General features: G+C 74.9%; 47 protein-coding genes (1 of these 47 only partly in view). 16 read left to right on the top strand and 31 right to left on the bottom strand.

Features of this window, described 5'->3' with window-relative positions; genetic code table 11:
- On the top strand, nt 1–216 hold the end of the coding sequence (locus tag AC07A6_RS21700; protein WP_478778166.1) for a hypothetical protein. Its footprint begins 396 nt before the window's first position; the window shows 216 of its 612 coding nt (coding positions 397–612); its start codon lies beyond the left edge, outside the window; the stop codon is at nt 214–216.
- A gap of 8 nt (nt 217–224) precedes the next feature.
- Here AC07A6_RS21700 and AC07A6_RS21695 read toward each other — a convergent pair whose 3' ends face one another.
- From AC07A6_RS21695 to AC07A6_RS21650, 10 genes are all read right to left on the bottom strand, one after another.
- On the bottom strand, nt 225–899 hold the full coding sequence (locus AC07A6_RS21695; protein WP_478778165.1) for a response regulator: 675 nt from the start codon (nt 897–899) through the stop codon (nt 225–227).
- Nucleotide 900: 1 nt separating this feature from the next.
- Nucleotides 901–2,082 (bottom strand): sensor histidine kinase, encoded by a 1,182-nt coding sequence (locus tag AC07A6_RS21690; RefSeq protein WP_478778164.1) that lies wholly within the window; start codon nt 2,080–2,082, stop codon nt 901–903.
- Nucleotides 2,083–2,092: 10 nt separating this feature from the next.
- A complete protein-coding gene (locus tag AC07A6_RS21685) occupies nt 2,093–4,252 on the bottom strand; it encodes an MMPL family transporter (RefSeq protein ID WP_478778163.1) in 2,160 nt (719 codons plus the stop codon).
- Nucleotides 4,253–4,429: 177 nt separating this feature from the next.
- Complete coding sequence (locus AC07A6_RS21680) at nt 4,430–4,723, bottom strand: putative quinol monooxygenase (protein WP_478778162.1); 294 nt, start codon at nt 4,721–4,723, stop codon at nt 4,430–4,432.
- A 190-nt stretch (nt 4,724–4,913) separates the two neighbouring features.
- Nucleotides 4,914–6,935, bottom strand: coding sequence for a hypothetical protein (locus tag AC07A6_RS21675; protein ID WP_478778161.1), 2,022 nt, complete (start codon nt 6,933–6,935; stop codon nt 4,914–4,916).
- A complete protein-coding gene (locus AC07A6_RS21670) occupies nt 6,932–10,558 on the bottom strand; it encodes a DUF5682 family protein (RefSeq protein WP_478778170.1) in 3,627 nt (1,208 codons plus the stop codon). The genes AC07A6_RS21675 and AC07A6_RS21670 overlap by 4 nt, the downstream gene beginning before the upstream one ends.
- Before the next feature lie 8 nt (nt 10,559–10,566).
- Nucleotides 10,567–11,721: an ATP-binding protein gene (locus AC07A6_RS21665; protein ID WP_478778160.1), complete on the bottom strand. Its 1,155-nt coding sequence runs from the start codon at nt 11,719–11,721 to the stop codon at nt 10,567–10,569.
- A gap of 121 nt (nt 11,722–11,842) precedes the next feature.
- Nucleotides 11,843–16,831, bottom strand: coding sequence for a DNA-binding protein (locus AC07A6_RS21660; protein ID WP_478778159.1), 4,989 nt, complete (start codon nt 16,829–16,831; stop codon nt 11,843–11,845).
- A complete protein-coding gene (locus AC07A6_RS21655; protein WP_386274902.1) occupies nt 16,828–17,688 on the bottom strand; it encodes a DUF4132 domain-containing protein in 861 nt (286 codons plus the stop codon). Before AC07A6_RS21655 ends, AC07A6_RS21660 begins: the two co-directional genes overlap by 4 nt.
- A 221-nt stretch (nt 17,689–17,909) precedes the next feature.
- Nucleotides 17,910–19,412, bottom strand: coding sequence for an MFS transporter (locus AC07A6_RS21650; RefSeq protein ID WP_362462174.1), 1,503 nt, complete (start codon nt 19,410–19,412; stop codon nt 17,910–17,912).
- Nucleotides 19,413–19,549: 137 nt separating this feature from the next.
- Here AC07A6_RS21650 and AC07A6_RS21645 point away from each other — a divergent pair, with 137 nt between their 5' ends.
- The gene (locus AC07A6_RS21645) at nt 19,550–19,996 is read left to right on the top strand and encodes a MarR family winged helix-turn-helix transcriptional regulator (protein WP_362462177.1); all 447 of its coding nucleotides are present in this window, start codon (nt 19,550–19,552) and stop codon (nt 19,994–19,996) included.
- 42 nt (nt 19,997–20,038) lie between these two features.
- Here the strand turns inward: AC07A6_RS21645 and AC07A6_RS21640 are convergent, their stop codons facing one another.
- On the bottom strand, nt 20,039–20,542 hold the full coding sequence (locus AC07A6_RS21640; RefSeq protein ID WP_362462180.1) for a MarR family winged helix-turn-helix transcriptional regulator: 504 nt from the start codon (nt 20,540–20,542) through the stop codon (nt 20,039–20,041).
- 119 nt (nt 20,543–20,661) lie between these two features.
- Here AC07A6_RS21640 and AC07A6_RS21635 point away from each other — a divergent pair, with 119 nt between their 5' ends.
- Nucleotides 20,662–21,072, top strand: a complete 411-nt coding sequence (locus tag AC07A6_RS21635; RefSeq protein ID WP_007262362.1) for an organic hydroperoxide resistance protein — start codon at nt 20,662–20,664, stop codon at nt 21,070–21,072.
- A gap of 50 nt (nt 21,073–21,122) precedes the next feature.
- Here the strand turns inward: AC07A6_RS21635 and AC07A6_RS21630 are convergent, their stop codons facing one another.
- Nucleotides 21,123–21,542 (bottom strand): LPXTG cell wall anchor domain-containing protein, encoded by a 420-nt coding sequence (locus tag AC07A6_RS21630; protein WP_362462184.1) that lies wholly within the window; start codon nt 21,540–21,542, stop codon nt 21,123–21,125.
- A gap of 177 nt (nt 21,543–21,719) precedes the next feature.
- On the opposite strand from AC07A6_RS21630, the gene AC07A6_RS21625 reads away from it, so the two are divergent.
- The 3 genes from AC07A6_RS21625 to AC07A6_RS21615 are packed head-to-tail and all read left to right on the top strand — an operon-like array spanning nt 21,720 to nt 24,441.
- Entirely contained in the window at nt 21,720–22,988 is a 1,269-nt protein-coding gene (locus AC07A6_RS21625; protein ID WP_478778158.1) for a sensor histidine kinase, read from the top strand.
- Nucleotides 22,976–23,629 (top strand): response regulator transcription factor, encoded by a 654-nt coding sequence (locus AC07A6_RS21620; RefSeq protein ID WP_362462187.1) that lies wholly within the window; start codon nt 22,976–22,978, stop codon nt 23,627–23,629. Before AC07A6_RS21625 ends, AC07A6_RS21620 begins: the two co-directional genes overlap by 13 nt.
- Complete coding sequence (locus AC07A6_RS21615) at nt 23,626–24,441, top strand: DUF4097 family beta strand repeat-containing protein (RefSeq protein ID WP_478778157.1); 816 nt, start codon at nt 23,626–23,628, stop codon at nt 24,439–24,441. The genes AC07A6_RS21620 and AC07A6_RS21615 overlap by 4 nt, the downstream gene beginning before the upstream one ends.
- A 1-nt stretch (nt 24,442) precedes the next feature.
- Here the strand turns inward: AC07A6_RS21615 and AC07A6_RS21610 are convergent, their stop codons facing one another.
- The 10 genes from AC07A6_RS21610 to AC07A6_RS21565 all read right to left on the bottom strand — a co-directional run bounded on the left by AC07A6_RS21610 (nt 24,443) and on the right by AC07A6_RS21565 (nt 33,605).
- Nucleotides 24,443–24,952 (bottom strand): mycothiol transferase, encoded by a 510-nt coding sequence (locus AC07A6_RS21610; RefSeq protein ID WP_362462193.1) that lies wholly within the window; start codon nt 24,950–24,952, stop codon nt 24,443–24,445.
- A 97-nt stretch (nt 24,953–25,049) separates the two neighbouring features.
- A complete protein-coding gene (locus AC07A6_RS21605) occupies nt 25,050–25,688 on the bottom strand; it encodes a hypothetical protein (RefSeq protein WP_478778156.1) in 639 nt (212 codons plus the stop codon).
- 98 nt (nt 25,689–25,786) lie between these two features.
- On the bottom strand, nt 25,787–27,865 hold the full coding sequence (locus AC07A6_RS21600) for an RICIN domain-containing protein (RefSeq protein WP_478778155.1): 2,079 nt from the start codon (nt 27,863–27,865) through the stop codon (nt 25,787–25,789).
- 382 nt (nt 27,866–28,247) lie between these two features.
- Complete coding sequence (locus AC07A6_RS21595; RefSeq protein WP_362462201.1) at nt 28,248–28,580, bottom strand: TcmI family type II polyketide cyclase; 333 nt, start codon at nt 28,578–28,580, stop codon at nt 28,248–28,250.
- A gap of 48 nt (nt 28,581–28,628) precedes the next feature.
- Nucleotides 28,629–29,102: an SRPBCC family protein gene (locus tag AC07A6_RS21590; protein WP_362462204.1), complete on the bottom strand. Its 474-nt coding sequence runs from the start codon at nt 29,100–29,102 to the stop codon at nt 28,629–28,631.
- Between the two features lies 1 nt (nt 29,103).
- Complete coding sequence (locus AC07A6_RS21585; protein WP_362462207.1) at nt 29,104–29,358, bottom strand: acyl carrier protein; 255 nt, start codon at nt 29,356–29,358, stop codon at nt 29,104–29,106.
- Between the two features lie 74 nt (nt 29,359–29,432).
- Nucleotides 29,433–30,689 (bottom strand): beta-ketoacyl synthase N-terminal-like domain-containing protein, encoded by a 1,257-nt coding sequence (locus AC07A6_RS21580; protein ID WP_362462210.1) that lies wholly within the window; start codon nt 30,687–30,689, stop codon nt 29,433–29,435.
- Entirely contained in the window at nt 30,686–31,957 is a 1,272-nt protein-coding gene (locus tag AC07A6_RS21575; protein ID WP_478778154.1) for a beta-ketoacyl-[acyl-carrier-protein] synthase family protein, read from the bottom strand. Before AC07A6_RS21575 ends, AC07A6_RS21580 begins: the two co-directional genes overlap by 4 nt.
- Complete coding sequence (locus AC07A6_RS21570) at nt 31,954–32,400, bottom strand: cupin domain-containing protein (protein WP_362462216.1); 447 nt, start codon at nt 32,398–32,400, stop codon at nt 31,954–31,956. Before AC07A6_RS21570 ends, AC07A6_RS21575 begins: the two co-directional genes overlap by 4 nt.
- Before the next feature lie 110 nt (nt 32,401–32,510).
- Nucleotides 32,511–33,605: a SchA/CurD-like domain-containing protein gene (locus tag AC07A6_RS21565; protein WP_478778153.1), complete on the bottom strand. Its 1,095-nt coding sequence runs from the start codon at nt 33,603–33,605 to the stop codon at nt 32,511–32,513.
- Between the two features lie 291 nt (nt 33,606–33,896).
- Here AC07A6_RS21565 and AC07A6_RS21560 point away from each other — a divergent pair, with 291 nt between their 5' ends.
- A complete protein-coding gene (locus tag AC07A6_RS21560) occupies nt 33,897–35,531 on the top strand; it encodes an FAD-dependent oxidoreductase (protein WP_362462223.1) in 1,635 nt (544 codons plus the stop codon).
- 28 nt (nt 35,532–35,559) lie between these two features.
- Here AC07A6_RS21560 and AC07A6_RS21555 read toward each other — a convergent pair whose 3' ends face one another.
- Entirely contained in the window at nt 35,560–35,769 is a 210-nt protein-coding gene (locus AC07A6_RS21555) for an acyl-CoA carboxylase subunit epsilon (RefSeq protein WP_478778152.1), read from the bottom strand.
- A gap of 168 nt (nt 35,770–35,937) precedes the next feature.
- Nucleotides 35,938–37,761, bottom strand: coding sequence for a galactose oxidase-like domain-containing protein (locus AC07A6_RS21550; RefSeq protein WP_478778151.1), 1,824 nt, complete (start codon nt 37,759–37,761; stop codon nt 35,938–35,940).
- 231 nt (nt 37,762–37,992) lie between these two features.
- Between AC07A6_RS21550 and AC07A6_RS21545 the strand changes: the two genes are divergently transcribed.
- The 6 genes from AC07A6_RS21545 to AC07A6_RS21520 all read left to right on the top strand — a co-directional run bounded on the left by AC07A6_RS21545 (nt 37,993) and on the right by AC07A6_RS21520 (nt 45,457).
- Nucleotides 37,993–40,254: a HelD family protein gene (locus tag AC07A6_RS21545; RefSeq protein WP_478778150.1), complete on the top strand. Its 2,262-nt coding sequence runs from the start codon at nt 37,993–37,995 to the stop codon at nt 40,252–40,254.
- 96 nt (nt 40,255–40,350) lie between these two features.
- Nucleotides 40,351–41,544, top strand: a complete 1,194-nt coding sequence (locus AC07A6_RS21540) for a cytochrome P450 family protein (RefSeq protein ID WP_478778149.1) — start codon at nt 40,351–40,353, stop codon at nt 41,542–41,544.
- Nucleotides 41,545–41,630: 86 nt separating this feature from the next.
- Complete coding sequence (locus AC07A6_RS21535) at nt 41,631–42,896, top strand: VWA domain-containing protein (RefSeq protein ID WP_362462238.1); 1,266 nt, start codon at nt 41,631–41,633, stop codon at nt 42,894–42,896.
- A complete protein-coding gene (locus AC07A6_RS21530) occupies nt 42,896–43,702 on the top strand; it encodes a hypothetical protein (protein ID WP_362462240.1) in 807 nt (268 codons plus the stop codon). The genes AC07A6_RS21535 and AC07A6_RS21530 overlap by 1 nt, the downstream gene beginning before the upstream one ends.
- A 111-nt stretch (nt 43,703–43,813) precedes the next feature.
- Nucleotides 43,814–44,731: a MurR/RpiR family transcriptional regulator gene (locus tag AC07A6_RS21525; RefSeq protein ID WP_362462243.1), complete on the top strand. Its 918-nt coding sequence runs from the start codon at nt 43,814–43,816 to the stop codon at nt 44,729–44,731.
- A 336-nt stretch (nt 44,732–45,067) separates the two neighbouring features.
- The gene (locus AC07A6_RS21520) at nt 45,068–45,457 is read left to right on the top strand and encodes a hypothetical protein (protein WP_362462246.1); all 390 of its coding nucleotides are present in this window, start codon (nt 45,068–45,070) and stop codon (nt 45,455–45,457) included.
- Nucleotides 45,458–45,491: 34 nt separating this feature from the next.
- Here the strand turns inward: AC07A6_RS21520 and AC07A6_RS21515 are convergent, their stop codons facing one another.
- A complete protein-coding gene (locus AC07A6_RS21515) occupies nt 45,492–47,081 on the bottom strand; it encodes a phospholipase D-like domain-containing protein (protein ID WP_478778148.1) in 1,590 nt (529 codons plus the stop codon).
- Between the two features lie 341 nt (nt 47,082–47,422).
- Here AC07A6_RS21515 and AC07A6_RS21510 point away from each other — a divergent pair, with 341 nt between their 5' ends.
- Nucleotides 47,423–48,148, top strand: coding sequence for a hypothetical protein (locus AC07A6_RS21510; protein WP_478778147.1), 726 nt, complete (start codon nt 47,423–47,425; stop codon nt 48,146–48,148).
- Nucleotides 48,149–48,173: 25 nt separating this feature from the next.
- Here AC07A6_RS21510 and AC07A6_RS21505 read toward each other — a convergent pair whose 3' ends face one another.
- From AC07A6_RS21505 to AC07A6_RS21490, 4 genes are all read right to left on the bottom strand, one after another.
- The gene (locus AC07A6_RS21505; protein ID WP_478778146.1) at nt 48,174–49,283 is read right to left on the bottom strand and encodes an aryl-sulfate sulfotransferase; all 1,110 of its coding nucleotides are present in this window, start codon (nt 49,281–49,283) and stop codon (nt 48,174–48,176) included.
- Between the two features lie 43 nt (nt 49,284–49,326).
- Complete coding sequence (locus AC07A6_RS21500; protein WP_478778145.1) at nt 49,327–50,334, bottom strand: ABC transporter substrate-binding protein; 1,008 nt, start codon at nt 50,332–50,334, stop codon at nt 49,327–49,329.
- Between the two features lie 273 nt (nt 50,335–50,607).
- Nucleotides 50,608–51,324, bottom strand: coding sequence for an ABC transporter ATP-binding protein (locus tag AC07A6_RS21495; protein ID WP_478778144.1), 717 nt, complete (start codon nt 51,322–51,324; stop codon nt 50,608–50,610).
- Nucleotides 51,321–52,100 carry an ABC transporter permease gene (locus AC07A6_RS21490; protein ID WP_478778143.1) on the bottom strand — a complete coding sequence of 260 codons (780 nt, stop codon included), beginning with the start codon at nt 52,098–52,100 and terminating at the stop codon, nt 51,321–51,323. The genes AC07A6_RS21495 and AC07A6_RS21490 overlap by 4 nt, the downstream gene beginning before the upstream one ends.
- A gap of 153 nt (nt 52,101–52,253) precedes the next feature.
- Between AC07A6_RS21490 and AC07A6_RS21485 the strand changes: the two genes are divergently transcribed.
- Complete coding sequence (locus AC07A6_RS21485) at nt 52,254–52,829, top strand: helix-turn-helix domain-containing protein (protein ID WP_362462267.1); 576 nt, start codon at nt 52,254–52,256, stop codon at nt 52,827–52,829.
- Nucleotides 52,830–52,915: 86 nt separating this feature from the next.
- A complete protein-coding gene (locus tag AC07A6_RS21480) occupies nt 52,916–53,392 on the top strand; it encodes a nitroreductase family deazaflavin-dependent oxidoreductase (protein ID WP_478778142.1) in 477 nt (158 codons plus the stop codon).
- A gap of 7 nt (nt 53,393–53,399) precedes the next feature.
- Here the strand turns inward: AC07A6_RS21480 and AC07A6_RS21475 are convergent, their stop codons facing one another.
- Entirely contained in the window at nt 53,400–53,924 is a 525-nt protein-coding gene (locus AC07A6_RS21475; protein ID WP_478778141.1) for an N-acetyltransferase family protein, read from the bottom strand.
- Between the two features lie 29 nt (nt 53,925–53,953).
- On the bottom strand, nt 53,954–56,477 hold a 2,524-nt coding region (locus AC07A6_RS21470), incomplete at its 5' end, for a serine hydrolase (protein WP_478778140.1).

Raw genomic sequence — 56,477 nt, 5'->3', positions numbered from 1 at the left:
GCGGCACGGTACACCGACGGCAACGTCCCGCGCGGAGTGGTGATCGAGCCGGCCGCCGGGGTGGTGTCCCCGGGCGGCACCAGGACCGTGCGGGTGCGGGGGACCTTCACGGGACGTCTCCAGCGCTTCTGGATCGTCGTGCAGTACCCGGACTTCCCGCAGCCGGGGAAGGGCGGCACCGTCCGAGTGACCCTCCCCGTCGAGTGCATCCGCTAGCCCGTGCTTCAGCCCGTACGGCCCGGGAGCAGTCCGCTGTCCATCGCCACGACAACGGCTCGCGTGCGGTCGCTGACGTCGAGCTTCGCGAATATCCGCAGGAGATGGGTCTTCACCGTGGCCTCTCCGATGAACAGGCGCCGGCCGATCTCCGCGTTCGACAGCCCGTCGGCGACCGCGCCCAGCACCTCGGTCTCGCGCGCCGTCAGCGCCACCGGGACCGGCCGGCGCATCCTGGCCACGAGTCGTTGCGCGACGCGCGGGGCGAGGACGGTCTCCCCCCGGGCGGCCGCGTGGATGGCCTCGACGAGTTGGTCGCGGGTGGCGTCCTTGAGGAGATAGCCGGTCGCCCCCGCCTCCACCGCGCGCTCGATGTCCGCGTCGGTGTCGTACGTCGTCAGGATCAGGACCCGGGTCCGCGCGCCGCCGCCGACGATCTCCGACGTCGCACCCACTCCGTCCAGCACCGGCATCCGCAGATCGAGGAGCGCCAGGTCCGGGTCGAGCCGTTCCACGAGGCCCACGGCCTCGCGGCCGTCCGCCGCCTCGCCGACGACGTCGACGGTGGGCTCGGAGGCCAGCAGCGCGACGAGTCCGGCGCGCATCACCGTATGGTCGTCGGCCAGGACGACGCGCAGCCGGCGGCCCTGCGGCGTGGTCTTCGTCGTGGGCACAGTCGTCATGTCACACCTGACCGTTCATGGGGATCACGGCGAGGACCCGGGTGCCGTCGCCGACCGAGCTGGTGACCGTGAGATCGCCGCCGAATTCGGCCAGGCGCCCCCGCATCCCGTCGAGACCGAAGCCGTGGGACTCCTCGACCACGAATCCGCGGCCGTCATCGGTGATCTCCAGTTCCACACCGTCCTGGTGGCGCGTCAGGACCACGCCCACCGTGGAGGCGCCCGCGTGCTTGCGGACGTTGGCCAGCGACTCCTGGGTGCACCGCAGCAGGGCGACCCGCGTCGGCTGGTCGCACGCGATGTCCGCCAGCTCCGCCGTGACGGTCAGCCCGGTGTCCTCGGCGAACCGGTCCAGCGTGCGGCGCAGCATCGTCGCGACCGATCCCGCGGCGACGCCGCTGCGGGGGGCCGCGCCGACGAGGACGCGGGCCTCGGCCAGGTTCTCCCGGGCGGTCTGCTCGATGGACCGGAGCTGCTGGGCACTTCTGGCGGGGTCCGCGGCGAGCGCGGACCGCGCCGCCTCGGCCAGCACGACGATGGAGGCGAAGCCCTGGGCCAGGGTGTCGTGGATCTCCCGGGCGAGGCGCTCGCGCTCCTCGGCGGCTCCCTGCCGCTGGTACGCCTCGACCAGCTCCTGCTGAGCCGTCTTCAAGTCCGCCCTCAGCCGGGCCCGTTCGTCGCGCAGCGCCAGGGCCCGCGGGGTCACCGCCGAGATCAGGACGCCCACCGCGAACACCGCCAGGGAGGAGATGGCGTTGGTGGTCAGGACCTCGGCGCTCCAGCCCTCCCGCAGGGTGCCGCCGACGGTGATCGCCACCGCGCCGAGGCCGGTGGAGAGGACCGCGGCCCCGAGGGTGTCCGCGAAGACGACGAACTGCGCGAGCGTCACGGTGTAGAAGACCCCCATGCCGTCGCCGACGTAGGAGAGGCCTCCGAGCACCGCCACCAGGAGCCACAGGTAGCCGTACGGGCGGAGCACGGGGTTGCCGGGCCGGAAGCGCACGAGCGCGTAACCGAGGGCGAGGACGCCCACCAGGGCCGGCATCCCGTAACTCGTCATCGGGGGAGCATCCCCCACCAGGGTGATCAGCGTGACCAGGGCGATGAGCGCCCAGGACAGCCCCTCCCACCCGTGGAGCGCCCAGATCCAGAACGGGTCACCGCGCCGAGGTCGTTGCAGCATGATCGTCAGACTACGCGCCACGCCGGGGCCACCAGGCCCGTTCGCCGAGGAGCAGCAGGGCCGAGGGCAGGATCATCATCCTGATGACCACGGCGTCCAGCAGGACCGCGACCGCCAGGCATAAGCCCATCTGCTTCATCTCGGTCAGGTGGAGGAAGACGAAGGCCGCGAACACCGTGACCATCACCGCGGCCGCGCTCGTCACCACCTTCGCCGACCGGCCGATGCCTTCCAGCACGGCGGCCCGGGCCGTCATCCCGCCGTCCACCGCCTCCTTGATCCGGCTGACGACGAACACCTGGTAGTCCATGGACAGTCCGAAGAGGATCACGAACAGGAAGAGCGGTACGCGCGACGCGATCGCGCCCAGGGAGTCGAAGTCCAGCAGGCCCTCCGCCCAGGTCCCCTGGAACACCAGGACCAGCGCGCCGAGCGCGGCGGCGGCGGACAGCAGGTTGAGGAGGACCCCGATCAGCGCGATCACCACGGAGCGGAAGGCCCACGCGCTCGTCACGAAGGTCAGCAGCAGGAGGAACCCGACGACCAGCGGCAGTTTGCCGCTCTCGTGCCGCACGTAGTCCTGGCCGCGGGCCACGTCACCGCTCACCGCGGCCTCCACACCGGGCAGCGCGCCGGCCGTGGCGGGCAGGTACACCGTGCGGAGACGGCCGAGCGACTCGACGGCCGCGGCGGAGGGCGCGGGGTGCGGGACCGCCAGTTCGAGCACGCTGATCCGGCCGTCGGCCGACGTGCGCACCGCAGGCCCGGGGCCGCGGTCGAAGAGCGGGTCCGCCTGGGCCCGCCGGGCCAGTTCCAGCAGCGCCTGCCGCACCTGCGGGGCCCGGTCGGGGGCGGAGCGGGTGACGACCTCGTGCCTGACCAGGAGTTCCGGGAACCGCTCGGTCAGCCGGTCGTAGACCTGCATGGCCGGGATGCCGCGGGAGAAGGTGTCCTTGCCCGGGTCGATGAGCTTCATCCCGAGCGCGGGCGCCGCCGCGGCGAGCATGAGCAGCACGGACACGCACAGGGTGGCCGCGGGACGCCTGCGCGCCGGGCGCAGCAGGGCGCTGAACACCCTGCCGTTCTCCGGCCGGGCCGGCTTCGTGCGGACCGGCTCGCCCCGGGCGGCCCGGCGGGCGGCGGCCCTGGCGGCACGCCGCTCGGTACGCCGGCCGATCGTCACCAGAAGCGCGGGGAGGGCGGTCAGCGAGCTGGCGACGGCGACCGCGACGACCAGGATGGTGCCCGTCGCCAGGGAGGAGAAGATGACGTCCGTGGCCAGGTAGAGCGTGGCGGTGGAGACGATCACCGCGAGACCGGAGACCACGATGGCCCGCCCGGCGGTGGCCCCCGCCAGGTCCACCAGCGCCTCGGGGCCGAGCCGGCCTTCGGCACGGGCCCGTTCCTCGCGTTCCCGTTTCAGGTAGAAGAGCGTGTAGTCGACGCCCACGGCCAGGCCGATGAGCACGATCATGTTCGTCCCGACCCCGGGGTCGGGCAGCAGGTGGGAGGCCACCATGGCCAGTCCCACGGCGGCGGCGATCGAGGAGAGCGCCAGCAGCAGCGGCACGCCGGCCATGACCACCGACCCGAAGACGAGCAGCAGGACGACGAGCGTGACGGGCAGGGTGATGCGTTCCGAGAGGGCGAGGTCCTCGCCGCGCTGGTCGTTGACGCCCTTGCTGATGGAGGGCGATCCGGTCTCCTCGACGACCAGGTCCGGGTGGCCCGCCGCGACCGCCGCGGTCTGCTCGAGGAGCGGGGGGACGTTCTTCCTGCCGTCCAGCTCGGCGCCCTTGAGGACCACGCTCACCCGCAGGGCGGTGCCGTCCCGCGAGCGGACCGGCGCCGCCACGGTGTCCACCCCGGGCAGCCCGGACAGCCGGTCGGTGAGCTCGCGCACCGCGGCACCGGCCGCCCCGGCGTCCAGCGGACCGGACTTCGCGCGGATCAGGACGTGCTCGGTGGGCCGGCGCTGGAGACCGCCTTCGGTCGCCATCGACTCGGCGTGCCCCGCCTCCCCGACCCGGAAGTCCTCGGTGGTGGCCGCGTTGCTTCCGGCGGCCATGCCGGCACCGAGGCACAGAACGACGAACAGGAACCACCCCGTGATCGCGCTCCACGGGTGCCGGGCGCTCCAACGGGCGATGCGTAGCGGGCGATTTCTCATGCCCCGATGCTCGTCGGCGGGGGTGCCGCCCCGGCAGCCCCGCCCGGTGGAACCCCGTGTCCACCGGTCGGTGGACACGGGGCGGGCCCGCACGATCCGGACCGCGTGGGGCGCGGGTGCGTACCCGGCCCCGGGCGGGCCCGTGCCCCTGCTCCAACAGGAGGGGCACGGTGCGGGTCACTCGCCGGCGGTGAACACGTGCTCGGCCGGAGGGCCCACCAGCAGTCCCGGACCCGCCGCGAGCGCCTCGGTCAGGTGCGGGCTCGACAGGTGTGCCTCGAACGCGGACTGGTCCTCCCACTCCTCGAACACCAGCCACGCACTCGGGTCCTCGGGGTGGACATACGCCTGGTAGCTGATGTTGCCCGGCTCGGCCCGCGACGGCGCGACCAGGGACAGCGCCTGCTCGCGAACCTTGTCCTCGGCACCAGGGGCCGCCTTGAGCAGGGCGATCGCGGTGACCTTGGGCATGGTGCGCTCCTTCTCGACATGTGCTTCCGGGATGCGCGAGTCTATGTTCGTACCCCGCACCCCGCAACGCGCCTCCCCCCGCGTCAACACCGCCGGTTCCGGGCGGCAGTTCATGACCATGGCGCCGGCGCACGGCACCTGGGGGCCCCTCCCAGCGGTAGCTGGGGGGAGCGGCTTTGCGGACACCCCCCTAGGCCCAGGAGGCGGCCACCAGTGAGCGGTGGGCTGCCTCCAGGTGGGCCGATGCCGCCAGCCAGGCCCAGGCGTAGCCCTCCGACGAGGCTTCGGTGAGCCGGCCGAAGGCGTCGCGGGGGCGGCGGCCGGCCTCCGCCACGAGCGCGCCGGCCAGGTCGGCCGCGGCCGCGAACCCGGCCCGGCGCAGCGGTCCGTACGCGGAGAGGGGCTCCGGACCCCGGCCGGTCTCCGCCACCGCCCGGCGGCCGCCCGCCACGCCCGTCTCCAGCAGCCGGCGCACCCGCCACAGCGGGGAGTCGGCCACCGCGTCCGGAACCGGCCCCCCGTCGGCCGCCAACCCGGAGGGGGAGCCGCCGTCCGGGAAGTGGCTGCCCTGGAGCCGGTCGTAGCCCAGGTCGGCCCGGTCGCGCCACTCCGGCGGCAGCCGCAGCGTGTACTCCGCCCCGGGCACCGGCCCCACCGCGAGCGGGCTCAGGGTGGCGGCCCGGTCCGGGTCGGGGCGGCCCAGCACGCGCACCGCCAGCCCCGGATGCCCGGCCAGGCGGCGCAGGTTGGCGGTGTGCGCCAGCTCCGGGTGCGGATGCGCCGGGCGCAGCCGCAGCAGCGGCGCGTCCGCGCGCGCCTCCCGCACCAGCAGGTGCTCCCCGGCCGCGCCGACCACCTGGACGTCGCAGCCCAGCAGGCCCGGTTCGGCGTCCCGCGCCAGCAGCTCCCGTACGGCCTCGGCCGCCGGCCGGGCGAACAGCGCGGCCAGCGGCTCCTCGTCCCAGGCCGCTCCCGGCGCCGGCACCGCCCGGACCCCGCGCCCGGCACCGAGCCGCCCGTCGGCGGAGACCGTCGCCCCGGTGATGCGCAGCCCCCCGCGCGCCAGCCCCGCATGGTCGAGGGCGGCTCCGCCCAGGGCCACGGACGCCGCCCCCGCGCCCCGGGCACGGGCGAGCCCGCCGGGCCGGACGTCCGACAGGGTGTAGCGGGCGCCGTCCGCACCGAGCAGGTGGGTGACCACGCCGCCGTAGCCGGTCGCGGTCAGCACGGGCTCCCGGCACAGGCCGTGGACGCGCAGGCCGCCCCCGGCCTCGTAGGCGCGCCGGCCCCCGCCGGTCAGCCCGGGACCGCCCGTCCCGGACGCCAGCAGCGCGGCGGTGCGCAGCAGTTCCGAGAAGGCGGCGGCCAGGTCGGCGAGCCGCTGGCCGGCCCGGCGCTCCCGCGCGGCCCGCAGACCCCGTACCACCCGCAGCGCGGCGGCCTCCGCGCGCGGCAGCCCGGCGAGCCGTGCGGTGTGCGCGGCGCGCAGCAGTTCGGCCTGCACCACCGCGCCCCCGGCGACGACCCCCGCGGCCAGGGCCTCGGCCGACACGGCCCACAGCGCGGCCCCGGCCCGCACCTGGGCCGGCGTCGGCGGGGCGGCGGCGTCCCGGCCCGCATCCCCGGCATGGCCGGCCCCGGCATTGGCTCCGGCACTGGTCCCGGCACCGGCACCGGCATTGGCTCCGGCCGCGATCCCGCTCCCGGTCCCGTCACTGGCTCCGTCTCCGACTCCGGTCCGGGCTCCGGCCCCGGCTCCGCCTCCGCCACCGGTCCCGGCCGTCGGGGCGGCGGCGTCCGGCGCGGAGCCCGGGGCCGTTGCCGGCCCCGTTGCCGGTGTGGGAGCGTCTGCTTCGGGCCGCGTGCCCGACTCCGGTCCGGCCCCGTCCCGTTCACCGGGTCCTTCCCCGGCCAGGGGCTCGGGCTCGGCCAGCGGCGCGGCCCCCAGGACCGCCGCCCGGTGCAGGCAGCGCGGCGCCAGCAGGCAACCGCAGACGGCCTGTCCGGCTTCCGTGACCGCCCCCGACGGCCCCGGCCGCAGGGTGACCACCGCGTCCTCGCCGAAGCGGAACACGACCGCCCCGTCCGCGCCGGCACCCTCCGGGCAGCCCGCGATCGCGGCGTCCAGCTTCTTGCGCAGCCGGGCGCTCAGGTTCTCCACCGCGTCCGCGACCACCTCGGCGGTGACGGGCGGCAACAGCGCACTGCTCATCGGGGCTCCCCACGGAGTCGGTCGCCCACCCAGCGGGCGAGGGCGAGAGGGCTGAGCGCCGCCACCGGCATTCCGGCGGCGACGAGTTGCCGCGCCACCGGCACCGAGTAGCGGGGCGTGCCCGAGTCGTCGAGCGCGGCGCAGCCCAGCAGATGGGCCCCGGACGCCGCCAGCGCCCGCACCTCGGCGAGCAGGCCCCCGAGGGGTGCGCCCTCCTCGAAGTCGCTGACAACGACGACCAGCGTGCGGCTCGGCACCGTGATCAGGCTCCGGGCGTGCGCCAGGCCCGCGGCGATGTGCGTACCGCCGCCGACCCGGACCTCCAGCAGCAGCGAGAGGGGGTCGTCGACACGGCCGCTGAGGTCCACGACCTGGGTGGAGAAGGCGAGGAAGTGCGTGGACAGGGTCGGTACCCCGCCCAGCACCGCCGCCGTCAGCGCCGACCAGACCACGGACGCCTCCATCGACCCGGAGACGTCCACCACCAGGATCAGCCGCCAGTCCGCCTCCTTCGACGTCCGCGTGCTGAACACCGGACGCTCCGGGACCACCACCACCCGGCCGTCGTCGAGGCGCCGCGTGTGCGCCAGGTTGGCCCGCAGGGTGCGCGCCAGGTCCAGCGGGCCGCCCGGCCGGCGGGTCGGGCGCGGGGTGGCCACGCCCGACAGGGCCGGGCGCAGCCGGGTGGCCAGCTCCCTGGCCAGCTCGTCCACGAGCCGCCGCACCAGCGGCCGCAGCCGGGCCAGATGGGCCTCGGACATGCCGCCGGCCAGCGAGAGCACCGAGGTCAGCAGCTCCACGGAGGGGCGTACCGCCGCCGGGTCGAGCTGGGCCAGCACATCGGTGCGGCCCGCCCCGGCCGCGTCGGCGAGCACCTCCTCGCGCACGTCGGCGCCGAACAGGGACTCCAGTTCCGCCGACCACTCCCGGGCCGTCGGGAAGGAGGCCTCGTCCCCGCCGCCGGAGCCGGGCCGGCCCACGTCCGCGGAGCCCTCCCCGCGCCCGGCGCCGTACAGCTCGTCCAGCGCGCGGGCGTAGGGCCGCGCGCCCGCCGGGAGCCGGTCGCGCTGGCGGCCCAGCAGCAGCCGCCACCGGTCGGCGGGCGCCAGCCGCCGGTCATCGACCGGCCGGGCGTCCGGCGCGGGCGCCGCCGCGCCGGCGGGCACCGGCACGCCGGCCGCGTCCGGCGGGCCACCGGGCAGCGGCAGTTCCTTCAGCGCGGCCAGCCCGGCCGCGTCGGCGGCGGCCCACAGGGCGAGCAGCGCGGGCGGCGCGTCCAGCGACAGGTCGACGCGGTCGCCGAGCCGCTCGGTGACGGTGTCGAGCAGCCGCTCCCGCGCGGCCGGCGTCAGCACGTCGAACCCGGCGCGCAGCGCGGGCAGCCGCTCCAGGAACGCCGCGTCGGCCAGCGAGTCCACCCGGTCCAGCAGTGGGGTGAGGGCGGCCGGGGAGGCGCCCAGCAGCGGCCCGGCGGCGGTGAGCAGGCCGGTGAGGCGGCGGGCCAGCGCGCGCCGCCCGTCGGGGGTGGCCGCCCCGTCCACCCAGGCGGCGGTGCGGGAGCCGAGCTCGTCCGCCGGGTCCAGGTCGAGCAGCACCCGTACGGCCAGGGCCGCCCCGCGCATCAAGGGGCCCGCGCCGGCCGCGAGTTCGGTGAGGGCGGCGTCCATGCGCAGCCTCAGCCGACGGGCGGCGGCCCGGTCGGCGAGGGCCACCAGGGCGCCCGCGTCGGCGGGGTCGTCGCTGCCGGCGAGCCCGGGCAGCGACCGCAGCGCCGCGTCGAGCAGCTCGCCGGCGAGCTCCCCGGCGGCGGCCCGCGCCGCGTCCCCGGCGCCGGGCAGGTGGCCGCGGCGCAGCCCCTCCAGCAGATCGGCGGCCTCCAGGAGTTCCGGCACGGTGGCGGTGTCCGGCAGTACGGCCGCCATCTCCTCCAGTCGTACGCCGACCAGTTCGGGCAGGTCGCAGCGCGCGGCCGCGTCGAGCCCGGCCAGCACCTGGGCCGCCGTCGGGCCGCCTTCGGCCGCCTGGCGGCGCGCGGTGTCGCGCAGCGTCCCGGCGGCCGCCTGGGCGGCGCTCACGCCGCGGACCCCCGCCAGGTCGAGGCGGGCCGGGACGGCCGGGGTCCAGGCCAGCCGCCACTTGCTCCCCAGGGCGCTGCCGTCACCGGTCGCGGCCGTGCCCAGGGGCTCCCCGTAGGAGGCCCCGCAGACCAGCAGCCGCCGCAGCAGCACCTCCCGGCGCCCGTCGAGCTCGGAGCGCAGCGGGTCCAGGCGGACCTCGCGCGGCTCCGGATCCCCGGGACAGGGCAGCCGCACCGCGGCCAGCTCCGCCTCCACGGAGGGGCCGAGCCCGGAGCGCGGGGCGTGCGGGGTGGTCCGGCCGCGGCCCGTGCCGACGAACACCGCCTCCAGGGCGCGGGCCAGCGCCCGCCCCCGGCCCAGGGGTTCGCCCTGCCCGAACACCGTGGTGACGGCCTCCAGCAGCTCGCCCCGGCCGGGTGCGGGAAGCCCCCGCAGCGCCGCCAGGTCGCAGGCCAGCCGCAGTGCCTCGGCCGCCTCCCCGGTGCCCGCCGTGTGCCCGGCGCGGCGCAGCTCCCGGCACAGCCGGGTGAGGGCGGCCGCGGCCGCCTCCCGCAGCCGGCCGGGATCCCCGCCGGCCTCGAGGACGGCCTGCTGCCACAGCGGGTCCCGGATTCCGGCGGGGTAGCCGGAGCGCGAGTCGAGCAGGTCGTACGAATACGCCACGAACGACGTGACGACGCCCCCGGAGTCGGCCCCGGCCTTGGCCTCGGCACTGGGAACGGCCTGGGTCTCGGGCTCAGCCCCGGCGCGGGACCCGGCCTGGGTCCCGGTGCCCTTCCCGGACCCGGCCCCAGTAAGGGCACCGGGAACGCCCCCGGCGTCGGCACCGGGCACGGAGGCCGCCGGAGCCCCACCGTCCGCGCCCGCCGCGCCCGCGGTGAGCGCCGGGGCGTGGAAGGCGCCGATCACGGCGGCGACCCGGCGGCCGGTGAACCGCGCGAGCACGCCCCGCATGTGGGCCTCCCGCGCCAGGTCCACCGCCGCCACCGCGCCCGCGTCGGCCCGCAGCGCCCAGCCGACGCCGAGCGCGGCGCGGCGTACGGCCTCGGGGGAGCAGCCGGGGGCCAGGACCTCGACGGCCCGGTCCCACAGGTCGTCGCCCTCGCGCCCGGTCCCCGACGCGGCGAGCGCGCCCGCGTAGGACCGGCCCCCCGGCGGGCCGGGGACGGCCGGCACGCCCTCCGGCGTCCAGCCCCGGTCGGACAGCGGCAGGTCGCAGCAGACGACCTCCACACCGCGCCCGTACGCCCAGCGGATCGCCGCCAGCTCGGGGGAGAAGTCCGCGAACGGGTAGAAGGCGAGGCGGCCTCCGTCCCCCAGGCCCGCCAGGGCCACCGGCGCCACGGTTTCCGGGTCGGCCAGGTGGGGCAGCCACGGCCGGAACTCGGCCGGCAGCTCCACGCAGACGACCTCCGGGTCCGCCGCGTCCAGCAGCGCGGGCACCACCGCGGCCAGCGCGGGACTGTGGTGGCGCACCCCCAGCAGGTACGGCTCGCGGCAGGCGGCCAGCTCCTCCACCGCCGCCCGCGGTTCGGCGGTGAGCATCAACTCCGTCAACGCAGGCTCCCGCGCAGGTCCCACAGCCGGCGCCAGGTCGCCGAGCCGTCCTCGGCGCGGCGGCGGACCGGGCCGTCCCAGTAGCCCAGCAGCCGCCCGTGGTCGGCGGGGTCGTCCTTGCGCACCACGCCCAGCAGGTGCCCCGGCAGCAGGTCCAGCACGTCACCGCCCGGCAGGTACGCGGCGGACACCCCCAGGGAGGCCGCCACCTGGACGGCCTCGGCGGTGGACATGACCGTGCCGGGCCGCTCCACGTCCCAGCCCTCGGCGCTGCGCCCCGAACGCAGGTCCCGGAAGACGGTGACGAGCGCGTCGAGGACGGAGTCGTCGACCCCGAAGGCGGCGCCGGCGCGCTCGACGGCGGCGACGGCCTGCCGCCGGATCAGCGAGGCCTCGGCGTCCGGGTCGGCGATCGGGCCGACGGTCTCGAAGTTGAAGCGCCGCTTGAGGGCTGCGGACATCTCCGAGACGCCCCGGTCACGCAGGTTGGCGGTGGCGATGACGGTGAAACCGGGGACGGCCGACACCACCGCGTCCTCGGTGGCGGTCAGTTCGGGCACGCTGACCCGCCGGTCGGACAGGATCGACACCAGCGCGTCCTGCACCTCCGGCAGGCAGCGGGTGATCTCCTCGACCCGCGCCACCCGGCCCGTCCGCATCGCGGAGAGCACGGGGGAGTCGACCAGGGCCTGCGGGGTGGGGCCCTGGGCGAGCAGCAGCGCGTAGTTCCAGCCGTAGCGGAAGGCGTCCTCGGTGGTGCCGGCGGTGCCCTGGACGGTGAGCTCGCTGGTGCCGCACACGGCGGCCGACAGCAGCTCGGACAGCATCGACTTGGCGGTGCCCGGCTCACCGGTGAGGAGCAGCCCGCGCTCCCCGGCCAGGGTGACCACGCAGCGTTCCACCAGGGCGCGTTCGCCGACGAACTTCGGGGCGATCACCAGCTTCGACGGGAGTCCGGCACGGCGCCGCGGCAGGGCCAGTTCCTCGCCCGCGCTGCCGCACACGAAGGTCACCACCGCGCGCGGTGTGAGCGCCCAGCCGGGCGGGCGGGGGCCGCTGTCCTGGGCGGCGAGGAAGGCGAGTTCGGCGGCGTACCGCTCCTCGGCGGGCATCGCCTGCCGGGCGGGGGCGGACTGTTCGGTGACGGTCATCAGTTCTCAGGTCCTCTGGCTTGTCAGAAGTACGGAAGAAGGAGCGGGCGGGGCCCGGTGGGGGCGCGGCGGCCGCTGCCGCGCCCCGCCACCGGTTCCGTCCGCCGGAGGCAGCCGCGGATCAGCGCCGGCGGGCGCCGGTCCGCTTCACCTTCAGCTCCTCGAAGCGCGGTACGTCGCCCTCGCGGACCCGCGCCCAGGCCCGGCGGTACAGCTCCGCGGCCGGCTCGGCGGGCACCAGCACGCCGAGCGCCGGACGGCCGCCCGCCGCCAGGGCGTACATCGGCAGCTTCCACGTCTCGACCGGCAGGACCGGCGCTCCGGGCTCGGACCAGCCGCCGGGCAGGAATAGGGAGCGCCCGGCCCGGGAGCGGGCGGCCGCCACCACCAGGTCGGTGGCGGCCAGTTCGGTGCGGGCCGCCTTCATCCGGGCCGGCTTCCAGCCCGTCCACCGCGCCGTGTTGCGGTCGGTGGGGTCGGGCATCGCCAGCAGCGCCAGGTACAGCGCGGCCGCGTCGGCGCCCAGCCCGTACGCCCCGGACACCTCCGCCACCAGCTCGGGCACGCTGCGCGACGGGTCCTGCGGCCACCAGGTGCCCTCCTTGCCGAGGCCGCCCGCGACGGGCGCCCCCGGGTCGGCGAGCAGTGCGGCGAACGCCGGGTCCTGGACCAGGCGCAGCGCCGTCTCGGCTCCCGAGGGCTGCTGTTCGGTGCCGCGCAGCAGCGGCAGGTACGGGTCGGAGCCGGTCGAGTCCAGCAGCGCGGGGCGCACCGCGGGCCGGGGCTGCGTGTCGTGCGTGGCCAGCACCACCGCGCCGTACCGCTCGTAGCCCTCGCCGGTCTCGGTGGGGGCGCCGGCCGCCTTGCGGAAGTCGGGCAGCCGGACGTAGTGCCCGACGGTCAGCAGCAGTCCGGGCGCGGCCAGGCGCTGGCGCAGCGCGGTGAGCGCGGGCGGCAGGCTCGCCCGTACCGGGTCTCCGGCGGGCAGCCGGTGCGCGAGCCAGGCCGTCAGGGCGGCGGCCCCGGTCAGCACTTCCGCGTCGAAGGGCCGGTCCACGGGGACGGCGGGCTCCACGTGGTCGCCCTTGACCGTCCACGCGACATCGGTGGTCAGCACCTCGGAGGACGCCGCGTCGAGCAGCGCGGGCAGTGCCCGGTGCGGGGCCCAGCCGCCGCGGACGTCCTTGACGGCCTCGGCGAGGAGCCACTCGGGCACGGGCGTACGACGGCCCACGCGCTCGTTCCACACCCGCGCGGCGGCGGCCGCGTCCGGGCCGTCGGTCCACAGCCGCGCCGGGTCGGCGGGCAGCAGCGCCGCCACCAGGGCGCGCCGGACCTCCACGCCGAGCTCCTTCAGGTCGTCGCGGGCGTTCACGGCGTCGCCGGCCTTCAGCCGGAGGGTGTCGCGCAGCCCGGCGGGAAGGAAGGAGCGCTCCCACGAGTCCAGGTACGGCAGGCCCGCGAGGACCATCCGGGCCACGGCGGAGGAGACCCCGGTGAGCTGCGCGAACTCCTCGGCGGCCGCCGGGAACCAGGGAGCCGGGCCGCGCTCGGCCGCCTCCTTCAGGAAGGCGGCGGCCCAGTCCGCGCCGCGCCCGGGGTCGCCGGCCGTTTCGGCCGTTCCGGACAGGGTGTAGGGGGCGGGCACGGCGAAGGCGCCCGCCGGGTCGTGCAGCAGCGCGTCGAACTCGCGGGTCTTCGGGAACTCCAGGGTCTGCTCGTTGAGGGCGAGCAGGGCGCCGCCGCCGAGCGGGAGCACGGCGCGGTGCCGGCCGCCCCGGCCGCGCTCACGGCCGTCGGCCCCCAGCAGGTGGGCGGTGTCGATCCGCACCCGGACGCGCCGCCACCGCTCGGCCGACGCCGCGGCCGATGCCAGGCCCAGGGCGTCCACCTCGGCGAGCAGCTTCAGCAGTGCCGCCCGCTCCTCCTCGGTGGTCTCCCCGGTGACGACCGCGCGGTAGGCGACCGCGGCGGGGGCGTCCAGGAACAGTCCGGCCCAGGGGAAGGAGGAATGGGCGATCTTCGGGGTGTCCACGTGCAGCAGGCCCGGCACCGCCTCGGCCGCGGTGAAGGAGACACCCGCCGCCAGGGAGCGCAGGAGGCGGTACGTCCCGTCGGCGTCCCCGCCGAAGTGGCGGTGGTACGGGGTGCCGGTCAGCCCGTGCAGCGCACGGTCGAGGAGCTGGTCGGCCGGGCCCTTCCGGACCGGGTCCTTCGGCCGCTCGGGGCCCGGCTTCAGCGCCTCCGCCACCTTCGCCAGGGCCTTGCGCTGGGTCAGCGCCGAGCGGAGGGTGTCGACCACGCCGCCGAGCAGCGCGGGCGCGGTGACGCCGGGCAGGGCCGCGGCGACGAGCGCCGGCAGGTCCGTGCGCTTCTCGGCCTGCGCGCCTGCCGCCAGCAGGGCCCCGGCGGCGCGCCCGTCCATGGCGCGCAGCACCGCCGAGCCCTCGGGGTCGCGGGGCCGCAGGCAGTACCAGTAGGCGAGCTTCGGGAGTTCGGTGTGGCCGGTCCAGTAGAGGCCGCCGTTGTGGTCGGAGGTGACCCGGCAGGTGACGGCGCCCTCGGGGTCGGTCAGGGCCAGGGTCCGCCAGTCCTGGGAGACGGCGCGCGGCCGGTCGTCGCCGGGGAAGGCGACCGCGGCGCGCGGCAGGGGGCCGCCCTCGCGGACGGTGACGGCGCGTCCGGTGTTGTCGGAGCCGTGCCAGCCCTCTCCGCGCCGGTACACCACCCGCCAGCCGAGCAGCCCGTCGACGGGCGCGCCCAGCACGGAGCCCTCGACGGCGGGCGTCGGCCGCAGCCAGTTCTGGCCGACGTGGTCGTTCAGGACGCTGCCGGCCGGGTGGCCCTCCAGGGCGTCGGCGAGGAAGCCCGGCAGGGAGCGCCGCCCGACCGCGCCCGTGGCCGGGTCGTACTCGGCCCAGCCCCAGTCGCCGGGGCGGCCGCCCTGGTCCCACACCCAGTACGAGGTGCCGTCGGTGATGACGGCCTGCTCGGCGGGCAGCCTGCTGTCGCCCGCGTGCAGCGGGGCGCCGCCGCCGGTGGTGCGGCCGCCGCCGGGCAGGGCCAGGCTGACGTGCTCGGAGCGCACCGACCAGTAGTTGGCCGAGGAGTCCAGGGTGAGGACGTCGTCGGGGGCGCTGAGCCAGTAGCCCTGGACCGGGCCGTCGTAGGAGGCCCAGAAGACGAGCAGGTCGCCGTCGGTGTAGTGGAAGCCGTGGTTGTAGCGGTCGCCCGGCGGGATCCGCAGGTCGTGGGTGAGCACGGTGGAGTCGGCGTCGATGACCCGGACCTGAGTGGAGTTGGCGACGATGACGTACGGCCAGGCGTCCATCACGGTCAGCCGGGTGCGGCCGCGGCCGGGCGACAGCTCGGTGACGGCGGCCTCCCAGGCCGGCCAGACCAGTTCCTCGAACAGGCCGCCCCGAAGGGTGCGGGCCAGGATCTCGCCCAGGTCGGCGGAGGCGGCCCGGGACACCTCCTCGGGGGCCAGCGCCAGGGCCTCGGACGGCAGCCAGGTGAGCCGGCGCAGCGCCTCCGGCAGCTCCGGCAGCGCCGCGGCCGTGGACTCGCCGGCCACCCGGCGGACCCACTCGGCCACCAGCGGGGCGCTGCCGGGCGCCTCGGCGAGGAGCCGCACGGTCCCGCGGTCGCCCGACATGTGGGTGTTGAAGCGGTCCAGGGTGCGGAGGAACGCGGGACGCATCCGCTCGTCCGCGCACAGCGCCCGCAGGTCGCGCCGCTCCGCCGAACGGGCCCAGCCGTCCAGGCCCAGCACCTCGTTGGACCCGGGGGCGGCCACGGTCAGCCCGTACGAGAGCAGCAGGTCGAGCAGGTCCACGTCCTGGGGGCCGAGGCGCAGGCCCTCCTCCCGCCCAGGCTCGGCGAGTTCGGTGCGCAGCACGCCGGCGCAGCGGTCGACCAGCGGGAGCAGCGCGGGCAGCGGCGGCGGGGTGCCCCAGCCGGTGTGCCGGGCGGTGTGGAAGCGCTCCAGCCAGCCCGCGGTGCCGTCGGCGGGGCGCTCCTCGGCCGGCCGGCCGGGGTCCGCCAGCCCGGCGGTGGCGCCGGACTCCTCCAGCACCTCCAGCCACAGGGCGGCCAGTTCCCCGGCGTCGCCGCCGCCGGAGGGGGTGATGCCGAGGAGGGTGCCGCGTACGGCGGGCTCGCGCTTGGCGAGGGCGACGAGGGCCGTGCGGTGGGCCTTCCACCAGCCGGCCGCGGCGCGCAGGGTGGCGGGCAGCGGCAGCAGTTCGGCGAGGTACTCCTGCTCGGGCACGCTGCCGGTCAGCCCGGCCGCGCGGGCCAGCCGGCGGAGCTCGACGGCGGCCTGCGCGGAGGGGGCGAGCCCGCCCGCGGTGCGGCGTACGCACAGGCGCCGGAAGCGCTCGAAGGCCTCGGCGGGGGAGACCCGCTGGGCCAGCTCCTTGCCGTAGCCGGTGAGCACCTTCACCGGCAGGGCGCCGGCCAGGGCGAATTCCAGGAAGACGGCGTCGAGCCGGTCCTCGTCGACGGCCAGGCCGTAGCGGGCCTCGCTGGTGCGGGCACGGCCGAACAGCTGCGCCGCGTAGGTGGTGTTCTCGACGGCGAGGAAGACGCGCGCGGCCTGCTCGTAGAAGACGGGCAGGAAGTGCGGGACGGCGGCGGCGAGCCGGTCGGCCAGTTCGGTGCAGGCGTCGAGGGCGGCCTTGGGCTTGGTCTTGGCCTGCCGGGCCAGCCGGTCCAGTTCGGGGACCACGGCCAGCGCGTGGTGTCCGTCCTCGGGGTGGTGCACCAGCACCCACTCCGGGAAGCCGAGCGCCTGGCGCCGGCCGAGGCCGACCACCTGCGGCTCGCCGTCCGGTACGAGGCCCAGGAAGCCGGCGGCGAGGTCCTCGGCGGCGCCGAGCTCGGCCGCGGCGAGGCGGACCACGACGCGCCCGTCCCCGAGGGCCGGGTGGCGGTACGCCCGCGCGGTGAGGGGGACGGCCGAGGCGCCCGCCCCGGCGGTGCCGACGGGCAGGACGGCACCCGCCGCCAGCAGTTCGGCGGCGGCGTCGGCGTGGTCGGCGGTGTGACCGGCCGTGCCCGTGGTGCCGTTGGTGCCCGTGGTGCCGTTGGTGTCGGTGGTGCTCACGCTTCGTCCCCGCCCTGTTCGATCCTGCGCCCGGCGTACAGCGCCGCGGCCATCCGCATGCCCTCGGACCAGGCCACCGGTCCGACCTCGCCGAGGCGTACCGCCCGGCCGTCCTCGTCGTGCCAGTTCAGCGCCCCGGTGCTGGTCTCGTCGTCCCAGTAGGGCTCGCCGATCCACACGGCCGCCTCCACGGCCCGGCCGGAGTCGCGCACCTTGCAGGTGGCGTAGCCGCCGGAGACCCGGTAGCCGAGGCCCGTGGCGCGGGCCGCGAGGCCGAACCGGGTGGGGAACACCCCGCCCGCGTAGTCGCGCACCTCGGTCGCGGCCGGCTCGAGGTCCGCGGGCTTCTCCCAGGTGGGCCGGTGGATCTGCTCGACCCGCTGGGTGATGTCCAGCTCGGCCGCGAACTCCCGTACGTCGTCCAGGTCGGGCAGCAGCACCGGGTGCGGCAGGGTCACCGTGCGCGGGGAGAGGCGTACGGTCTCGCCGTCGAGGTTGACCACCTTCAGCTCGCCGTCGGGGGTGGCGTCGCGCAGGAAGCCCACCTCGTCGGGGTCGTCGTCGGGGACCACCGCGAGGTCGCGCAGCGCGGCCTGCCAGGCCCCGTCGGGCCAGACCCGGGCGAGGAGTCCGGTCGGCACCGGCAGCGAGGACACCATCCAGGTGTCCACCTGGGCCGCGCAGGCCGCCTCGTGCCGCTCCAGCCACTCGGCGAGCCGTCGCAGCCGGTCCACCTCGGGGTGGTCGCGCAGCGCCTTCGGCAGTGCCTTCAACTGCCGTCCCCCGGGCCGCCGTACCGCGACCTTCCCCTCCACGAGGGAGATCTCGTACCCCTCGTCCAACGCCAGCCAGCCCATCAGTGCGCGCCCCTCCGCCTGTCCGAAAACGGTCTTGCGCAGCCCGGGAGAAGGCGCGAACGCCCGTCGAGCTGCGGTATGCGGGGAGACTAGCGACCCCCACTGACAACGTGGAGGGGAGGGCTCCGGGTGAGGGTCCCGGATACGCCGACGCCCCCGGTCCGTGGGGACCGGGGGCGTCGGGCAAACGGCTTGACGGCGGGTCAGGCCGCGCCGGCGGGTCAGACCGCCTCGGCGGGCTCCGCGGCCTTCGACGGCGCGGCCTCCGCGGAGGCGGACCGGACCACGCGCGGACCGTGGCCGGAACGCAGTCCGAGCCAGCTGATCAGCGCGACGAGGGCGAAGGCGACGGCCCCGATCCAGAAGGTGAGGGTGAATCCGGACTCGGCGGGCAGCGGCGGGACGCCCTGGGGCAGGTGCTCGACGGTCTTCGACGCCAGGATCGTGGTGACGATGGCGCTGCCGATCGCGCTGCCAGTGGAGCGGGAGATGGAGTTGATGCCGTTGGCGATGCCGCTCTGGTGGTGCGGGACGCTCGACATGATCACCGCGGGCATGGCGGCGTAGCCGAAGCTGACGGCCGCGCCGACGACGAGGCCGGCGCCGATCACCGAGAAGGTGTGGCCGTGGTCGAGCGCCAGCCAGCCGAAGCCGGCGGCGCCGAGCGCGGCGGCCACGGTGAGCGCGAGGCGGGGTCCGCGGTGGCGCACCAGCTGGCCGCCGACGGGGGAGGCGAGCAGCGAGACGATCGCGCCGGGCAGCAGGAACTGGACGGAGGCGCGCAGGATGGACGCGTCGAAGCCGTAGCCGGTGAGCTTCTCGGGCATCTGGACGAGGTAGGAGACGCCCAGGAAGTTCGCGAACATGCCGAAGCCGACGAGGATGCCGGCCAGGTTGGCCATGAGCACCGGGCGGTGGACGAACATCTTCATGTCGACGAGCGGCTCGGCGACCTTGCGCTCGACCAGGACCCAGACGGCCGTCATCACGGCGGCGCCGGCGAAGCTGCCCAGGGTGCGGGCGGAGGACCAGCCCCACTCGTGGCCCTGGGAGATGGGCAGCAGGAGCAGCAGCAGGGCGATGCCGAGGGTCAGCGCGCCGAGGAAGTCGGTGCGCCCGCCGGTCTTGTGCCGGGTGGCGGGGACCAGGAACAGCACGGCGAGCAGGGCCACGACGGCGAAGCCGGTCGCCATCCAGAAGGCGTTGCGGTAGTCGGCGCCCTCGCCGGAGGTCAGCAGGCCGGTGGCGACCAGCGCCAGGCCGCTGCCGAACGCGAGCGTGCCGCTGACCAGCGCCATCGCGCCCGGCAGCTTCTGCGGCCGGACCTCCTCGCGCAGCACGGACAGCGCCAGCGGGAAGATCGCGGTCGCGGCGCCCTGGAGCACCCGGCCCAGGATCAGCAGGGGCAGGGAGGTCGCCAGCGCGGCCACCACGGAACCCGCCACCATCACGCCGAGGACGGCCACCAGGGTGGGCTTCTTGCCGTGCTGGTCGCCGAAGCGGCCGAGCAGCGGGGTGAAGACGGCGGCGGAGAGCAGGGTGGCGGTGGTCACCCAGCTCACGTTGGCGGTGGAGGTGCCGAGGTCGGTGCGGATCAGGCCCAGGATCGGTACGGGCAGGGTCTGCATCATCGACACGACCATGGCGGCGAGGCTCAGGGCGAAGACGATGACCGTCTCGTTGCCCTTCCTCGCTTCGGCGGGGGCGGATGCGGCGGAGCTCATGGCGGTGGACCTTCTCAATGCTTCAGGACGCAGATGTTTTATGTCATCAAGTACTTCGACGAAGGTAGCCAGAGATGGTTAAGGTGGTCAAGTAAAAGGTTGATAATGTCAACGATCCTCGGTTAGGCTCCCGGCCCATGAGCACCACCGCACCGCACCGTCCCACCAAGCTGGAACTGCTGGAACTCCTCGCGGCCATCGGCACGGCCCAGTGGCGCGACTTCGCCGCCGCGGCGGCCCGCCACGGGCTCACCTCCACGCAGGCCAAGGTCCTCGCCCAGCTGGACGGGCCCGTGCCGATGCGCGGCCTCGCGGCCCTGCTGGCCTGCGACGCCTCGAACGTCACCGGGATCGTGGACCGGCTCCAGGCGCGCGGGCTGGTGCGGCGCGAGCCCGAGCCGCGCGACCGCCGGGTCAAGAACGTCGTGGCGACCGACGAGGGCCGCGACGTGATGCGCCGGGTGCGCGAGGAGATGCAGGCCACCCACGGGGCGCTGGACGTGCTGGACGCGGCGGAGGGCGCGACCCTCTACGCCCTGCTGGAGCGGCTGCGCCCCGCCATGGAGCGCGAAGCCGCCTCCTGAACCCGGCCGGCGGCCGGTCCCGGTCGGCCGTAGTTCCGGCCGTCAGTCGCGGGGAGCGGCCTCGGCCGACTCGACGGCGGCGTCCAGGGCGGCCGTGAGGCGGCCCAGGTGCTGCTGGAGCTCGCGGATCTCGGCCAGCTCGAAGCCGGTCGCCCGCGCGATCCGGCGCGGCACCTCCACGGCCCGCACGCGCAGGGCCGAGCCCTCCTCGGTGAGCACCGCGTGCACCGAGCGCTCGTCCTCGGTGCTGCGCTCGCGCCGGATCAGGCCGGCCGCCTCCAGCCGCTTGAGCAGCGGCGAGAGCGTGCCCGAGTCGAGCCGCAGGTGCTGTCCGAGCTGCTTGACCGGCATCGTGCCGTGCTCCCAGAGCACCAGCATCACCAGGTACTGGGGGTAGGTCAGCCCCAGGTCCTTCAGGACGACCCGGTAGAGGCCCCCGAAGGCGCGGTTCGCGGCGCCCAGCGCGAAGCAGATCTGTCCGTCGAGGCGGAGGAAGTCCTCGTCGCGAAGGGGTTCGCGGAGGATGTCGGCGGGCTGCTCGGTCATGCGGCCAGTGTACCGGAGCCGACTTGCGAGCCATTGAGTTGTGCACAACTGAATTGTGTGCTCTATTTGTGGTCGAGGGTCGGCCACCGGCCGCCCCGCCCCTCCGAAAGGACCTCCCGATGGACGCGCTGTACACCGCCGTCGCCACCGCCAACGGCCGCGAGGGCCGCGCCGTCAGCTCCGACGGCCAGATCGACCTGCCCCTCGCCATGCCCCCGGCGCTCGGCGGCAACGGCCAGGGCACCAACCCCGAGCAGCTCTTCGCCGCCGGCTACGCCGCCTGCTTCGCCAGCGCCCTCGGCCTGGTCGGCCGGCAGGCGAAGGTCGACACCGGTGACGTGTCCGTCACCGCAGAGGCCTCCATCGGCCAGGACGCCGGCGGCTTCGGCCTCGCCGTCACCCTGCGCGTCGAGCTCCCCGCCCACCTGGAGGGCGAGACCGGCACCCTGCTGGTCAAGCAGGCCCACGAGGTCTGCCCCTACTCCAAGGCCACCCGGGGCAACATCCCGGTCGAGCTCGTCATCGAGTAATCGATCAATCGATTGATCGAGCAACCGGGCACGGCACACCCGGCCGCCCGTCAGGCGGTGCGCCGCGCGGCCACCACCGCGCAGGCCACCGCCAGCGGCAGCTCCGCGGCGAGCGCCATCAGCACCGCCGCGCCCTGCCCGGCCGTGCCGGCCGAGGTGGTGACGTCGAGCCAGGCGTCCGCCACCAGCAGCGCGGCCGTCGCCCCCGCCACCGCCGCGACCCGCGGGTCGCCCTTGCGCAGCAGCAGCCCCGTCCCGGTCAGGCCGGCGGCCAGCAGCGCGTCGAAGCCGACCCAGGCGGTGGACCAGTTGGACACCTCCGCCGTCTGCGGCAGCGTCCGCGCCAGCACCACCATCCACGGCAGCAGCGCCAGCCCGGCCCCCGTCAGCACCGCCGCCAGCCGCGGCGCGCGTCCGCGCACTGCCCCGGAGCGGGGGCGGGCCTGGAACTGCGGGGCGATGACGGCCATGGCTGCGGGTCTCCTTCCGGTCCGGCGGTCCGTCCGCCGGGCACACCACAACTCTGCTGGCCCGCAAGGAGAAGATCAGTAGCTCCACCGTCCCGATCGGGGGTGGTGCCAGGTACACCCCGGGCCGGATGCCAGGGTGGTGGTCGCCCCGTGATCCATCCGATTACCGTTGTGGACATGGCAACCCCCGGCGCGCTGAGGCGTACGTACACCTGGATCGCGTCGCACGCCCCCTGGTCGGCGTGGGCCTGGCGCAACACGGCCTTCGCCACGGCCGCCATCCCGCCCGCCCTGCCCCTGCTGCTCGGCGCCGCCGCCCTCGTCGCCCTCCCCGGCCACACCGCCCTCCCGCTGCTCCTCGTCCTCGCGCTCCGCCCGCTGCTGACCCTCCTCCAGCGCAGCCGCTTCCGGACGCTGCTCGGCCTGGACGTGCCGCCCGTCGTCCACGAACACCGCTGGGCGACCGTACGCGGCCTCACCGAACGGCTGCGCTCCGAGGCGACCTGGCGCCAGTACGGCTACCACCTCCTCGTCAGCCCGCTCGCCGCCGCCGGAGCGGCCGCACTCGTCCTCACCTGGGCCGGCGGCGCCGCCGCGGCCTCCGTCTACGGCTGGTACTGGGTGCTCCCCTCCGACGGCGAACTCCCCTCCCCGGGCTGGACGGCCCAGTACGACGCCATCACCGGCCTCGGCGTGCTCGCCCTGCTCGCCGCGCCCTGGCTGGCGGCGGCCCTCACCCGGATCGACGCCACCGCCGCGGCCGCCCTCCTCGGCCCCAACCGGGCCCGCGAACTGGAGCGCCGCGTCGAGGACCTCGCCGAGAGCCGGGCCGGCGTACTCGACGCGGCCGACCTCGAACGCCGCCGCATCGAACGCGACCTGCACGACGGCGCCCAACAGCGCCTGGTCTCCCTCGCCATGAACCTCGGCATCGCCCGCGCCACCCTCACCGACCTGCCCCCCGAGGCCCGGGCCGTCATCGACGAGGCCCACCGCGAGGCGAAGGAGGCCATCGAGGAACTCGGCAACCTGGTACGGGGCCTGCACCCGGCCGTACTGGAGGACCGCGGCCTGGACGCCGCGCTCTCCGGCATCGCCGCCCGCGCCCCGCTCCCCGTCGAACTCACCGTGGACCTCGCCCGGCGGCCCGGCTCCACCGTCGAGGCCGTCGCCTACTTCGTCGTCTCCGAAGCCCTCGCCAACGTGGCCAAGCACGCCCGCGCGCAACGCTGTTCGGTCCACGTCGGCCGCGTCGCCGGCGGCCGCCGGGGCGACCTGCTGCGCGTCGTCGTCACCGACGACGGCGTCGGCGGCGCCGACCCGGCGGGCGGCACCGGACTGACCGGCCTGCGCAAGCGCGTAGGGTCGGTCGACGGAACGATTCTGATCAACAGCCCCCTCGGGGGCCCGACCACCGTCACCGTGGAGCTGCCGTGCGGGCTGTGATCGCGGAGGACTCCGTCCTCCTGCGCATAGGTCTTGTCAAAGTCCTCGAAATGGCCGGATTCGAGGTGGCCGCCGAGACCGGCGACGCCGAAGGCGTGCTGGCCGCCGTCGAGGAACACCGCCCCGAACTCGCCCTCCTGGACGTCCGGATGCCGCCCGGGTTCACCGACGAGGGCGTCCGGGCCGCCCTGATGATCCGCAGCCAGTACCCCGGCACCGCCGTGCTGCTGCTCTCCCAGTTCGTGGAGGAACGCTACGCCGCCGACCTGCTGTCCTCCCGCAGCGGCGCCGGCATCGGCTACCTGCTCAAGCAGCGCGTCGCCGACGTCGAGGAGTTCATCGACGCCCTGCGCCGCGTCGCGGCCGGCGGCACCGCCCTCGACCCGCAGGTCGTCGCCCAGCTCCTGCTGCGCCGCGGCGGCCCCGACCCGCTGGAGCGGCTCACCCCGCGCGAGCGCGACGTCCTCGCCCTGATGGCCGAGGGCCGCTCCAACGCGGCCATCGCCGCCGGACTCGTCGTGAGTGAGAGCGCGGTCGCCAAGCACATCAACAACATCTTCGCCAAGCTCGACCTGCCCCCGGCCGCCGAGGCCCACCGCCGGGTCCTCGCCGTCCTGCGCTTCCTGGACGGCACCCCGTGACCGGTTCCGCCGCCGGGGGAAGCGGGCCGCGCCTCGCCTGGTACACCGCCGCCGCGCTCAGCGCCGTCCTGGTGGTGTCGGCGGCCGCCTGGCAGGCGGGGACCGGCGTCGGCGTGCGCAGGGGCACGGCCGTCGGCGGCAGCGGCGGCCGGACGGTGACCGCCGTGGAGGTGGTGGCGGGCCCGTCCGACGTGTCCGTCACCCCGCGCGGGGACGCCCAGGTCGGCTACCGGGCCGAGCTCACCTGGTCGTTCGAGGAGCCGGAGGTCGAGGAGAGCTGGCTCGGCGACACCCTCAGGCTCACCCCGCACTGCCCGGACGGCTCCTTCGGCGTTGCCGCAGGAGCCGGCTGCTCGGTGCGGCTCGCGGTGACCGTGCCGGCCGGCGTCCCGCTGAAGGTCTCCGGCGGCTCGGGCCGGATCAGCGTCAGCGGCATGGCCGCCGCGGTCGACGCCGAGACGGGCGCCGGCACGCTGCTCCTGGCCGACCTGCGCGGACCCCTGCGGGCCCGGGTCGGCGACGGCACCCTGCGGGCCACCGGCCTCACCGTCCCGCAGGCCGACATCCGCGCCGGAGCCGGCCGGGCGGACGCCCGCTTCGCGGCACCGCCGGAGCAGGTCACCGCCCGCGCGGGCGCCGGCCGGCTGGAACTCGTCCTGCCCCCGGACACCCGCTACCGCGTCAACTGCCGCGCGGGCCTGGGCCGCTGCGAGGCGGTGGACACCCTGAACGACCCCGCGGCCGCCCGCACCCTGGACATCGCGGTCGAGGCGGGCCACGCCACCGCGTCCTACCGCCCGGACGGCCCCTGACTCAGCGCCGCTCCAGCAGTCCCCGGACGTAGGCGGCCTGGCCCGCGTGCTGGAGGTCGTCCGTCAGGACGCTGACCAGGCGTACGCCCAGGCTGACCGGCGGGTCCCAGCGCTCGTCGACGATCCGCTCCAGGTCGGCGGCGGCCAGGCCCCGCACGTAGCGCAGGCTCTGCTCGTGGACCGCGTCGTAGTAGCCCAGCAACAGCCCGGGGGAGTCGACGCGGACCTTGCCCACCTCGGCGGCGGTGTGCCCGTATCCGATGCCGTCCACGGGCAGCGGCAGGGCGAAGCGGTCGGCCCAGCCGCCCGACCGCCATACCTGCTCCAGCCCCGCGACCTCGGCCACGTGGTCGTCCTGCACCCGCGTCAGGTGCCAGACCAGCCAGGCGATCGGGTTCGCCTCCGGGTCGGGCCGGGCGTTCAACTGCTCGGCCGTGAGCCCCTCGACCGTCTCGTGCACCACCTCCCGGATGCGTCCGAAGCCGTCCGCCAGTACCTCCGTGGCCTTCATCAGCAGTCCCCAGCCGTCTCTCTCGTCGCGTACGCCGTCGGGCCGTTCCGGGGACCACCTTGCTCGCCCGCCGCCGGGCGGGGCGGGCGACACTCCGTCAGCGGCGGGAGCGGCGCAGGAAGATGCCGGCCGCCGCGCCGGCGAGGGCGATCCCGGCGACGCCGACCGTGGTCCACCAGCCGCCGGAGCCGCCGGAAGAGCCCGTCGGCGCGGGCGCCGGGGAGGAGGGGGAGGGGGAGACAGGGGACGAGGGGCTCGCGGGGACGGACGGGGCCGCGGGGGCCGAAGCGGGGGGTGCCGCGGGGGAGGGGGAGGCCGGGGCCGACGGGGCCGGGTCCACGGCCGGTACCGCGATCTCCTGGTGCGCGTGCCCCAGCGAGGGGAAGCCCGCGTCGACGGTCACCTTCCACGAGCCGGGCGGCAGCGCCTCGGCCGTGACCCATCCCGCCGCCCGGCCGGCGTCGCGCACCAGCCGCCACGGGCCCTCGGTACGGCTCCCGTCGGCGCTGACGGCGTTCACGGTGGCGGCCACGGCCTCCTCGACGGCGTCACCGTCGTTCTCCCAGGTGACGTCGGCGGTGACCCGGCCGTCCCGCTGACCGGTGATGACCACCTTCAGGGTGTCGCCGTGGGCGTGGGCCGGCCCCGCCGCGCCCATGGCGAGGACGAGGCACAGCAGGGGGAGGGTGAGTGCGGCGAGGGCCAGGGCGGGGAGGTTCGGGAGGGGTCGGCGCATCGGCACGGTGCTCCAGGTGAGGGGAAGTGCGGGAGGGGAGACGAGGGGGCGGGCGGCCGTCGGGGAGTACGGCCGCCCGCCGGTTCGAGGGGGCTGGGTCAGCCGGCCTTGCGGGCCGTCCAGACCTGCGCCGGACGGCCGTCCGCGCGCTGGAGGTCGAGCAGCCAGGTCCCGTAGTAGGGCCGGTTGCTGACCGTCAGGGCGAAGCCGCCGCTCGGGTCGGTGATGGTCACCGCGCCGTCGCGGGAGGTCACCCGCCACTGCTGGGCGGCGGAGTTCCCGCAGGGCTGCTGCGCGACCCACATGCCCGCGGCGGCGGCGCCGCCGGGCTGGAGGCACTTGCCGGAGGCCGCGGACTTGATCCGGACCGTCCCGTTGCCCGCGTCGTCGAAGTACCACTGCTGCTGCGCGTAGCCGTTGGTCCGGTTCGCGACGAGCACGGTCCCGTCGGCGGTGCGCCCGCCCCACAGCTCGGCGGCCATGCCGCTGCTGCCGTTGCCGAGCACGTAGCGGGTGCCCGGGGTGGTGGCGCCGCCGCCCGTGTCGGTCGTCCGGAACGACGCGGCCTTGCCGGGGCCGCTGTCACGGCCGGAGCCGTCGCGGACCGACACGGCGGCCGTGTACGCGGTGCCGGGCTTCAGGTTGTAGACGCGCAGGGAGGTGGACTGGACCCAGGTCAGGTGCTTGTCGTTCAGCAGGACCTGGTACCAGGCGGCGCCCTCGGCCTTGGGCCAGCTCAGCACCACCGAGTCGGACTGGATCTGACCGGCCGTCACCGCCGGTGCGCCCGAGGGCTTCTTGGTGGGGGTCGGGCTGGGCTTCGCGGTGGGCGAGGGGTTCGGGTTCGGGTCCGGGTTGGTGCCGCCTCCGCCCGCGTTCTTCATCAGGAACTGGTTGTCGGCGATGTTCCAGTGGGTGGCCAGGTAGCTGCCCGGCTTCGGACTGGTGTGGAAGTAGTCGTCGTGGTTGCAGTCCAGGATGTTCTCGGACGCCTTGTTGGTGCAGATGTTGCGCATCTGCGGGTAGTACGGGGTGTCCGAGTAGCACATCACGTCCCACTCGTCGGTGCAGTGCGCGCCCCGGCTGGTGTTGGGCGCGCTGTTGTTGACCGCGCCCAGGTTGTGGCCGAGTTCGTGCGCGGCGGTGTGGCCGCCCCAGCAGCCCGAGTCGGTACGCCCGTAGGACGGGCCGAAGTTGCTCAGGTTGTTCTGGCCGGGCCGCTCGTCGCCGTTGAAGGTGCCGATGCCGCAGTACACCTGGGTGTCCGCGAAGATCATGTACTTGCGGTCGCGGCGGTCCAGGCCCTTGGCGGCCAGCGCGTTGTTGGTGGCGCTGAACTCCGAGAGCGCGGAGTCGGGGAGCTCGATGTTGAGCACCGAGGGCGTGCAGTCGGCGGCGGTCACGTAGCGGATGTGCCGGACTCCGCCGGTCTCCTTGGCGCTCGCCGCGTAGATGAGGTCGGCGTCGGCCGCCCACTTGCGGAACGAGGCGACGTACTCGGCGTACCGGTCGCGGCCGGGGCCGTGCGCGTAGACGACCTGGACGCGGTTGCCGGTGCTTCCGTCGCCGTCGCACTGGACGGTCTGTCCGGCCGGCCCGGCGGCGACCGCCTGGCTGCCCGAGGCGGGCGAGGCGGGCGGGGCCGGGGCCTTGGCGCTCGCGGCGGTGCGGGCGTCGGCGGCGGGCGCGTCCTGAGGACGCCCGCCGCCCTCGCCGGCCGCCGGGTCGGCGCTGGCCGGGGAGGCGGGGTCGGCCGCGGGGGCCTTGGTGCGGACGACGGGCTCGACGTCCTTCTTGATGTCGACGCCCCCGGGGGGAGCGTCGGGCCCGTGGGTGCACAGGCCGTCCTTCGTGCGGTAGACGCCGACGCAGCGGTCGCCCTTCGGGGCCGTCTCCAGCCCGTCGTAGACCAGGCCGCGGGTGCCCTCGTTCGCGGGCGCCTTGGCCAGCGGGGCCGGTTCGGCGTCCCGGGCCGGTGCGGCGGCCGGTTCGGCGGCCGCGGCGGGTGCCTCGGCCAGCGCGGTCGTGGTCGCCTCGGCGTCGCCGCCTATGCGGGAGTAGGCGATGCCTCCCGCGAGCACCGCCGCCGATGCCATGGCGGCGGTGAGGAGTATCAGCTTCCGGGGTTTGCGCCGGTGGTCGGGCTTGCGGCGCCGGCCGGTGGATCGTGCTGTCATGCGCACCTCAAGTCCGTGTCAGGAGAGTGGGTGCGCCGCAGCTTGCCAGATGAGCGGCTCGGAGAATTCGGACAAACGGGAGACCGGTCCGAGAAATCTATCCGTTACCTTGTTGTCTGATTTGATGAACTGTCAACTTGCTTTGAAATCAAGCAAGTTACGCGCGTTGCGGATCAAAGGTCCAGGCCTTTTCCGGGATCTCGTTATCAAATCGAGATATAAGGCGGAACCTTGTTGACGGGAATTCAGTCAGGTATTCATGCAAAAACTACCTGCCGAATTCCCCCCGTCACGAGCCGTGAAGCGGACGCGGCCGGCGCGCGCGGCCATGGGTGCCCAGGCCGCCCGGAAGGTGCGGCGCCGGCTTGGGCACCCGTACGGACTACCGGGCGGCGTCCCGTTCCCAGACGTAGAACCGCTGGGCCATGGCGTCCTTCGGGCTCCGCCACGTCGTCGGGTCGTGGGGGCTGACGAAGGCCGAGAGCCGCTCGCTCAGATCGACGAACTCCGGGTGCCGGACCACCTGGGCGATGGCCGGGCCCGGGTCCCGGTCGGCCTCGATCAGGTGCATGTACACGTCCCCGAACTGGAAGAGACTGCGGCGGCTGACCCCCACCAGGTGGGGCAGCTCACCCGCGTCCGAGGCGGCGAACAGTCCGGCGATGTCGGGCGCCGAACCGGGTGCCATACGGGCCACGATGAGGGCTTGGTGCATCGGGAGGTGTGCCTTTCGGGTGGGGAGCGGGTGGACGTGGAGGAGCCCTCAGCGGTGGCCGGCCGAGACCTTGCGGCCGCCCCGCCCCTCGATCTTGTCCCGGATGAGTTCCATCTGGATCCGGGAGTTGAGGTTGATCCGGTCGGTCATCCCCGCGTCGTCGATCGGCGCGTCCGGCTTCATCGCGAAGTCCTGCACCCACCGCATCCTGGTCCCGCCCGGCACCTCGCCGTACTCCCAGTGGATGTCCATGTGCGCGAACGGACCCGTCTCCACCCGGCGGGCCTTCACCGTCAGGCCCGCCCGGTCCACCGTCCGCTCCGAGACCCAGCTCCACACCACACCGTTCTCGTCCGGGTGCATCGCCAGCCGGAACCGGGTGGTGTTCCCGGTCTTCTCCAGGATCTCGATCGAGGCGTACTCGCTGAACAGCTTCGGCCAGTTGGGCAGGTCGTTCGTCACGTCCCACACGACGTCGACGGGCGCTTTGACCACGATCTCGTTGTCGGTGTGTCCAGGCATGTCAGGCTCCGGTCATGAGGCTGTTGTTGACGAGGTCGACGAACTCGCGCGGGCTCTTGCAGCGGTCCGCGTCCGTGGGCAGCGCGCGGCCCCGCCGGTTCTCCAGCTCACCGACGATGCCGAGCAGGCCCAGCGAGTCCAGGCCGTAGTCGTCGAACCGGGATTCCGGGCGGCTCGCCAGCTCCGTGGGGTCGACGGTGATGCCGGCGGTCTTCATGAGCGTCGCCAGCTCTTCCAGGGTCAGTCGGTCGGACATGGTGCCTTCTCTCTTTCCTGCTTCCGGGGGCCGGGCCCTTGGCCGCGCCCGGCCCTGACGAACGGGCGTCCCAGTCACTGCGCTGCGGATCCGGGCCCCTTGCGGAGGACGAGGGCCGCGTTCGAACCCATCCGGCCCCGGCTCAGCACGAGCGCGGTCCGCAGGGGGGCGACGCGGGCGCTGCCGGTGACCAGGTCGAGGTCGTGGCAGACGTCGAAGACGTTCGGGGTGGGAGGGACGACGCCGTGCTCCAGCGCCAGCACCGCGGCGGCCGCGTCGAGGGTGCCGGCCGCGCAGTACGCCCGCCCGGTACCGGTCTTGGGAGCGGTCACGGGCACCTTCGCGCCGTGCGCGCCCAGCGCCTCCCGGATCGCCCTCGCCTCCGCCGCGTCCGCCTCGGGCGTGCCCAGGGCGTCGGCGAAGACCACGTCCACCTCCTCGGGAGCCAGCCCCGCCTCCCGCAGCGCGCCGCGGATCGCGTGGGCCAGGCCCTCGCCCGACTCCTCCGGCCGGCCCGGCCCGGTGAAGGTGGCGGCGTGCCCCGCCAGCAGGGCCCGCACCGGCGCGCCCCGCCGCTCTGCCGCCCCGGCGTCCTCGACGGTGAACATGGCGCCGCCCTCCGCCGGGACGAACCCGCAGGCCTTCGCGGTGAACGGCCGGTAGGCGCGCTCCGGGTCCTCGGCGGTGCTGAGCCCCTCGTACCCGAGCTGGCAGACCACCGAGTACGGGGCGAGCGGCGCCTCCGTGGCGCCGACCAGCATCGCCCGGCTGCCCTGGCGGATCCCCCGGGCGGCGTGCGCGAAGGCGTCCAGCCCGCCCGCCTCGTCGCTCGCCACCACCCCGCAGGGACCCTTGAAGCCGCGCCGGATGGAGACCTGGCCGGTGCTGGCCGCGTAGAACCAGGCGATCGACTGGTACGGGCCGACGTAGCGGGGGCCCTGCCCCCACAGCCGCTGCAGCTCGCGCTGCCCGAACTCGCCGCCGCCCGAGCCGGCCGCGGTCACGACGCCCACCGCGTACGGATCGTCCTCGTAGTCCGCCCGGCCCAGCCGGGCGTGCTCCAGCGCGAGGTCGGCCGCCGCCAGCGCGTAGTGGCTGAACCGGTCGGTCTGCACGAGGAACCGGTCCTCGACCAGCCCTCCGGGCTCGAAGCCCCGTACCTCGCCGGCGACGCGCACCGGAAGGTGCTCGCACCCCTGCCGGGTCACCCGGTCCAGGACGCTCTCGCCCGCCTGGGTCGCCTTCCAGAAGGCGGCGGCGCCGATCCCGTTGGGCGCGACGACCCCGATGCCCGTGACGGCCACCGGCGGGCCGGCGGTAGGTCTGTTCACGCGCGTACCTCCTTGGGCTGGGTCATGACCACGGCGGACTGGAAGCCGCCGAAGCCGCTGCCGACGGACAGCACGCTGCGCAGGGTGTGGCTGCGGGCGGTGCGCGGCACGTAGTCCAGGTCGCATTCGGGGTCGGGGGTCTCGTAGTTCGCGGTCGGCGGCACCACCTGGTGCTTCATGGCCAGCACGCAGGCCGCGAGTTCGATCGCCCCGATGGCGCCGAGCGAGTGCCCCACCATGGACTTGATGGAGGTCATCGGCGTCCTGTAGGCGTGGTCGCCGAGCACCCGCTTGACGGCCGCCGTCTCGTGGCGGTCGTTCTGCTTGGTGCCGGAGCCGTGCGCGTTGACGTAGTCGACGTCCCGCGCGTCGATCCTGGCCTGGGCCAGGGCGGTGGATATCGCCCGGGCCATCTCCAGGCCCTCGGCGGTCAGCCCGGTCATGTGGTGGGCGTTGCCGAAGGTGGCGTAGCCGCCGATCTCGCAGTAGATCCGGGCCCCGCGGGCGCGGGCGTGCTCCAGCTCCTCCAGGACCAGCACCGCGCCGCCCTCGCCGAGGACGAACCCGTCCCGGTCGGCGTCGAAGGGGCGGGAGGCGTGCGCCGGGTCCTCGTTGTTCGCCGAGGTCGCCTTGATGGCGTCGAAGCAGGCCACGGTGATGGGGGAGACGGGGGAGTCCGACGCGCCGGCGACGCACACGTCCATCCGGCCCTCCTGGATGGAGTGCACCGCGTACCCGACGGCGTCGAGCCCCGAGGTGCAGCCGGTGGAGACGGTCTGCACCGGGCCGCGCGCCCCGGTCTGCTCCGCCACCGCCGAGGCCAGGGTGGCCGGGGTGAACGCGCGGTGCAGGAAGGGGGAGGAGAGGCGGTGGTCCACGTCCCACCACGCGCCCCGCTGGCTGACCGCGACGTAGTCGTGCTCCAGCCGGGTGGTACCGCCGACCGCGGTGCCGAGGGAGACGCCGGTGCGCCAGGCGCTCTCGCCGTCGAGCTCCAGCCCGGCGTCGGCCATCGCCTCGCGGGCGGCGACCAGGGCGAACTGGATGTAGCGGTCGGCCCGGGCCGCCTCGTCCTCGGTGAGGCCGTGCTCACCGGGTTCGAAGTCGACCTCGGCGGCTATCCGGGAGCGGAACCCGGACGGGTCGAAGAGGGTGATGCCACGGGTCGCCGTACGCCCGTTGGACAGCAGGTCCCAGAACGCGGCGGTGCCGATGCCGCCCGGGGCGACGACGCCCACCCCGGTCACGGCCACCCGCCGGCGCGTCACGAGACCACCCCGGTGCGCTCCGGCGGACGCTCCGCCCAGGCGGTGGCGTCCGGGTTCGGCGCCTCCTCGGTGTCCACGTGCCCGAGCTTCGGGTCCGGCGCGAGCGGGCCGAGGTGGAACACCATCCGGGCCTCGGTGCCGCCGACGTTGCGGAAGCGGTGGCGCACGTTCAGCGGGACGAGCAGGCCCTGGTCGACGCGCAGCGGGTGGGTCTCGCCGTCGAGGTCCACCTCCAGGGAGCCCGCGACCACGTACACGAACTCCTCGGAGTACGGATGGTAGTGCTCGGCGATCGACTCGCCGGGGGCCATCACCGCCAGGCCCATGAAGCCGCTGGTCGAGCCCACCGAGGTCGGGGTGAGGACGGCGCGCAGGTCCCCTCCGCGCCTGCGGTTGGGCTGGGTCTCGCTGAGGTCGACGATGCGCGGCTGATGTCTGGTCATGCTGACTTCCTCCTGGCGGATCGGAGCCTTGGCGTGCGCGTGGGCTGCCGGGTGGTGACGGGGGTGGTGCGGGGGACCGGTCCGGGCGGGGCCCGGGCGGCCCGTCCGGATCAGGACTCCACCGGAGCCCGGCGGTCGGTGATCAGGTCCATGGGGTGGGGCGCGGCGGCCGGCCCGGTGCCGGGCGCCCCGGCCAGCAGGCGGTTCAGCACCGCCGCCTTGCGGGGTCCCTCGATGCCGAAGCCCGCCGCGAAGCGGCCGTCGGCCGGGCCCTTGACGTCGAGGAGGCGCACCACCACGTCGTCGCGCTGGAAGACGGTGCTGCTCAGCACCGGGGAGGTGGGGACCCTCGCGGCCGTCTCGTCCTGGCGGGCCAGGAAGCGGGCGACGAGCGGACCGCAGCCCGGCTTCGCCGGGTAGAACAGCGCGTGCCGCGTCACCTCGTCGGGCGGTCCGTGCGGGGCCACGTGGTGGACGGCCGGCAGGCCCGCCCGCATGAAGAACATCCGCGCAGACTCCGGGTCGGACAGGTCCCGGTCCTGCTCCAGGTACGGGTTGATGGCGTGCTCGACGGCCCGCACCTCGGGCTGCTCCGACACGTGCCGCAGCGCCGCCGTCAGGTCGCCCTGCACCTCCACGCACCGCACCACCCGGTTGCCGTGCATGAAGAGGGAGGTGCGCAGGAGCCGGGTGTGGTCGTCGACCCGGGCGGCCGGGGAGGTGTACGAGGAGAGGATCCCGGCGACCTTCTCCTCGCTGCCCGGCTTCACCGTGAAGGTCAGCGCGTGCCGGACGACGCCCTCGCCCAGCCGGGGCGCGCCCTGCAGCCGGCCCGACGCCCGCTGCGGGGACTCGTACCGCCTGCCGGTCTCGCGCAGGACGGTGAAGGTCAGCGGCCGCATCGAACGGGCGCAGGCGCCGAGCGGCTTCACCTGGGCCACGTGCTCCTCGCTGTTCACCCACGCGAGGTACTGCGGGGCGCTCTCCCACTCGCTGGTGATCAGCCACTGGGAGGGGTTCGCGAAGGACTGGCAGAGCTGGTCGCCCAGGTGGCCCGGCACGGACGCGATGTCGTGGCGCAGCTGCTCGTAGGCCTCGAAGAACCGCTGCTGGGCACCCTCGTGGAGGTCCATCAGCAGGACGACCCGCAGCATGGAGCCGTCGAACGCGGACTGAGACACCCGTTCGGACAGGGTGGTTGTCATCTGCTCACTCCTTCGTGAGGGCCCGGGACCGGCGCGGGGGCGGCCCGGTGCCCGTCGGCGGTGGCCGCCGCTGTCGCGGGCCCGGCGGGCCCCGCGGGCCTGCGCGGTAGGGAACGGCGGACGGTGTGGCCCAAGTGGGTCCGCCGCTGTCGCTCATCGTCATCCGGCCGGGTACGGATCGCGACATCTCCGGATCAAGCGGGTGACAAGACGCGACTCGCCAGGGCAAGAACCCTGATCGGGGGCATAAGGCGTCCACTGCCCCCCACACGAAACAGGAGTCCGCAGCCGATGGAAGAGCATGCCGATGTCCGCGTACCGGTCCTCGTCGTGGGCGGTTCCCTCGTAGGCCTCTCCACCTCGCTGTTCCTGAGCCGCCACGGCATCAGGCACATGGTGGTCGAGAAGCACGCCGGGACCTCCGTCCACCCGCGCGGACGCGGGATCAACGCCCGGACGATGGAACTGTTCCGGACGGCGGGCGTCGAACCCGCCATCCGCGAGGAGGCCTCCGCACTGGAGGCCAACCAGGGCATCCTGCAGACGCAGTCCCTCGTCGGCGGCGAGCACAAGTGGCTCATCAAGGCCGTCGACCCGTCCGGTGCGCTGGCCCGCTTCAGCCCGACCGGCTGGTGCCTGTGCAGCCAGAACAACATCGAGCCGGTCCTGGCCGCGCACAGCCGCGCCCAGGGCGCCGACGTGCGGTTCGCCACCGAACTGATGAGCTTCGACCAGGACGCCACCGGGGTGACCGCCCTGGTCAAGGACCGGGAGACCGGCGAGCACATCACCGTCCGCGCCGACTTCCTGATCGCCGCGGACGGCCCGCGCAGCCCCGTCCGCGAGGCGCTCGGCATCCGCCAGACGGGCAACGGCGAGCTCTTCCACAACGTGAGCATCGTCTTCCGCTCGGAGCACCTCGCCGAAGCCCTGGGCGACCTGCGCTTCATCGTCTGCTACCTGATGCGGCCGGGCGCCGACGGAGCCCTGCTGCCCGTCGACAACGAGACCCAGTGGGTCTTCCACGCCCCCTGGCACCCGGAGACGGGCGAGACCCTGGAGGACTTCACCGAGGAGCGCTGCGTCACGCAGATCCGTGAGGCCATCGGCCTGCCCGGCCTCGACGTGGAGATCGGCGGCAAGGCCCCCTGGCACGCCGCCGAACGGGTCGCCGAGCAGTACTCCGTCGGCCGGGTCTTCGTGGTGGGCGACGCCGCCCACGAGATGTGCCCGACCGGGGCCTTCGGCTCCAACACCGGCATCCAGGACGCGCACAACCTCGCCTGGAAGATCGCCGCGGTGCTGAACGGCTCCGCCGGCCCCCGCCTGCTCGACAGCTACGAGGAGGAACGCCTGCCCGTGGCCCGCGCCACCAGCGAGCGCGCCTCCGCCCGTTCGGCCGAGCACAGCCACCCCGGGTACGTGCCCCCGCCCACCATGGGCGGCGGCCCCGGCAGCGGGGTCCTCACCACGGCGATGGGCTACTGCTACCCGCAGGGTGCCGTCCTCGGCGGCGACCCGACCCGGCCGGTCATCCCGGAGGAGATGCGCCTCAAGGGCGACGTGGGCACCAGGGCCCCGCACATGTGGCTCAGCCAGGCCGGCCGGCGGATCTCGTCGCTGGACCTGTACGAGACCTCGTTCGTGCTGCTCAGCAGCCCGGGCACGCCCTGGCAGGAGGCGGCCCGGCAGGTCGCGCGGGAACTCGGCGCGCACCTGGACGCCTACACCGTCGGCGCCGCGCCCGACGCCGACCTGGTCCAGCCGGAGGGCGCGCCCCACTGGGCGCAGCTGCACGAGCTGCCCGCCGACGGCGCCGTCCTCGTACGCCCCGACGGGTTCGTCGCCTGGCGCTGCGAGGGCCCGGCGGCCGACCCGCGCGGGGAGCTCGCGGACGCCATGACGCGGCTGCTGCGCCGTTCCTGAAGGCGCCGCTCCTGAATGACGGGTCCGCTCAGCGGCAGGCCCAGCACCCCGCCCAGCAGCCGTGGCCCGCGGGCCGCGGGGGCGGGCGGTGGTGCGCGCCCCGGCCCGGCCGGGGCGGGGCCGGGGCGGCCCGGCCCGCGAGGCAGGCGACCACCACCGTGATCGCGGCCAGTTCCTCGGGTTCGGCGCTGCCCCGGTGGATCCGGAGCAGGCCGGCTATGGAGTCGTCGCTTCCCATCGGTACGGCCTCTCGTCGGGAGACCCCCCTGACCCGGTCCACCGGGTCCGTCCGGACCTGCGGCCCGGGTGCTGACGACGCTACGAGCCCCCCGGCGGCGTGTCGTGCCGGGGGGCCCGCCGCGCACCCATCCGGGCGACACGCCCGGATGGCGGCCTGGTCAGGGCGTCAGCGCAGGCCGAGCTTCACCCACTTGGCCGTACTGGGCACCCCGCGGGCGTCGAGCAGGAACAGCATGTAGTAGCCGGGCGGGGCGTCCGCCGCCGTCGGCGGGGTCCGCAGCCCGATGGTGTCGCCGCGCACCCCGGTGAGGGGCAGCTCCAGGTGCCGCTGGCTGGTGTTCACCGCGTGGGTGACCGTGGTCGGCGCCAGCAGCACGGCCCGCCGGACGGCGGCCGCGGTGGAGCTGCGCACCTCGAAGGCGGCGCCGTGGGCGAGTTCGCCCCGGGGCGCGCGGTCCAGGGCCGGCCGGGTGCCGCCCTTGTGCAGGTAGGCGGGCTCGTAGAGCTCGATGCTGCCGTCCATGGAGTCCCGGATGTCGGGGTCGTTGGCGATCTGCTGGAGCTCGTCCCCGGTCACCATCACCCGCCCGTCCGGCATCACCAGGGCGTTGGAGTGGTAGCCGCGGGGGAGCCGCTGGGCCGGGCCGAGCCGCCAGCGCCCGGCGGCGTCGCGCAGTTCGGTCTGCCGGTACTTGAGGTCGGCCTTCGGGTTGAAGGGGCCGTACCCGTAGTCGCGGGTGCTGAGCGCCCCGTTGACGGTCAGCAGGGTCGCGTCCGGCATGATCAGGGTGTCGTCCTGGGTGCGGCCGAACGCCCGGGGCCGCTCGGTGGTCCACCGGCCGCCCGCGAGCCGGTAGGTGTTGGGGTCGTGCGGGTCCCCGCCCAGCACCAGCACGGAGTCCGGCCCGCGCAGCCCCGCCGGGAGCGGTACGGCGGATCCGTAGCCGCGGAAGTCCGCCGGGCGGCGGGGCAGGTCGCGGCGGGTCTCCCCGACCGGGTCGAAGAGCCACTGCTGGTCGGCGTCCCGGCCCAGTCCGTAGATCATGCCGTCGCGCAGCGAGAACAGGTGGGGGTAGTCGTTGCGGAAGGGCGCGTCGGCCCGGAACCGGTCGACGGCGATGTCCAGCGGGATGTCGAACGGCCGCCAGGGCACCGGCAGCCCCTTCGCCGGGAAGCGCTCCACCACCGGGGTGGGCGTGCCCGTGCCGCGTTCGGACTGGCCGGACATGATGATCTGGCGGCCGTCGGCGCCGGTGACGGCCGACGGGTACCAGCGGCCCACCGACATGTCCCGGTTGCGGTACCAGTGTTCGGTCCACGGGTCGAAGACGAAGGACAGCTTGGCACCGCTGCCGCCCTTGCCGCCGGTGTTGCCGCCGAAGACCGCGAGCATCCCGTTGGGCAGGAAGGCGTGTCCGGCGCAGAAGAACGGGGCGGGGCGCGGGGCGTACGTGCCGTCGGGCATCAGCACGGTCGGCGGCCGGACCTCCTTGAAGGCCCGTGCGCCGGTGCCCCTGGCGGGGTCCCAGAGGAAGGCGCGGCCCGCGTTGGTCGGGCCGGTGCGGTCGGTGGGGCCGGTCTCCTTGGTGGGGTCGGTCTCGACCCGCTCGAAGGAGAAGAGCAGTACCTTGCCGGTCGGCAGCTGGGCGAGGTGGACCCCGAAGTCGGGGGAGGGGAAGAACTCCGCGAACCTCCCGGACTCCGCCGGGCGGAAGGCCTTGTTGGCCCGCTCCTGCGATGCGGTGAGGGCGGCCAGGCTCGCGCTCCGGGTGGCCTGCGGGTACTCGCCGGCGCCCCGGGCCGCGCGGCGCCGCTCTGCGTGGGCCCGGGCGTGCTCCTCGCCGATCAGGGCCGCCTCGCCGGCCGTGACCCCGGCGTCGGTCTCCGCCCCGTCGTGGGCCGGCGTGGCCGCGGCGGCCGGGGCCGCGAGGAAGACGGCCGCGGCCAGCGTGGCGGCCAGGGCGGCGGACCGGTGTGCTGCTCGGGACATGCGACTCCTCGGTGTGCGACGACCGCCGGGACGGGAGGGACGCCATGCTAGAAGATCAGGTGCATATCACCTCATATGACGCGCACCCTCAGCGCGGAACGGCATACAAAAACACCCCGGACGAATTGACGTCCGGGGTGTGCTTCCGCGTATATTAAATAGTTCACACTCTCTATTGAACGAGGGCGTGACGAAGCTTTACGGGGACATCGTATCGCGCTGGGAGCGAAATTGTCAAACACCGAATTTCAGAGCGAGCAGGAATTCATCACCGAGCTCTACGCGCGCCTCGAAGACCTGCGGGACCAGGCCGAACAGGCTGTTCAGGGCGCCCTGGGGGAGGCCGCCAACGGCCCCCAGGCCCGGCTGGAAAGGGATGTACTGGTCGCCGAGCAGTCCGGCCTGCTTTCCGCCCTGAACTCCGCCGAACACGGTCTGTGTTTCGGCCGGCTGGAGTTCTCCGACGGCCGCGACCACCACATCGGCCGAATCGGGATCAGGCAGGACGACGCCGAACGCACCCCGCTCGTCCTCGACTGGCGCGCCGAAGCGGCCCGCCCCTTCTACCTGGCCACCGGCCACGTCCCGATGGGCCTGCGCCGCCGGCGCCACATCACCACCCATGGACGCCGGGTCACCGCACTGCACGACGAGATCCTCGACCTCGCCGACACCGAGCGCACCGGCTACGAGGGCGCGGACGCCGACGCCGTGCTGCTCGCCGCCCTCGACGCCGCCCGCACCGGCCGCATGCACGACATCGTGCGGACCATCCAGGCCGACCAGGACCGCATCATCCGCTCCCCGCACCAGGGCGTCCTCGTCGTGGAGGGCGGTCCCGGCACCGGCAAGACCGCCGTCGCCCTGCACCGCGCCGCCTACCTCCTCTACGCCCAGCGCGAGCTGCTCGCCAGGCGCGGCGTGCTGATCGTCGGCCCCAACCCCGCCTTCCTCGGCTACATCGGCGAGGTACTGCCCGCCCTCGGCGAGACCGGGGTGCTCCTCGCCTCCCCCGGCGACCTGTACCCGGGCCTGCGGGCCACCGGCACCGACCGCCCCGGCGCCGCCGCCGTCAAGGGCCGCGCGGCCATGGCCGACGTCCTCGCCCGGGTCATCGCCGACCGGCAGACGCTCCCCGAGACCGTGCCCGCCGGCAGCGGCGAGGACAGCGCCGTCGTCCCCGAGCCGGCACTGGAGATCGACCACGACGACTACGGCACCCTGCTGCTCGACCGGACCATGGCCCATGCCGCCCGCGACCGGGCCCGCACCACCGCCCTGCCCCACAACCTGGCCCGCCCCTACTTCGCGTTCGCGGTCATCGACGCCCTCACCGAACAGCTCGCCGACCGGCTCGGCGCCGACCCCTACGGCGGCCCCAACCTGCTCGGCCCGGACGACGTCGCACAGCTCGGCAAGGAGATCGCCACCAGCTCCGAGGTGCACGCCGCCATCGACACGCTCTGGCCGGACCTGACCCCCGAGCAGCTCGTCGCCGACTTCCTCGCGGACCCCACCCACCTCCCCGCCGAGGACGCCGAGCTGATCCGGCGCGCCGAGGGGGAGTGGACGCCGGCCGACGTCCCGCTCCTCGACGAGGCCGCCGAACTCCTCGGCGTCGACGACACCGCCCGCAAGGCCGCCGCCGCACGCGACCGGCTGGAGCGCATCGCCTACGCGCAGGGAGTCCTCGACCTCTCCCAGGGCTCGGAGTCCTACGAGTTCGAGGACATGGAGAGCGAGTACCTGGCCGCCCACGACATCATCGACGCCGAGCGGATGGCCGAACGCCACGAGGAGGCCGACCACCGCACCACCGCCGAACGCGCCGCCGCCGACCGCACCTGGGCCTTCGGCCACGTCATCGTCGACGAGGCGCAGGAGCTGTCCGAGATGGCCTGGCGGCTGCTGATGCGCCGCTGCCCGACCCGCTCCATGACCCTGGTCGGCGACCCCGCGCAGACCGGCGACGAGGCGGGCTGCGGCTCCTGGAAACAGATCCTCGACCCCTACGTCGGCGACCGCTGGGAACACGTCCGGCTCGGCGTCAACTACCGCACGCCCGCCGAGATCATGGAGCTGGCGGCCGGAGTGCTCCGCGCCCACCGGCCCGGCTTCGAACCGCCCCGCTCGGTGCGCTCCACCGGCGTACGCCCCTGGGTACGGGAGACGGCCGGCCTCCCCGCCGCCGTGGCCGCAGCCGTCCGCGACGGCGCGCCCGCCGAGGGCAGGCTCGCGGTGATCGCCCCCCGCCCCCTGCACCCGGCCCTCGCCGCCGCGCTGCCCGGCGTACGGGCGGGGGAGCAGCCCGACCTCACCCGGCCGGTGGTCCTGCTGGACGCCCGCCAGGCCAAGGGGCTGGAGTTCGACACGGTGATCGTCGCCGAGCCCGCGGACCTCGACCCGAGCGACCTCTACGTCGCCCTCACCCGCGCCACCCAGCACCTCGGGGTGGTGCACACCGGCCGCCTCCCCGAAGGGCTGACCGGCTGACCCGACGGAGACCTGGGGGCCCGGCCACGGCCGCACGGCGGCACGTGGCCGGATTCGCCCCCCTCCAGGGGGCTTTGACCGTCGTAGGGTGATCGGATGGCCCTCGTCGACATCACCTCCAGCGCCCCCGACTTCGACTCCGACCCGCACTCCTTCTACGCGGCCCTGCGCGCCGCCGGGCCGGTCCACCAGGTCAGGGGCCCCGGGCCCGCGCAGGACGCGTACTGGCTCGTCGTCGGGTACGAGGAGGCCCGCCAGGCCCTCACCCACCCGGACCTGCTCAAGGACTGGCGCAACTCCGGGCTGTATCCGGACATGGAGCCCAGCGCCTCCAGCTCCAACATGCTGGAGGCCGACCCGCCCCACCACACCCGGCTGCGCCGCCTGGTGGCCCGGGAGTTCACCGCCCGCCGGGTGGAGGCGATGCGCCCCCGCGTCCAGCGGATCACGGACGAGCTGCTGGACGCCATGGCCGCCCGGCCCGAGCGCTCCGCCGACCTGGTCGAGGCCCTCGCCTTCCCGCTCCCCATGACGGTGATCTGCGAGCTCCTCGGCGTCCCCGACCTCGACCGCGAGCGGTTCCGCCGCTGGTCCAACGAGATCGTCGCGCCCCGCCCGGAGACCACGAACGAAGAGGCGCTCGTCGAGCTCACCCGCTACCTCACGGACCTGGTCGCCGAGAAGGCCAAGTCCCCGGGCGACGACCTGCTCAGCGCCCTGATCCGCACCCGCGACGAGGACGGCGACTCGCTCTCCCCCGACGAGCTGATCGGGATGGCCTTCCTGCTGCTGGTCGCCGGCCACGAGACCACCGTCAACCTCATCTCCAACGGCGTACGGGCCCTGTTCGCGCACCCGGACCAACTGGCCGCCCTCCGCGCCGACTGCGACGGCCTGCTCGGCGGCGCCGTGGAGGAGATGCTCCGCTACGACGGCCCCGTACAGAACGCCACCTACCGCTACGCCGCCCGGGACGTGGAGCTCGGCGGCGTCCTCATCCCCGCCGGATCGGTCGTGCTGGCCTCCCTCGCGGGCGCCGGCCGGGACCCGGGCCGCTTCGCAGAACCCGACGTGTTCGACATCCGCCGCGCCCCCGGCGGCCACCTCGCCTTCGGGCACGGGCTGCACTTCTGCCTCGGCGCACCGCTGGCCCGGATCGAGGGCCGGATCGCCGTCCGGAGCCTGCTGGAACGGTTCCCCGCCCTCAAGGCCGACCCGGCCGGCGGCCCCCTGGAGTGGATCCCGGGCACCCTGATGCACGGCGTGACCCGGCTGCCGGTGCGCTGGTAGCGCTTCCCGCGTTTGCTGCGGAACGGCGGATACCGCCTGCCGGTACACGTTTTGGCATGGCGCCGGATCCTCAATACGATCCGGCGATGATCACAAGAAAACGACTGGCGGCAGGGGCCTGCGGCCTGTTCGTCGCCTTGACCGCGGGACTCCTCCCGTCGACCGCGGCCGCCGCCGACGGACCGGCGAAGGAGCCGCCGAAGGTCGAGCTCGTGCTCGACGTCAGCGGCTCCATGCGCGCGAACGACATCGACGGCCAGTCCCGCATGGCCGCCGCGAAGCAGGCCTTCAACGAGGTCCTCGACGCGGTACCCGACGAAGTCCGCCTGGGCATAAGGACCCTGGGCGCCACCTACCCCGGCGACGACAGGGCGCTCGGCTGCAAGGACACCAAGCAGCTCTACCCCGTCGGCACGGTGAACCGCACCGAGGCGAAGACCGCCGTCGCCACCCTCGCGCCCACCGGCTGGACACCCATCGGGCCGGCCCTCCAGGCCGCCGCCCAGGACCTGGAGGGCGGCAACGCCACCCGCAGGATCGTCCTCATCACCGACGGCGAGGACACCTGCGCCCCGCTCGACCCCTGCGAGGTGGCCCGCGAGATCGCCGCGAAGGGCATCCACCTCGTCGTCGACACCCTCGGCCTCGTCCCCGACGCCAAGACCCGCGCCCAGCTCACCTGCATCGCGGAGGCCACCGGGGGCACGTACACCTCGGTGACCCACACCGCCGAACTCTCCGGCAGGGTCAGACAGCTCGTCGACCGCGCCGCCGACCCCGTCGCCACCCCCGTGGCCACCGAGGGCGCCAAGCAGTGCGCGAGCGCCCCGCAGCTGAAGGCCGGCCTCTACAGCGACCGCGAGACCTTCGGCGAGCACCGCTGGTACAAGGTCGACGTCCGCCCCGGCCAGGAGCTGCGCGCCTCGGTCAGCATCGGCGCCGACCGGGCCGTCAACAACGACTACGGCGTGCTGCTGCGCGCGACCACCGTCCACGGGCGGGAGATCGTACGCGGCTCCGAGGCCGGCGACGGCCGCACCGACGTGATCTCCACCGGCCTGCGCTACCCCAAGCCCGAACTCGACGGGGACGACGCCGAGAAGACCGAGACCGTCTGCCTCCAGGTCAGCAACTCCTTCGCCGCCGGCCCGGCCGTCAAGACCACCCCCGGCATGCCCGTCGAGCTCACCATCGACCTCGTCGACGGCCCCGCCGGCGGCTCGGACGCCGCCTCCTTCGGCCTCGGCCGCGGCTGGTGGCTGATCGGCCTGCTGGTGCTGACCGGCCTGCTCGCCGGTCTGGTCTGGGGCTGGATCTCGCGCTGGCGCATCTCCGTCTGGAGGACCAACTGATGCGTACCGTACGCACCCTGACCGCCGCCCTGCTGGCGGGAGCCGCGCTCCTGGCCCCGGCGGCGGCCGCCACCGCGGCCCCGAGCCCCACCCCCACGCCGAGCGCGGGCGCGGGCACCGGCAAGGACGGCAAGGCCCCGACCGAGGCGGGCACGGGCTTCCGCACCGCGGCGCTGTTCAAGCCCGGGCAGAAGGCCACGGCCGCCGGGTCCACCGGCGACTACCTCTACTGGGCCTTCCCCGCCGACACCGGCCAACGGGCCACCGTACGGGCCTCGGTGACGCTCCCGGCCTCCGCCGCCCGGCACGGCGCGCAGACCTGGCAGCTCGACGTCTACGACGGCCTGCGCCGCCGGCAGCCCTGCACGTACGGCCATCAGAGCGCGGCGGCCGCCAAGGAGACCGCCACCGTGGAGCTCTCCTGCACCCTGCGCACCGTCCGCTCCGGCGCCGAGGCCTGGTCCAACGATCCGCTCCCGGGCAGCTACTACGTCCGCCTGACGGTCGTCGGGGCGCACGAGGAGGACCTCGGGCTGCCCGTGAAGGCACAGGTCGAGGCCGAGATGAAGGAGACGGGCGGGGCGCGGGCGGTGGACGCGGCCCTGGCCGAGCCCCTCGTCCCGGGCATCGCGGGCGCCTCCGAGCAGCAGCGCGAGGCGCGCGCCCCGGAGGGCGGCTGGTCCTCCGGCTGGTGGTCCGACCGCTGGCTGTGGACGGCCGCCGGCGGTGTCCTCGGCGCCCTCGCGGGCATCTACGGGTACTCCCTCACCCGCGGCTCGGGCCGCCCCTCCCGGCCCCAGGCGTGACCGGGTGCCGCCGCGCCCGCCCGGTGCGGCGGCACCAGTACCCCGGATGATCATCCGGCCACGGAGCGTGGGCTATGTTGGAGGGAGAGTGACGTCAGAAGGAGGCCGCCGGTGTCATCGGGGCAGCAGGCACGCGCGCAGGCGGCCGCGATCACGCCCGGCGGGACCCCGCCGGGGCAGGAGAAGCCGCCGGCCGACCGGCTCCTCGCGCTCTTCGACGGCCACCGCCTCTCACCCGGACAGCGTCGGATCGCCCAGTACCTGATCGACCACCTCACCGAGGCGGCCTTCCTCTCCATCACCGAGCTCGCGGAGCGCGTGGGCGTCAGCCAGCCCTCGGTGACCCGCTTCGCCTCCTCCCTCGGCTTCAGCGGCTACCCGGCCCTGCGCGACGTGCTCCAGCCGATCGCCCTGTCGGCCGTCGCCGGCACGCCGGACAGCAAGGAGCAGATCCGGCAGAACGAGCTCCAGGCCGCCGTCGACGCCGAGATCGAGAACCTGGAGAACGTGCGCAGGCTGCTGGCCGACACCAACCAGGTCCTGGAGATCGGCCGCGAGCTGGCCCGGTCAGTGCCCCTGACCGTGCTGGGCCTGCGGATCTCGGTCTCCCTGGCGGAGTACTTCGCCTACGCGGCCCGCCGCATCCACCCCGACGTCCGCCTCGTGACCCGGGGCGGCAGCGTGGCCTACGACGCCCTGCTCCAGTGCCGTGCGGCCGGCGGGAGCTGGGTGCTGGCCTTCGCCATGCCCCGGCACGCCAACGAGACCCTCGCCGCCCTGCGCGCGGCCCGCAGCACCGGGCTGAAGGTCGTCCTGATCACGGACCCCACCGTCGGGCCGCTGGTGGAGGCGGCCGACGTGGTGCTGACCGCCGGTACCGGCTCCCGGCTGGTCTTCGACTCGTACGCGGCCCCCGGCATGCTCTCCGCCGCCCTGCTCCAGGCGATGGCCGACGCGGACCCCGAGCGGACCCAGGCGCGCCTGGAGCAGTACGAGCAGGTCGCCGACCAGCACGGTTTCTTCCTGTAAAGGCCGATTCCACCCGTCGTGCACCTGCACGTGACCGCGAGATATTCAGAGCCTGGGCATGCATGAAATTTTTCATACCCTTGATTACTCGACGGTATATATGTTTACTGACGGCGGCGCTCCGGATCCCTCAGACGCCAAAGGCGGACGTTTCCCCGCGTCCGCTTCGAACGGCCACCCAGTACGCCGAACCTCCTCACGGCGGGACCGGGTGCCGCGTCAAGGCTTGTGGATCCCCCGGAGGAGCGCCCCTGGCGGCCTCGGTCAACCCCTGGGCCGAGGCCGCCCCCCAGCAGTCTCTCGATCAGAGTTCCACACCCCTCGGAAGTGACGAGAATGCCCCAGACGGCCACCCTCACGCGCAGCCCGGACTGGCCCCTGCAGGTCAAGGCCCCCGGCACGCACGACTGGGAACGCAGCGCCACCCGCTGGCTGCGGGACCTCCTCCCGGCCCGCTACGGGAGCTACCTGACGCTGACCCGTCACCACGCACTGCTCGCGCGGCACGTGCAGCTCCAGCTCCAGCACGAGATGCGCGCGGTCCGCGTCGCCCTGCACACCAGCCGGGCCGAGCTGCCGACGATGGGCGTCGCCGAGTCGGTCATCGAGAACACGATCAGGATGTACGCCATCGAGCTGGAGCAGCTCGGCCGCCTCTCCCGCGGTGCGCGCCTCGTCTCCGAGGCGCTGCTGCTGGCGGCGACCCCGGGTCAGCGCAGGCGCTGACCCGGAGCCGGAGCCGAGGCCCGGGGCCGGGCCGTCAGGCCTGGCAGAGGCCGCGCGCGTAGTCGTACGTCGCGGTCGCCTGCGAGTACTTCCACTGCGGAGCCAGCAGGGAGTCCTTCAGCTGGTTCGCGGCGGCCGGGCTCTCGACGACGTAGCCGAAGTCCTGGAGCCAGGACGGGTACAGGTTCTTCGAGCCGATGTAGAAGGCCGAGTCGTCCACCGAGACCAGCTTGTGGTGCTGGGCGTACGGCTTCCCGTCCGCCCACGTCGCCTTGTCCGAGGCGCGGAAGGTGGCCAGCTGGAGGTTCTGGCACATCGCGGCCTTCGAGGTGCGCTCGTCGCCGGTGAGGGCCGTGAGGCGGCCGCGCAGCGCGTCGCTCACCTCGTTCAGGGACTTGATCTGCGAGTAGCCGTCGCTGCCGACCGCGCCGCGGTTCGCCGGGTCGCTGACGACGATGCGGACCTTCACGCCGGCCGCGAGCTTCGCGGCGAGCGTGTCGTAGAGCCGGATGTCGTAGCGGGGCAGCGGCGGGCAGGTCGCGTTCAGGTCCTGCTGGGAGATCTCGATGTGGTTGTTCGCGCCGGCGACCAGCGCGCGCAGGGCGCTCTCCTCCGGGTTGACCGTGTCGTAGTCCCGGTCGGCGTTGGTCCGGTCGGACACGCCGATGCCGCACTTGGTGTCGGGGGCCGTCGGCAGGACCGGCCTGAACGCGGACGTGGGGTCGCTCTGGCGGATGCCGATGCCGAGGCCGCCGACCGCGATGGCGGGGACGTCGCCGCCGCCGGCCGGGGCGGCCGGACGGGGCAGGGTGGGCATGCAGCCGGCGTTGTTCGAGGAGGCGAACCAGACGCTGCTCCAGCTGGACTTGTTGCGGCAGGTCCAGTCCCACAGGGTGTCGAGGTAGCGGCCGGCCGAGCCCGCCGCCGGACCGGACAGCGCGAGGTCGACGTCGTTCACCGGGTGCGCGGTGTCGAGGTAGTCGTCCTTCCAGCTGTTGATGCCGCCGGTGATCACCGAACCGCCGTCCACCACCACGAGCTTGGAGTGGTTCCAGGAGAAGCCGGTCTTGGAGGTGGTCATCGAGGCCACGTTCAGGGTGACGTTCGCGGCCGCCGGGCCGAGCTTGGCCACCATCTCGTCGCGGTACGAGGACGGGATCACGTTGGCGTGGTAGATCGGCGCGGCGCCCACCAGGATGCGGACCTGGAGCCGGTTGCCCTTCGCCACGGCCTCCTTGAGGCCGGCCACGATCGCGTCCTGGAAGCCGCCGTTGGGGAACGGGGCCAGGGTGGATATGTCCACGCTCTGCCGGGCCTGGGCGATGTCCTGCCGGGTCTTGTCCAGCAGCCGGCGCGAGCCCGGACGGTCGGCGCAGGACGGGTCGCCCCAGCAGCCGGGGGTCTGCAGCAGCCAGTCGGAGCCGCCGGGGGCGGAGGCGCCGAGGCTGTTGCCGGCGGTGCGCTCCCAGACCGAGCCCTCAAGGCCGGGGGAGACCTGGCGCAGGGTCTGCTCGATCGAGTCCAGGTGCGGGGTCGGCGAGTCGGCGGCGAAGGCCGGCGCGGCGGGGAGCAGGGCGAAGGAGAGGGTGAGCGAGAGGGCCGTCGTGCGGACGGTGCGTGCCAATGTGGTTCCTTGGTACTGGGGGGTGGCTCCGGCCGGGCGGCATGGTCGTTCCGGGCCCCGGCCTTGATCAACTCGCGCAAGTTACCAGCCCGTAAGCCCCTGTTCATCCGGGCATGGTCGCCTTCCGGCCACCCCGCGGGGCGCCCGGCCGGGCCCGCCGGACGGGGTCCGGCCATCCGGCCCGGCCATGTGGCCGAAACATGCCGCCGGAATTGGATCGTCCGAATCGGGTCGTCCGAATGCGGTTCCGCCGGCCACGAGATGGCGTCGAGCCGGGGTGCCGTCGAGCGCGGGACGCCGTCGGTTGCGGGACGCCGTCGGCGGGATGGGATCATGGCCGGATGCCCGAGACCCCGACCTCCGTGACCGACCGGTGGCCGCCCGCCCCCGAAGGCTCGACCGCCTGGCTGGCCGAGCTCTGCGAGGACGACGGCCTCACCGGCTTCACGCCCCCCGGACTGCCCGACGCGGCCTGGGTCTTCCACGCCATCTACGAGCACCCACAGGGCCCGGCCGAGGTGCCGGCGGCCGCCGGGGAAGGCCTCGGCCGTGGCGAACACCCCGGCCCCGGCTGGCGCCGCCTGCGCTGGACCGAACTGGCCCGGCGGCTCGGGGACCCCGTCGCCACCCCCGAACTCCCGCCCTGCTACCGCAGCTTCCCGTCCTTCAAGACAGAGCCCGGCCGCCCGGCCGGCATCTGCTGGCCCACCGAGGGCAGCCTCGACCGCGAGACCTGGAACCGGCTGGTCGGGATCCTCCTGCGGCACAGCCCCCAGGGGGCCGACACCCCCTGCCTCGCCTACTACAACCCCCTGACGCTCGGCGCGTGGGACTTCGAGAACCTGCACGTCCGGGCGGGCCGCCTGGGCGACGCCGAGGCGCTCTACGACTACCCCGAAGCCGAGTTCAGCCCCTCCAACCTCTGGGCCGCGGACCGCTCGTGGGTCGTCTGCAGCGACTACGACCTGTGGGCCACCAAGGTGGCCGGTCCCGCCCCGCTCGTCGAGGCCCTCCTGGCGGACGCGGAGCTGGAAGCGCTGCGGATGCCCCCGGCGCCCTGGAACTGATCCCGGGCGCCGGGGCGGCCGGCCGTCACAGCCAGGGGATCTCGTCCGCGCCGTAGCGATAGGCGCGGAACACCGAGTTCTGGGCGCCGCGCGAGGACTCCAGTCCCGTGCCCCGGCTGAACGAACCGAACTCCGGCACCACGAACTCCCACACCACGTCCCCCTCCGGGGTCACCTCGAAGAGGCGCCCGAAGGAGCCCTCCGCCACGAAGGTGTTCCCGTTCGGCAGCCGCTGCGCGCTGGACATGTACGGGCTGAAGAAGTTCTGCGGCGGGTTGTCCTCGTACGACCACACCTCCGCGCCGCTGACCGGATCCAGCTCCAGCACCCGCGAGTACGGCACCGAGGTGGTGTCCCGGTAGGTCCCGTTGTCGAAGACCAGGATGTTGCCGCCCGGCAGCTCGTGCGGGTGGTGCTGCTGCGCCAGTACGTCCGGGCCGATCCGCCAGCGGACGGAGCCGTCCGCGCGGTCCACGGCCACCGTCGTCGAAGCGCTGCGGAAGCCCACCACGATCCCGCCGTCGGCGAGTTCGTTGACCGTGTTCGCCATCGGCCAGTGCTCACGGGCGAAGTGCGGGTTCAGCGGCACCTCCTCCGGGTCCAGGTGCTCGATGGCCGCCCAGCGCCACAGCACCTCGCCCTCCCAGGTCAGCTCGTACACCACGTCCCCGTAGACCACCCCGCCCGGCGCCTCCGAACCGGGGATCCCGCCCCGGATCCGGGCGGCGTCGGCCGCCGACAGCGGCTCCACGCCGGTGATCAGCAGGTTGCCGTTGCGCAGGATCGATGCGTCGTGGTGGTGGAAGGGGTGCCGGGCCTCGCGCAGCACCGTGGAGTCCGGGGCCAGCTCCTGGAAGATGCCGCCGTGGTAGACGTCCCAGATCGGGAAGAGCGTCGGCCCGGAGGTGTCCTTCGCCGCGTAGAAGAGGTTGCCGTTCGGCAGGAGCTGCGCCTGGCGGCCCGGCGGGTGCGGGGAGTTCCAGGTGTGGACCGGCTTGCCCTCGATGTCCACGAGGTGGATCGTGCCGTCGCCGGTGATGGGGGTGTAGAGGGTGTAGCCGCCGTAGCTGCGCACGGGGTCGTGGGCGCGCAGTCCGGTGCCGCGGCGGCGGAGGGTGTTCTGGTCGACGGTCATGGGTGTCGTACCTGCTTCCTGGTGAAGGGGAGGGCGGAGGGGGTCAGCGGAGGGTGACGGCGGCCGGGTCGGCCGCCGTCAGGGGTGCGGGGCGCAGCCGTTCGCGCAGGGCCTGCCGGTCGGCGGCGCCGGGCAGGTTCTGGGCGGCCTTGGCCCAGGCGGCCTCGTCGGCCAGCTGGGCGAGCAGCTCGGGGGTCAGGCTCGCGCCGTACGTGTAGCGGGGCTGGAAGGAGTCGACGTAGCCGGCCTGGAGCGCGCCCTTGGACTGGGCGACGACGGCCGCCCGCGCGGCGGCCGGATCCGCCTCGGCGGCCCGCTGCGCGCGCAGCACCGTACGCAGCACGGCGGTGGCCGCGGCGTCGTCGGCGGAGGGGCCCGAGACGAGCAGGGTGCGGGCGGTGTAGCCGGAGAAGGGGACCTCGGCGTAGCGGTCGGCCAGGGCGGTGCGGGCGGCGTCGTAGAAGCTGGGGAAGGTGACCCCGGCGTCGACGTCGCCGCGGGCGAGCGCCGCCGCGACCTGGTTCGGAGCCAGGTTGACCACGGTCACGTCGGCCGGGGTCAGCCGCTCCGAGGCGAGCATCCGGCTCAGGGCGTACTCGACGTTGGTGCCCTGCGGGACCCCGACCTTGCGCCCCTTGAGCGCGGCGAAGCCGGTGATCCCGCGGTCGGTACGGGTCAGCAGGCGCCAGTCGGAGAACCGCGAGAGGTCGGCCACGATCCGCACGTCCCGCCCGCCGAGCGCGGCCGTCACGGCGGGCAGGTCGCCCACGACCCCGAAATGGGCCTGCCCGCCGAGGACGGCGTTGAGCGCGTCCCGTCCGGTGGACAGGGTGGTCACGGTGGCGTCGAGCCCCTCCTCGGCCCAGAGCCCCCGCTCCTGCGCGAGGTACACCGGCGCACCGCCGAGCTGATCGCTCCCGGCCACGGTCACGGCCCTCCGCCCGCTCCCCTCCGGGGATTGCGCGCAGGCGGTGGCGAGCAGGGACAGCAGCGCGGCGAACAGCACGGCGGCTGCCGCGCGGGGTCTGGTTCTGCCTCCGGGACGGGGCATGGCAGTCGGTCCTTTCCGGATCGGGGTACGGGGGGTGGGACTCGGGGGTCATGCGGGTCGGGGCGCCGGCCGGAGGGCGGGTCGCCCCCGGGTCGAGGGGCGCGTGCCGCGCGGGCCGTCGGCCGGCCAGCGCCGGCCCGGATCGCGGGCTCCGCGGGTCCTGGTCCGGCCGGGTGGGCGGCGGGGACGGATGCCCGGGCCTCGGGGGCCGCGGCCCGGGGCGGGGTAGGGGCCGTTCGGCGCCGGGCTCCGGGCTTCGGGCAGTGGGCGGGGTCAGACGGTGGTCAGGTGGCGGGCTATCAGGGCGCGGAGGTCCGGGTCCGGGGGGCCCGGGGGGACGGGGTGGTCCGCCAGGACCCGGCCCGGAGAGGCGCCCAGCACCACCACCCGCCCGGCCAGGGCGAGCGCCTCGTCGATGTCGTGCGTCACGAACAGCACCGTGGTCCCGCTGCGCCGCCACAGCTCCCGCAGCAGGTCCTGCATCCGGCCCCGGGTCAGCGCGTCCAGCGCCCCGAACGGCTCGTCCATCAGCAGGACCTCCGGCTCCGCCGCCAGCGCCCGGGCCAGGGCGACGCGCTGCTGCATGCCGCCCGACAGCTGCGCCGGGTACTTGTGCGCGCCGTCCGCCAGCCCGACCTCCGCGAGCGCGGCCAGCGCCCGCTCGCGCCGCTCCCGGCGCGGCAGCCCGAGCCGTTTCAGCGCGAACTCGACGTTGCCCCGGGCCGTGCGCCACGGGAACAGGGCGTAGTGCTGGAAGACCACCCCCCGCTCCGGGCCCGGCCCCTCCACCGGCACGGACCCGGCCGTCACCCGGCCCGACGCGGGCCGGACGAAGCCGGCCACCGTGTTCAGCACCGTGGACTTGCCGCAGCCGCTGGGCCCCAGCAGCGCGGTGAACGACCCCGCCGGGAACACCAGGTCCGTCCGCTCCAGCACCGGCGCAGCGCCGTAGCCCACCGTCAGCCCCTCCAGGCGCACTTCGAGGCTCATGACGCGCTCCAGTGCACGAACCGGCGCCCGACGGCAGCCAGCACGAGGTCCGCCGCCACGCCCAGCAGCCCGAGCACGAGCAGCCCCGCGAACATCCGGTCCACCCGCAGGAACTGGCCGTCCACCTGGAGCCGGTACGCCAGCCCGCTGTCCGCGCCGCCCAGTTCGGCGGCGACCAGGGCCAGCAGCGCCACCGAGGCCCCGTAGCGCAGCGCGGCCAGCAGCGCCGGCGCGGCGGCCGGGAGCAGCACCTCGGTGAACCGCCGGTGCAGCGGCGCCCCCAGCGAACGGGCCGCCCGCAGGTGCGAGACCGGCACCCGCGAGACCCCGTCGTGCACGTACAGCCAGACCGCGAGGAGCACGGCGTACGCGATCAGCAGCCGCTTGGCGCTCTCGCCGATCCCGAACCAGGCCGTCGCCAGCGGTACCAGCGCGATGGCCGGGATCGGCCGGAGGAAGGAGACCACCGGCGTGACGGCCGCCGACAGCCTCGGCAGGTACCCGGTGGCGAACCCGAGCGCGCCGCCCAGGACCGCGCCCAGCGCGAAGCCCTGCCCCGCGCGGGCCAGGCTCGCGCGCAGGTCGTCGGCCAGCACCCCGCTGCGGGCGCTGTCCGCCAGCGCGGCGAGGGTGTCGGCCGGCGTGGGCAGCAGCCCCGGGGCCACCGCGCCCGACCAGGCGAGCAGGGACCAGAGCCCGAGCACGGCGGCGGCCGCGCCGGCCGGCGGGCCGAACCGGCCGAGGGCCCGGCCCGTGGGGGAGGGTGTGGCGTGCACGCGAGCACTCCTCATCTGCTGTCCGGCCGTCGCCGGCCTGTGGTTCATAAGTGAGGTCAATAATTGACGAGGCTTATGAACAGGGTGTTGCAGCAGTACGAAACCTCCCGGGCCCACCCGGCCGCCGGAAGCCGATGGGGTACGTTCACCAGCGTGTCCCGCCCCGAACCCACCCCCGAAGCCATCGAGGTCGGCCGCGCGATCCGGGAGTGCCGCACGGCACGCCGGGTCTCCATGGCCGTACTGGCCGCCCGCTCCGGCCTCTCGCAGCCCTTCCTCAGCCAGCTCGAACGCGGACTGGCCACGCCCAGCCTCAGCTCGATCTACCGGATCGCCGAAGCCCTCGACGTGGCCCCCGGGACTTTCCTGCGCCCGCCGGGCCGGCCGGGCGTGGTCAGCCACGAGAGCGACCCGCAGGTGATCCGCGTCAGCGAGGCCGCCGGGCAGGTGGCCCAGGTGCTCATCCCGGGCGGGCGCAGCGCGCTGATGGAGGCCTACGAGCACCACTTCGAGCCGGGGCAGGGCGAACGCGGCTGGTTCGAGCACCCCGGCGAGGACTTCCTCTACGTCCTGGAAGGGTCCGTCGTCCTCGAAGTGCGGGGCGAGGAACCCCTGTTGCTGACCGCCGGCCAGAGCGCCCACCACCGCGGCGACCTGCCGCACCGCTGCGTGCTCGCCGGCGGGGGCGCGGCGGCCGCCCGTACCCTGCTCGTCATCGCCAGCCCGTGACCCCCGGAACGGCGGTCTCCCCTTTCGCGTGAGGACCGTGCTGGAATGTCCCCACACGGTCCGTACACGGCAGTGGGGTGGACACGATGCCTCTTGAGGGCGAATACGATCCGAGCCCGGCGCGGTGGGTGCGCGAACAGGTCGAGCTGTACGAGAGTTCGGGCGGCACGCAGGGCACGACGCTCTGGGACACCGGTCTGCCGGTCGTCATCGTCACGATGCGCGGCGCGCGGAGCGGCAGGATCCGCAAGATCCCGCTGATGCGCGTGGAGCACGAGGGGCGGTACGCGGCCGTGGCCTCCAAGGCCGGCTTCCCGCGCCACCCGGTCTGGTACTTCAACCTCAAGGCCCACCCGCGGGTCGACCTCCAGGACGGTCCCGAGCGCCGCGTCATGACGGCCCGTGAGATCACCGGGGGCGAGAAGGCCCGGTGGTGGCGGCGCGCGGTCGCCGCGTACCCGCCGTACGCCGAGTACCAGGAGAAGACCGACCGGGTGATCCCCGTCTTCGTACTCGAACCCGACCACCCGGCCGCGGGGCCGCAGGGCCGCGGCACGAGGTGACGGGAGGTCAGGCGCCGTCCGCCGGGGCGTCCTCCGGCGCCGCGTAACAGTGTACGGAGACCAGCCGGTCCGGCGCCCAGCGCTGCTCGACGGTCGCCAGCAGGCTCCAGCCGAGGCGCTCGTACAGCGCGGCCGCCGCGGTGTCGGAGGCCACCACGTCGAGCACCGGGTGCAGCCCGAGCTCCCGCGCCCCGCGCACGGCCCGCGCCATCAGCAGGGCGCCGGTCCCGTGCCCGCGCGCGCCGGGCGCGACGAACAGCCGGCTGACGACGGCCGTGCCCTCCACGGGCACCCCCGTCCGCCGGCTCCACAGCTCCGGCGCCGAGTCGCCCGGCCCGCTGCGGCACAGCCCGACGTGCCCGGCCACGCGGCCCTCCCGCTCCGCCACCCAGCTGCCGAGCAGCGCGGGCGGCGACAGCCAGTCCCGCGGCCGCTCGGGCCAGTCCACCGGGTAGCCGTCGCCGTGGTGGACCTCGGCGAGTGCGCGCACGCACGCGCCGAGGTCCTCGGGTTCACGCGGCCGGACGTCCATCCGGCCATGCAACCACAGGGGCGTCCGCCTCAGGACAGGCGGGTGACCCGGGCCCCGAACGAGGGTTCGACGAGATCGGTCCCGACCGCGACGGGCACGGTCTTCGCGCCGAGCCCGTCGCCCACGGTCAGCACGCCGACCTCCGTCCCGGCCTTGGCCTCGTGCGGCAGCGGCTTCGCGCCCGCGCCGAGGGAGAGCCGCAGCTGCTGGCCCGGTACCCCGACCACGGTGAGGTCCTTCGCGGCCACGAGCGGGGTCGAGCCGCCGAGCCCGTCGGACACGTGGCCCACCGGCTGCCCCTTGCGGATGACGGTGGCCGGGGCGAGGGTGTTGCGGACCGCCTCGATGATCTTGCGGCTGTTGTTCAGCACCAGCTCCAGGCTCTTCGCGGCGTTGGGGTCCGGCCCGTCCACGCGCTGCTCCATCATCACACCGAGGATCAGCGGGCTCTCGCCGCCGACCTTCTTGTCCGCGGCCCACATCAGGGTGCCGCCCGCCGGGGTGCTGGACCCCGTCTTGATGCCCACGGCGCCCAGACCGCGGACCGAGAGCAGGGTGTTGTTGTTGTCGACCGCCTGGGTTCGCCCCTTGACGGGGGACGAGGCCAGCTCCACGATCTGGCGGAACGCCTCCTCCCGCATCACCGCCTCCGCGAGCTTGAGCTGGTCCACGGCGGTACTGACCGTGCCGGCGTCCAGGCCGCTCGGGTCCGTGTACGTGGTGTCCCGCATGCCGAGTTCCTTCGCGGCCGCGTTCATCTTCGCGACGAAGGCCGCCTCGTCGTTCCCGCTGTCCCAACGGGCCAGCTGGCGGGCGATGTTGTTGGCGGACGGGATCATCATCATCTTGAGCATGTCCTGCTCGCTGAACTTCTGCCCGAGGGTGAGGTCCTTGATCCGGGACTCGTCCTCGGACTTGCCCTCGGCGACCGCCTTGGCGTCGATCTCGATGGCGGGGCCGGGCTCGTTCTTGCGCAGCGGGTGGTTCTTGAGGATCACGTACGCCGTCATCACCTTGCCCACGCTGGCCGTCGGGACCGGCTTCTGCTCGCCGAACGTGCTGATGACTCCCGAGCCGGGGAAGCGGACCGCTGCCTGCCCCTTGGCCGGCCAGGGGATGGTGGTCGAGCCCTCGATGGTGTGCGAGGTCTGCTCGGTGACGAACGTCGGTGCGGGGAGCGGGCGCAGCATCTGCGCTCCCGCGATGCCGCCGCCGAGCAGCAGCACGATCGGCGTCCACACCTTGACGCGGCGCGTGAGGGTGCGGCGCGGGGTCTCCGGCGGGGGAGCGGTGTTGGTCAGCTCGGCCAGCAGTTCGAGCGGCGGCAGCGGGGTCTCGCGGGTGGGCTCCAGCGCCGGGCGCTGCTGCGGCTGCGGCTGCGACGGCCTGACGGCGTCGGGGTCCTTGAGCGCGACGAACTCGCTGGTCCGCTCGGGGTCGTGCGGTTGCGCTGCCGCGCCCTTGCGTGCGGTGGGCGCCTCCCTAGCCGGCGAGGGCGCGCCGGCCCCCTTGCCCGCGGGGGAGCCTTCCCCGTCCTCCGCCTTCGCCCAGGACGGACGCGGGCGGTCCCCGCCCCGGGCCGGCACGGCGCCGTCCGCGGGGTTGTCGCCCTCAGCGGTGTCGCCCTTCGCCCAGGACGGGCGCGGGCGGTCGCCGGCCCGGGCCGGTGCGGTGTCGTCCGCGGGGTTGTCGCCCTCAGGGGTGTTGCCCTTCGCCGATGAGGGGCGCGGGCGGTTCTCGGCCCGGGCCGAGGTGGTGCCGTCCGCGGGGTTGTCGCCCTCAGCGGTGTCGCCCTTCGCCCAGGACGGGCGCGGGCGGTCCTTTCCGGCCTCCGCCGACGCGTCGTGAGCCGGGCCGCCCGAGCGGTCCCCCGTCGCGTCCCCGCCCGGGGTCTCCCGCGCACCGGACCCGCTGCCCGCGGCCGGCTCGTCCCCCGACTCCGCCTGCCCGGTGGTGGTGTCGGCTTCCGCCTCCGGGCCGGCCCCGCCAGACGCACGTGCGGGGGCATCGTCGTCCGGCTCGGGGGCCGTGCCCGTTCCCTCGTCCGCGGCGGTCGACTCCGAGGCGCGGACGGGTTCCCGCTCGGCGGGGGTGCCGGTCCCGGATCCCGCGTCGGCGGGGGCGGCGTCGGCCGCCTCGCGTCCCGCCGGGGCGCCGGCGGGTTCACGCCCGCCCGGGGTGTCCTTCGCGGGCTCCGGCTCGGCGTCGTCGCGTTCCGCCCCGCGCCCGGCCAGGGCGCCGACGGGAGCGCCGCTTTCCGACTCCGGGGCGGCGTCCTTCGGCTCGCGCCCGGCGAGTGTGCGGGTTCGGGGGTCGGTGGGTGCCGCCTTCGGCCGGGCGGGGGCGTCGGCGTCGGCCTCGGTCTTGGGGGTGCTTGCCTCGCGCTTGGTCAGGGTGCGGGTGGGGGTGTCGGTTTCCGGCTCCGGGGCGGTGTTCTCCGGTTCGCGTCCGGCCAGGGTGCGGGTTCGGGGGTCGGTGGGTGCCGCCTTCGGCCGGGCGGGGGCGTCGGCGTCGGCCTCGGTCTTGGGGGTGCTTGCCTCGCGCTTGGTCAGG

Source organism: Streptomyces sp. NPDC044002 (assembly GCF_056434525.1).
Note: the sequence above shows the minus strand (reverse complement) of the source record. Positions and strands in the feature narration are given on the sequence as shown.

What these genes read in the sequence shown, in the direction of transcription:
- AC07A6_RS21695 (WP_478778165.1), bottom strand. Translation starts at nt 899, where the DNA reads ATGACGACTGTGCCCACGACGAAGACCACGCCGCAGGGCCGCCGGCTG.
- AC07A6_RS21690 (WP_478778164.1), bottom strand. Translation starts at nt 2,082, where the DNA reads ATGCTGCAACGACCTCGGCGCGGTGACCCGTTCTGGATCTGGGCGCTC.
- AC07A6_RS21685 (WP_478778163.1), bottom strand. Translation starts at nt 4,252, where the DNA reads ATGAGAAATCGCCCGCTACGCATCGCCCGTTGGAGCGCCCGGCACCCG.
- AC07A6_RS21680 (WP_478778162.1), bottom strand. Translation starts at nt 4,723, where the DNA reads ATGCCCAAGGTCACCGCGATCGCCCTGCTCAAGGCGGCCCCTGGTGCC.
- AC07A6_RS21675 (WP_478778161.1), bottom strand. Translation starts at nt 6,935, where the DNA reads ATGAGCAGTGCGCTGTTGCCGCCCGTCACCGCCGAGGTGGTCGCGGAC.
- AC07A6_RS21670 (WP_478778170.1), bottom strand. Translation starts at nt 10,558, where the DNA reads ATGCTCACCGCCGAACCGCGGGCGGCGGTGGAGGAGCTGGCCGCCTGC.
- AC07A6_RS21665 (WP_478778160.1), bottom strand. Translation starts at nt 11,721, where the DNA reads ATGACCGTCACCGAACAGTCCGCCCCCGCCCGGCAGGCGATGCCCGCC.
- AC07A6_RS21655 (WP_386274902.1), bottom strand. Translation starts at nt 17,688, where the DNA reads ATGGGCTGGCTGGCGTTGGACGAGGGGTACGAGATCTCCCTCGTGGAG.
- AC07A6_RS21650 (WP_362462174.1), bottom strand. Translation starts at nt 19,412, where the DNA reads ATGAGCTCCGCCGCATCCGCCCCCGCCGAAGCGAGGAAGGGCAACGAG.
- AC07A6_RS21645 (WP_362462177.1), top strand. Translation starts at nt 19,550, where the DNA reads ATGAGCACCACCGCACCGCACCGTCCCACCAAGCTGGAACTGCTGGAA.
- AC07A6_RS21640 (WP_362462180.1), bottom strand. Translation starts at nt 20,542, where the DNA reads ATGACCGAGCAGCCCGCCGACATCCTCCGCGAACCCCTTCGCGACGAG.
- AC07A6_RS21635 (WP_007262362.1), top strand. Translation starts at nt 20,662, where the DNA reads ATGGACGCGCTGTACACCGCCGTCGCCACCGCCAACGGCCGCGAGGGC.
- AC07A6_RS21630 (WP_362462184.1), bottom strand. Translation starts at nt 21,542, where the DNA reads ATGGCCGTCATCGCCCCGCAGTTCCAGGCCCGCCCCCGCTCCGGGGCA.
- AC07A6_RS21625 (WP_478778158.1), top strand. Translation starts at nt 21,720, where the DNA reads ATGGCAACCCCCGGCGCGCTGAGGCGTACGTACACCTGGATCGCGTCG.
- AC07A6_RS21610 (WP_362462193.1), bottom strand. Translation starts at nt 24,952, where the DNA reads ATGAAGGCCACGGAGGTACTGGCGGACGGCTTCGGACGCATCCGGGAG.
- AC07A6_RS21605 (WP_478778156.1), bottom strand. Translation starts at nt 25,688, where the DNA reads ATGCGCCGACCCCTCCCGAACCTCCCCGCCCTGGCCCTCGCCGCACTC.
- AC07A6_RS21600 (WP_478778155.1), bottom strand. Translation starts at nt 27,865, where the DNA reads ATGACAGCACGATCCACCGGCCGGCGCCGCAAGCCCGACCACCGGCGC.
- AC07A6_RS21595 (WP_362462201.1), bottom strand. Translation starts at nt 28,580, where the DNA reads ATGCACCAAGCCCTCATCGTGGCCCGTATGGCACCCGGTTCGGCGCCC.
- AC07A6_RS21590 (WP_362462204.1), bottom strand. Translation starts at nt 29,102, where the DNA reads ATGCCTGGACACACCGACAACGAGATCGTGGTCAAAGCGCCCGTCGAC.
- AC07A6_RS21585 (WP_362462207.1), bottom strand. Translation starts at nt 29,358, where the DNA reads ATGTCCGACCGACTGACCCTGGAAGAGCTGGCGACGCTCATGAAGACC.
- AC07A6_RS21570 (WP_362462216.1), bottom strand. Translation starts at nt 32,400, where the DNA reads ATGACCAGACATCAGCCGCGCATCGTCGACCTCAGCGAGACCCAGCCC.
- AC07A6_RS21565 (WP_478778153.1), bottom strand. Translation starts at nt 33,605, where the DNA reads ATGACAACCACCCTGTCCGAACGGGTGTCTCAGTCCGCGTTCGACGGC.
- AC07A6_RS21560 (WP_362462223.1), top strand. Translation starts at nt 33,897, where the DNA reads ATGGAAGAGCATGCCGATGTCCGCGTACCGGTCCTCGTCGTGGGCGGT.
- AC07A6_RS21555 (WP_478778152.1), bottom strand. Translation starts at nt 35,769, where the DNA reads ATGGGAAGCGACGACTCCATAGCCGGCCTGCTCCGGATCCACCGGGGC.
- AC07A6_RS21550 (WP_478778151.1), bottom strand. Translation starts at nt 37,761, where the DNA reads ATGTCCCGAGCAGCACACCGGTCCGCCGCCCTGGCCGCCACGCTGGCC.
- AC07A6_RS21540 (WP_478778149.1), top strand. Translation starts at nt 40,351, where the DNA reads ATGGCCCTCGTCGACATCACCTCCAGCGCCCCCGACTTCGACTCCGAC.
- AC07A6_RS21535 (WP_362462238.1), top strand. Translation starts at nt 41,631, where the DNA reads ATGATCACAAGAAAACGACTGGCGGCAGGGGCCTGCGGCCTGTTCGTC.
- AC07A6_RS21530 (WP_362462240.1), top strand. Translation starts at nt 42,896, where the DNA reads ATGCGTACCGTACGCACCCTGACCGCCGCCCTGCTGGCGGGAGCCGCG.
- AC07A6_RS21520 (WP_362462246.1), top strand. Translation starts at nt 45,068, where the DNA reads ATGCCCCAGACGGCCACCCTCACGCGCAGCCCGGACTGGCCCCTGCAG.
- AC07A6_RS21510 (WP_478778147.1), top strand. Translation starts at nt 47,423, where the DNA reads ATGCCCGAGACCCCGACCTCCGTGACCGACCGGTGGCCGCCCGCCCCC.
- AC07A6_RS21505 (WP_478778146.1), bottom strand. Translation starts at nt 49,283, where the DNA reads ATGACCGTCGACCAGAACACCCTCCGCCGCCGCGGCACCGGACTGCGC.
- AC07A6_RS21500 (WP_478778145.1), bottom strand. Translation starts at nt 50,334, where the DNA reads ATGCCCCGTCCCGGAGGCAGAACCAGACCCCGCGCGGCAGCCGCCGTG.
- AC07A6_RS21495 (WP_478778144.1), bottom strand. Translation starts at nt 51,324, where the DNA reads ATGAGCCTCGAAGTGCGCCTGGAGGGGCTGACGGTGGGCTACGGCGCT.
- AC07A6_RS21480 (WP_478778142.1), top strand. Translation starts at nt 52,916, where the DNA reads ATGCCTCTTGAGGGCGAATACGATCCGAGCCCGGCGCGGTGGGTGCGC.
- AC07A6_RS21475 (WP_478778141.1), bottom strand. Translation starts at nt 53,924, where the DNA reads ATGGACGTCCGGCCGCGTGAACCCGAGGACCTCGGCGCGTGCGTGCGC.